Below are 57671 nucleotides of genomic sequence, written 5' to 3'. Positions count from 1 at the left end.
TCATGGTCGAGCGCGTGACGCATCTGGCCGACGGCCGCCCGGTCGACCTGGAGTGGGTGCGGTTCCGCGGCGACCGGCTCACGCTCCAGACCCAGCTGTCCCGCCGGGCGGCTCCGGTTCCGGTGCACCGCGCCGGCTGACGCACCACCGTCACCCACACCATCAGGATCAAGAGCTGCTTTCCGCCGTACGCCGGATAAATGCTGTTTTAAGGAGAAGAAATGGCGCTGGTGAATCAGCGGGTGGATGTCCCCGTCACCATCGACGAAAGCCTCTGCATCGACGAGTGCACCCTGTGCGTCGACATGTGCCCGCTGGACTCCCTGGCCATCGATCCGGAGTCCAGCAAGGCCTACATGCACGTGGACGAGTGCTGGTACTGCGGCCCGTGCGCGGCCCGCTGCCCCACCGGCGCCGTCACCGTGAACATGCCGGTGCTGATCAAATGAGGACCCGCGTCGCCGCGCTGCTGGCGCTGACCACCGCGCTGGCCGGGTGCACCGTCGCCGGGAACGCGGCTGAGGACGGCACCGAGAAGGTGGTCGTCGGCTACCAGTCCAAGACGATCAACACGGTCACCGCCGGGACGCTGCTGCGCGCCCAGGGCTTCCTGGAGAAACGGCTCGGCAAGAAGTACTCGGTGGTCTGGCAGGACTACGACACCGGCGCGCCGATCACCGCGCAGATGATGGCCGGCAAGATCGACATCGGCTCGATGGGCGACTACCCGCTGCTGATCAACGGCGCGCGCGGCCAGCAGTCCGAGCAGACCCGCACGAAGATGATCGCGGTCACCGGCTACAACCTGCGTGGCGCCCTGAACACCGTGGTCGTCGCCCCGGACTCGCCGATCCGGCAGCTCGCCGACCTGCGCGGCAAAGTGGTATCGACCAGTGTCGGCTCGGCCGCGCACGGGCTGCTGGTGCAGGCGCTGCGCAAGGCCGGCGTCGACCCGGAGAAGGACGTCAAGGTCGAGAACCAGCAGCCCCCGGTCGGTGCGTCGGCGCTGCAGTCCGGCAACGTCGCGGCGCTGTCCCAGTTCGTCGCCTGGCCCGGCCTGCTGGTCCAGCGCGGCGACGCGCGGGTGCTCTACGACGGCGGCGAGCTGAACGTCCCGACGCTGCACGGCACCGTGGTCCGCCAGCAGTACGCCACCGACCACCCCGACGTGGTGAAGGCGTTCCTGCAGGCCCAACTGGACGCGACCGGCTTCCTGTGGAAGCAGCCGCTGAAGGCCGCGGAGATCGTCGCCGAGCAGACCGGCCTGCCGGCCGAGGTGGTCTACCTCTACAACGGCGCGAACGGCATCGCCACGTTCGCGATGCCGCTGAAGGCCGAGCTGACCCAGGCGATGCGCAACGACGTGCCGTTCCTCAAATCGATCGGCGTGCTGCAGGGCATCGACCTGGACGCGTTCATCGACGACTCGTACCTGTCGGGCGTCCCGGGCAGCGACGCCGCGAACGGCGCGGTCCTGACCGGGACCGATCCGGTCTGCAACAAGCCCGTGGGCAAGGACGCGGGCGAGTTGTGGTTCACCGGCGAGGAGACGACCCAGCCCACAGCCGACGCGACGTGCCTGCTCAAAGCGGTGAAGGCGACGGGTAGGAAGGTCCGCGCGGCGTACGTCCCGGACACGGGCACCGGCACCCGCTGGTTCGCCGACAAGAGCTTCTGGGTCCACGACGGTGACCGTTTCCTGCCGTTCATCACGCGGGCCGCCGCTGAGCAGCACGGCCCGGTCCTCACGTACCAGCAGGCGGTGGCGGCCGCATGACGACGCTCATCGCCGTCCGGGCCGGCGACGTCACGACGGCCTCCCGCGCGCGGCGAAGGCCCCGCTGGCTGCTCCGCGCCGGCTCGCTGATCGCGGCGCTGCTGCTCTGGCAGTGGCTCACCGCCGCCGACGTCACGCTCTGGCTGCGCTTCGACCGGCTGCCGACGCCGATCGAGGTGGCCGACCAGTTCGGGCGCCTGCTGCGCGACCCCGTCTACTACCTCGACATCGCTCAGAGCCTGGTCCGGATCCTGACCGGTTTCGCCCTGGCCGCGGTGCTGGGCATCGCGGCCGGGATCGCGGTCGCCCGGTCCTGGCTGCTCGCCGACCTCCTGCAGCCGCTGTTCGAGGTGGTCCGCCCGATCCCGGCGATCGCCCTGGTCCCGGTCGCGATCCTGGTCTTCCCGCAGAACGAGCAGGGCATCGTCTTCATCACCTGCACCGCCGCGTTCTTCCCGATCCTGGTCAGCACCCGGCACGCGGTCCGCGCGCTGCCGACCGTCTGGGAGGACGCGGTCCGGACGATGGGCGGCAGCCGATGGCGGATCCTGTTCAGCGTCGTGCTGCCCGGCGCGCTGCCCGGCATCTCCGGTGGACTGTCGGTCGGCATGGGCGTCTCGTGGATCTGCGTGATCTCGGCCGAGATGATCTCCGGCGACTTCGGCGTCGGGTACCGCACCTGGCACGCGTACACGATCGTCGACTATCCCGCGGTCATCGTCGGCATGATCACGATCGGTCTCCTCGGCTGGGCGACGGCCGGCGCGGTGGAGCTGGCCGGTCGCCGGGTCACCCGCTGGCTGCCCTCCCGTATCTCTCGTCCGGGGGTGGCGACATGAGCGGTCTGGCGCTGCGCGCCGACCGGGTGAGCCTCGGCCACGGCGCCGGGCCCGTCGTCCGAGAACTCGATTTCGACATACGCCCGGGTGAGGTCCTCGCCGTGCTCGGCGCCTCCGGATGCGGCAAGTCCACCCTGCTCCGCAGCCTGGCCGGCCTGCTGCCGGTGGTCGACGGCCGGCTGCTCGCCGACGGGGAGCCGGTCACCGGCCCGTCCCCCGACCGCGCGCTGATGTTCCAGGACGACGCACTGCTCCCGTGGCGCACGGTGCGCCGCAACGTCGAACTGCCACTCGCCATCCGCGACCTGAGTCGCGCCGACCGCCGGGAGCGCGCCGAGCACTGGCTCGACCGGGTCGGCCTCACCCACCACGCCGACCGGCTGCCGGCGCAGCTCTCCGGTGGCATGCGCCAGCGCGTCCAACTGGCCCGCACCCTGGTCGGCGAGCCACGCGCGGTGCTGATGGACGAACCGTTCGGTGCGCTCGACGCGCAGACCCGGGGCGCGATGCAACGACTGCTGGCCGACGTGCTGAGCAGCACCGCGGCCACCGTCGTGTTCGTGACCCACGACGTGGACGAGGCGCTGTTCGTCGCCGACCGGGTCGCCGTGCTGGAACCGGACGGGATCCGCACGCTGGTCGGCGTGCCCGAGCCGCGGGACCCGGCGACGCGTGGGACGCCGCTGGTCCGCGCCGCTCGCACAGAACTTCTCGGGGCGCTGGGCGCTTCCGACACGTACGCCAGGAGTGTGTCTTGATGAATCCCTCGCCGACCTCCTTCCCCGGCCGCAACGTGGAGTGCGATGTCCTCGTGATCGGGGGCGGCACCGCCGGGACGATGGCCGCGCTCTCCGCCGCCGAGCACGGCGCGCGGGTCCTGCTGCTGGAGAAAGCGCACGTGCGGCACTCGGGTGCGCTCGCGATGGGCATGGACGGCGTGAACAACGCGGTCATCCCGGGCAAGGCGACGCCCGAGGATTACGTCCGGGAGATCACCCGGGCCAACGACGGCATCGTCAACCAGCGCACGGTCCACCAGACCGCGACGCGCGGGCACGCCATGGTGCAACGGCTCGAACGCTACGGCGTCAAGTTCGAGAAGGACGAATACGGCGAGTACGCGGTCCGTCAGGTGCACCGCTCCGGGCGCTACGTGCTGCCGATGCCCGAGGGCCGCGACGTGAAGAAGGTGCTCTACCGGCAGCTACGGCGCCGCGAGATGCGGGAGAAGATCCAGATCGAGAACCGGATCATGCCCGTACGCGTTCTCACCCGCGACGGCCGGGCAGTCGGCGCGGCCGGTTTCGACACCCGCGGCGGCGACTTCGTGACCGTCGCCGCCGGCGCGGTGATCCTGGCGACCGGCGCGTGTGGACGGCTCGGGTTGCCGACGAGCGGCTACCTCTACGGCACCTACGAGAACCCGACGAACGCCGGGGACGGGTATGCGATGGCGTACCACGCGGGCGCGGAACTCTCCGGCATCGAGTGCTTCCAGATCAACCCTCTGATCAAGGACTACAACGGGCCGGCCTGTGCGTACGTCGCCAATCCGTTCGGCGGTTATCAGGTCAACAACCGGGGCGAACGGTTCGTGGACTGCGATTACTGGTCCGGGCAGATGATGGCCGAGGTCGCGCGGGAACTGGACTCCGACCGCGGGCCGATCTACCTCAAACTCAGCCACCTGCCGGACGAGACGATCAGCGCCGTCGAAGGGATTCTGCACACGACCGAGCGGCCGTCGCGGGGGACGTTCCACGCCGGGCGCGGGCATGACTACCGGACCCACGACGTCGAGATGCACATCTCCGAGATCGGGTTGTGCGGCGGGCACTCGGCGTCCGGGGTGTGGGTGGACGACAACGGCCGGACGACGGTGCCGGGGTTGTATGCGGCCGGGGATCTGGCGTGCGTGCCGCACAACTACATGATCGGCGCGTTCGTCTTCGGCGACCTGGCCGGGACGCACGCCGCCGGGCTGGCCTCCGGGTCCGCCGGCGAGCCCGGCCGCTCTCTCGCCGCACTGCCGCAGGACCAGATCGAGGCGGCGCGGGAGCTCATCTACCGGCCGCTGAGCACGCCCGACGGGCCACCGCAACAGCAGGTCGAGTACAAGCTGCGGCGCTTCGTCAACGACTACGTCGCCCCACCGAAATCCGCGGCCAAGCTGGAGATCGCGGTGGAAACCTTCCAACGGATGAGCAAGGAGATCAGCGGCATGGGCGCGCGGACCCCGCACGAGCTGATGCGCTGCGTCGAGGTCAGCTTCATCCGGGACTGCGCGGAGATGGCCGCCCGCGCCTCACTCGTGCGCACCGAGAGCCGCTGGGGGCTGTACCACCAGCGGGCCGACCACCCGGAACGCAACGACGAGGAGTGGCTCTACCACCTCAACCTGCGGCGCGGCCCGGACGGCGAGATGCAGTTCCTCAAGCGGCCGGTCGACGAGTACCTGTTCCCGGTCGACGGTTTCCGGCCGGCGGGCGGGCGCGAGGCGGTCCCGGCGCCGGAGGTCCGGCGGTTCGGCGTCACTGCGAGAACCCCGGATTCCGTACGTACGAAGGAAAGCTCCACCGCCCCGGCTGCGAACCGTATCGTCGCCGTGCTCGCGCTCGCCGAAGCCCCGTCACCACTCACCGCGTTCGCCCCGTTCCTCGACGACCCCGACCCGGGTGTCCGCCGCACCGCCGTGACCACCCTGACCGAAGCGGCGCCCGTGGGCGCGGCCGACGCGCTGGTGACTGCCCTGGCTGATCCGGATCGGTCAGTACGCTCGGCGGCCGGGGCCGGGCTGCGGGAGTTGGCCGACGTGCTGCCCGGCTCCGAGGAACTGGCGCAGCGGCTGCGCACGGCCTACGGCAGCAGCGATCCGGGCGTCCGCGACGTCGTGGTCGAGTTGCTCCGGGTGATCGACCGGGGCACCGCCGCCGACTTCCGCGCCGCCGCCGAGGACGTCGACGTGACGGTCCGCCTGCAGGCCGTCCGCGGCCTGATCCGCCGCGACGACGTGCCCGGCCTGGCCGCCGCCGCCCTCGACCCGGCCCGCGAGGTCCGCGTAGCCGCAGCCCACGGCCTCGGCACCCGCCCGTCCCCCCACGAGTCCACTCCCGCGTTTCATGCCCTCGCCGCGAAGCGGGAGCAACGAGCCGCGGCGCTGGAAAGGCTGGCCGGTGACGAGGACGTTCTCGTGCGAGCGGCGGCCCTGACCGCCGCCGCCTCGATCGGGTCCCCGGGCTCACTGCCGTCGCTGGCGATCGCCCAACTCCACGACCCCGCCTGGCAGGTCCGCGAGGGAGCGGCGAAGGCCTTGGGAGCCGCCCGGCCGGAACTCGCCGTGCCGCTTCTGCTGACCTCGGCCAAGGACACCAACCTGGACGTCCGCCGAGCCGCGGTCCGTTCCCTGTCCACCTGGCCGGGCCGCGACGACGTCCGATCCGCCCTGCTCGAAGCGGAAACCGACGTCGACGCCGACGTCCGCGCCTGGGCCCGCCGCGCACTCACGTAGCCACCCCGCGGCACGTCCGCCCGGGGTCACTCTCCACCGCGCGACCCACGCTTACCGGCCGGCGCCCACCGTGGTCATTCATGCCCGATTACCACGGTGCGAGCCGGCCGGGAGAGCGCGCGACTAGGTCAGCAGGGTGACGCTGTAGTTCAGGGTGGTGCCGCTCGCCGTGTACGTCGCGGTCTGCCCGTTGTTGCAGAACGACACGAACACGTTGCCGGCGACGGTGTTGCCGGCCTGGGCGTGCACCAGCGGCCGCACGTCGGAACCCTCGGCGATCGGCGTCGAGTTCAGGTCGACCACCCGGTACTGGTTGATCGGGTAGTCGTCGGTGGGCGCGGACAGCTCACCCGTGCGCGTGGTGACCTGGTAGTTGATCACGAACCCGCCGTTGTTCACGACCGAGATCTTCTGGACGCAGGGCGTCGCGGCCTCGGCGGGCGAGGTGGCGAACAGGGTCAGCCCGGCGGCTCCGGCCAGTGCGACAGCGGCGTGCAGGGTTCGGGATGCCATGAAAAATCCTCCTTTGTGGTGGGTGACGACCATCGCGGACTCATTGACCGCATAGGCCCGCAATAAACAGACGATCATAAATTTTCCCGTACGAGTTCCGCCCGCCTACGCGGAGGCGCTGGTCAGCGCGTCGCCCAGTGCCGTCCGGGAATACAGCACGGAACGGCCGGACCGGGCGCGGGCCACCAGCCCCGCCCGATGCAGCACCGCGAGGTGATCGCCGACCGCCCCGGTCGCCAGCCCGAACACCGCCGCCAGCTGCGTCGTGCTGGCCGGTTCGGCGAGCGCGGTCAGCAGCTGGGCCCGGCTGCGACCGAGCAGCGCCGCCAGTGCGGACGGGACCGCCTGCGGAGCCGGCTCGAACAGCGCGCCCACCCCGCGCGCCGGGTAGATGACCGCTTTCGGCCACGGGTCGTCGCCGAAGACCGCCGTGCCGGGCCAGATCGTCACCGACGGGACGAGCAGCAGCCCCGCACCGCCGAGCGCCCCGGCCGGACCGCCGTGCCGGGCGATCTCGATCCCGCCGTCGCGCCAGCGCACCTTCGGGCCGAGGCCGGCCAGCGCCGCGGCCCACCCGGCCCGGCCGAGTTCGGCGGCACGGTGCACGACGTCGCGCTCGCACACCGCCCGCATCGGCGGCCACTCCCCCGCCAGCAGCTCCGACCAGGCCGACTCCATGAAGTCGGCGAGCTGGTCGAGCGCGCTGTCGGCGTACAGAATCGCCGTGACCGGTGTCGGGACGCGCTGCCGGGCCAGGTAGAAGTCGATCTCCTCGCGGGCCGCGGCCAACGGCCAGGAACGCACCGCGGCGAGGTCCTGCTCGATCGTCTGGGCCATGCCGCGCGGCGGGGGCGCGTAGAAGTTCGCACCCTGCTGCGCGGTCTTGAGCGCCCGCAGCGCGTGCAGGCAGGGGTCGTCGCGCAGCCGATCGAACCCGGACCGGAACCGTGCCAGCCACGACGACGGCAGGCTCGGCGCGGGTGCGTCCAGCGCGCGCAGCAGGTTGTGCAGCTCGAAGATCGGCGACACCGCGAACCGCGTCCGGAGCAGGTCTTCCGCCCCTACCTCGAACCGCATCACGCCCTGACGTTACGCCCCCTGGCGAATCAATCGCGCCGGCACGGGCCGCCCCGACATGGTGAGGGGGTGACTGTTGCCGACCGGGGCGCGACCTACCGCGAGGTCTTCGCCGAGCCCCGATTCCGCGTCCTGTTCTTCGCCCGCACCGCCGCCATCGCCGCCGAGTCGCTGCGGATCTTCGCGCTCTCCGTGCTGGTCTTCGAGCGCACCGGCTCCGCGCTGCTCAGTGCCCTCGCGTTCGCGGCCGGCTTCCTCCCACAGCTCGTCGGCGGGGTGCTGCTGGGCGCGCTGACCGACCGGATCCGGCCCCGGCCGCTGATCGTCACCGGCTACCTCGCCGGTGGGGCCGCGGCGCTGCTCATCGCCACCGTGGACCTGCCCGTCACGGCCCAGCTGACGATCATCGCGCTGGTCGCCTGCGGGACACCGATCTTCATGGGCGCGGCCGGACGGCTCGTGTCCGAGGTGCTCACCGGCGACGCGTACGTCCTCGGCCGCTCCGTCCTCAACATCGCCTCCTCCGGCGCGCAACTGATCGGCCTGGCCGTCGGTGGGGTCGCGGTCGCCGCGCTCGGGCCCGGACAGGCGCTGCTCATCGCGGCGGGAGGTCACGTGCTGGCGGCGGTGATCGTACGGCTGGGGCTGCCTGATCTCGATGGTGTTGCCGGGGAGAAGGGATCGGCGGTGCGCGCCAGCGTGACCGGCGCGGGTGAGCTGCTCGGCGATCCGGTGATCCGCCGGCTGCTGCTCCTCCACTGGTTGCCGGCGGCGTGCGTGGCCGGCGCCGAGGCGCTGCTCGTCGCGTACGCCACCGCGCGCGGCTTCCCGGCCGGGTCGGCGGGCGCGCTGATGGCCGCACTCCCGGTCGGCATGCTGCTCGGCGACCTGATCGTCGGCCGCTGGGTCCGCCCCGCGACCCGCGAACGCCTGACCCGCCCGCTCGTCCTGCTCGCCGGCGGCCCGCTGATCCTGCTCGTCACCGGTATCCCGCTCGCCGTGACCCTCACCGTGCTGGTCGCGTCCGGGGCGGGCGCCGCCTACCAGCTGGGCCTGCAACGCCCCTTGCTGCAGGCCACGCCGGAACTCCGCCGCGGCCAGATGTTCGCCCTGCTCTCCACCGGCCTGATGACCTTGCAGGGGCTCTCTCCGGTCGGCCTGGGCGCGATCGCGCAGCTCAGCACTCCGGGCACCGCCGTCGCCCTGGCCGGCGCCACCACCCTGCTCTGCGTCCTGCTCGTCCCACGCCTCGAGCTGTCCCCCGACCGCCGAGCCCGGTCGGCGAGATGAATCCGCAGATCCGGGCGCACCGGCGGCTCACCCCGGAGCCGCTGCCGGCCGAGCGGCCCACCACCACCTGGGCGGCGTCGCGGCACGGCCGGGAGTACATCGTCCAGCGCGCCGACCCGGCCGGCAGCCCGGACCGGCGACACCCGCTGCCGGCCCGGCCGAGCAGCGTGAACGCGGGCGGTTGCTCGCCCGGTTGCACGGCGCGCCGGCCGCGACGGGGATCACCGGGCAGCGTGCGGGATCAGGCGCCGGAGCGCACTCTCACGGCGTGCGCGCGAATGCATTGGGCGACGGTGCGCAACTGCTCGCGCGGCGGGCGATGGCCGAAAAATAGGAATGACACGATCCGATAGCGATCCACGATGTTGATCACTGTGAATGTATAGGGTCGCCCCAGCGGTGACCAGCCGTCATCGCGTTTCTCCGTACTCATAGGACGGTGAGAAGACGATGCGTGCCCCAGAACGGCAGGCGTTCCGGCTCCGGGCGGTCATCGCCGCCGGTGTCACCTTGGCGATGGCGATCGGCGCGGCCGGCTGCGCGAAGAGCGACCGGGACAGCGGCGGTGACAAGGCAGCCGGCGGCGGGACCTTCGTCTTCGCGGGCGCCGGCGACCCGAAGAACTTCGACCCGATCTTCAACGACGACGGTGAGTCGTTCCGGCCGATCCGGCAGATGTACGACACGCTGATCACCCACAAGCCGGGCACCGCCGACCTGACCGGCGGCCTGGCCGAGAGCTGGTCGAACGACCCGACCGGCCGGATCTGGACGTTCAAGCTGCGCCAGGGGGTCAAGTTCCACGACGGCACCGCGCTGGACGCCACCGCGGTCTGTGCGAACTTCGACCGCTGGTACAACATGAAGGGCGACGCCGCCCAGTCCCAGATGATCTACTACGCGGACGTGTTCGGCGGGTTCGCCGGCAGCCCGGACGCCGTCTACGACAACTGCACGGCGCAGGACGCCGGCACCGCGGTCGTGACGATGAAGAAGTACAAGGGCGCGTTCCCGGGCGCGTTCGCGCTGACCGCGTTCTCGATCGCCAGCCCGGCCGCGATGAAGCAGTACGGTGCCGACACGGTCACGCAGAACGGCGACTCGTTCGCCTACAGCGCGTTCGCCAACGAGCACCCGACCGGTACCGGCGCGTTCACGTTCGGCGGCTGGAACAAGGCGACCAGCGAGATCACCCTGAACCGCAACCCCGACTACTGGGGTGAGAAGGCCAAGGTCGACAAGGTCATCATCAAGGTCATCAAGGACGAGAACACCCGCAAGCAGGAGCTGCGCGCCGGCACCGTGCAGGCGATCGACTTCCCGGCCCCGGCCGACCGCAAGGCGCTCGCCGACGAGGGTTACAGCGTGCTCCCCCGGCCCGCCTTCAACATCCTCTACCTGGGCATCAACCAGAAGAACAACCCCAAACTCAAAGACTTGCGCGTACGGCAGGCAATCGCCTACGCCTTGAACCGCGCTCAACTGGTGCAGACCAAGGGTCCGGGCGGCACCGCGGTCGCCGACCAGTTCCTGCCGGACACCGTGCTGGGGTACGCGCCGGACGTCCAGAAGTACGAGTACAGCGTCGACAAGGCCAAGCAGTTGCTGGCCGACGCCGGCGCGACCGGGCTGACGTTGAACTTCTACTACCCGACCGAGGTGACCCGGCCGTACATGCCGAACCCGCAGGAGATCTTCACCGTGCTGGCCAACGATCTGCAGGCCGCCGGGATCAAGGTCAACGGCGTGCCCCGGCCGTGGAACGGTGGCTTCAAGGACGACGTGCAGCAGTTCGGGAAGCAGGACCTGCACATTCTCGGCTGGACCGGTGACTACAACGACCCGGGCAACTTCGTCGGCACGTTCTTCGGCCGGCCCAAGGTCGAGTTCGGCGACCAGGCGATGACCGACATGTTCACCGCCATCGACAAGGCCGACGCGACCGTCGACCAGAACGCCAAGAAGGCCGCGTTCGAGCAGGTCAACCGGGACATCGCCAGCAAGTGGCTGCCGGCCGTGCCGATCTGGCACGCCCCGCCGGCCCTGGTCACCACGAAGAGTGTCCAGGGTCTGGTGCCGAGCCCGCTGACCGCCGAGACGTTCAACACCGTCGCCATCACCAAGTAGGCGCCGGGCGTCCGCCGCGGCTGGGAGTCCCGGCCGCGGCGGACGCGTACCTGCTGACAGGAGTCCCATGCTCACAGTCGTCCTGCGCCGGCTTTCCCAGTTGAGCGTCACCATGATCGCTCTGATGACGCTCATCTTCTTCTGGCTGCGCAGTCTTCCCGGCGGGCCCGTCGACGCGCTGCTGGGTGAGCGCGCGACCCCGCAGACCCGCGAGACGCTGACCCGGGCACTCGGCTACGACCAGCCGATCTGGGTGCAGTACGGCCGGTTCCTGCGGCACGTGGTGACCGGTGACTTCGGCAATTCGATCCGGACCGGCGAGCCGGTGACCGCCGTGATCAGCCGGGCCTTCCCGGCGACGATCGAGCTGGCCTTCGCCGCGATCGTCATCGCGGTCGGGCTCGGCATCCCGCTGGGCTACCTCGCGGCCCGGTACCGCGGCCGGCTGCTCGACAACGCGACCATCGTCGTCACGCTGATCGGCATCTCGGTCCCGATCTTCTTCCTCGGTTACCTGCTCAAGGACTGGCTGACCCAGGGCGTGCACCTGTTCCCGCCGTCCGGCCGGATCAGCACCGGAACCGACAACACCGACGTGACCGGCCTGTTCGTCCTGGACGGGCTGCTGACCCGCGAGTTCGACGCCTCCGCCGACGCACTCTGGCACCTGATCCTGCCGGCCGTCACGCTGGCGACGATCCCGCTGGCGATCATCGTGCGGATCACCCGGGCCGGCGTTCTGGACGTGCTCGACGAGGACTACATCCGTACGGCGGATGCCAAGGGTTTGCGAAATGCCACCATCCGCAAGCGGCATGTGCTGCGCAACGCGCTGCTGCCGGTCGTCACCACGATCGGCCTGCAGACCGGCGCGCTGCTGGCCGGGGCGGTGCTGACCGAGAAGGTCTACAACTGGGGTGGCCTGGGCACGCTGATCACCGACTCGATCAGCGGCAGCCGGGACTATCCGGTGCTGCAGGCGCTGATCCTGCTGGCCGCTCTCGTCTTCATCGTGGTGAACCTGCTGGTCGACCTCTCCTACGCGGTGATCGACCCGAGGGTGCGTGTCCGGTGAGCGGCGCGGGCGGTATGGCGACGCTGGCCGACCACAAGCGCCGCCGCATCGACGAGCTGACCGCGCGCACGTCCGAGGGCGGCGGGGTCAGCCTGCTGCGCGACGCCGGCCGGCGACTGCTGCGCAATCCCGCCGCGATCGTGGGCGCGGCCCTCATCCTGCTGTTCCTGATCATCGCGATCTTCGCGCCGCTGGTCGCCCCGCACGATCCGGTGCAGCGGTTCCCGGAGCTGACCAGCAAGCTGACCGTCGACTCGATCCCGGGCGCGAGCGCCGGGCATCCGCTCGGCAGCGACCCGCTGGGCCGCGACTTCGCGTCCCGGATGATCTACGGCGCCCGGCAGACCCTGTTCGTCGGGGTCCTGGCCACACTCATCGGCCTGCTGTGCGGGGTGCTGCTCGGCGCGATCGCCGGTGCCGCCGGCGGCTGGGTCGACGTGCTGATCATGCGGGTCACCGACGTGATGCTGGCGCTGCCCAGCCTGCTGCTGGCGATCACCCTGGTCGCGCTGGCCCGCCAGTCGTCGCAGTGGACGGTGATCGTCGCGGTCGCGGTGGTCAACGTGCCGATCTTCGCCCGGCTGCTGCGCGGGTCGATGCTGGCCCAGCGGGAGAGCGATCACGTGCTCGCGGCCCGCGCGCTCGGCGTGCGGCGGCGGCACATCGTGACCCGGCACATGCTGCCGAACTCGCTGACCGCGGTGATCGTGCAGGCCACCCTGACGTTCGCGGTGGCGATCCTGGACGCGGCCGCGCTGTCGTTCCTCGGCCTCGGCGACCCGGACATCAACCGGGCCGAGTGGGGCCTGATGCTCGGCGTCGACGGTGTGCACTACCTCGAGGTCCGGCCGGAACTGGCGTACTACCCGGCCCTCGCGATCATCCTCGTGGCCCTCGGCTTCACGCTGCTCGGCGAGAGCATGCGCGAGGCGCTCGACCCGAAGAACCGGCGGTGAGCTGACATGCCCCTGCTCGACGTACGCGACCTGTCGGTCGTCTTCCAGCGCAAGGGCGCCGAGCCGTTCACCGCGGTGGACGGCGTCGGCTTCACCGTCGAACCCGGCCAGACGGTCGGGCTGGTCGGCGAGTCCGGCTGCGGCAAGTCGGTGACCAGCCTGGCGATCATGGGCCTGCTCCCGTCCCGCGGCAACCGGGTCACCGGCGAGGTGCTCTTCGAGGAGACCGACCTGCTCCGGTTGCGCCCGCAGGACCTGCGGGACCGGCGCGGCCGGGACATCGGCATGATCTTCCAGGACCCGTTGTCCTCGCTCAACCCGGTGATCCCTCTCGGACTGCAGGTGGCCGAGGTCCTCGAACGTCACCAGGGCAAGACCCGGCAGGCCGCGCTGCGCCAGGCCCGGGAACTGCTCGACGCGGTCGGCATCCCCGACCCGAACCGGCGGCTCAAGGAATTCCCGCACCAGCTCTCCGGCGGCATGCGGCAGCGGGCGCTGATCGCCATCGCGCTGGCCTGCAGACCCCGGCTGCTGATCGCCGACGAGCCGACCACAGCGCTGGACGTGACCATCCAGGCGCAGATCCTGGCCCTGCTCAAGGACCTGGTCGACCGGTCCGGCACAGCGCTCGTGATGATCACTCACGATCTGGGGGTGGTGGCCGGGCTCTGCGACACGGTCAACGTCCTCTACGCCGGCAAGGTGGTCGAACGGGCCGTGCGTCACGACCTGTTCGCCGACCCGCGGCACCCGTACACGCACGGGCTGCTGAGTTCCGTGCCTCGCCTCGACGTCGACCGCGGCGGGCGCCTGCACCAGATCCGCGGCTCGGTCAGCGACAACATTCCCTGGTCAGAGGGGTGCGCGTTCGCCCCGCGCTGCGACCGGGTGATCGACGACTGCGTCGGCGCGACGATCCCGCTCACCCCCACGCGGCGGCGCGACGGGGCGCTGCGGTGCACGAATCCCGTACCGCTGGAGGTGCCCGCGTGACCGAGCAACCGAGCAACCGTCCATCCGGCGCCGGCACGGCCGGCCCGGGGCACCCGGTGGGCAGTGCCCTGGTCGAGATCGACGACCTCAAGGTCCATTTTCCGATCAAGAGCGGACTTCTCTTCGACCGTACGATCGGGTACGTCTACGCCGTCGACGGCGTCTCGCTGAGCATCCGGCGCGGCGAGACCTACGGCCTGGTCGGTGAGTCCGGCTGCGGCAAGTCGACGCTCGGCCGCGGCCTGCTGCGCCTCGTCGAGCCGACCAACGGAAAGATCATCTTCGACGGTACGGACGTCCGGGCGCTCAAGGGCGAACAGATGCGCCTTTTCCGCCGCCGCATCCAGATGGTCTTCCAGGACCCGATGTCGAGCCTCGACCCCCGCCAAACCGTGGAGTCCCTGCTCGTCGAAGGACTCAAGGCGCACGACATGCACAAGAACAGGACTGACGTACGGACTCGGCTGCGCACCACGCTCGACTCCGTCGGCCTGCCGTCGTCGACGCTCGGCAAGTACCCGCACGAATTCTCGGGCGGCCAGCGCCAGCGCATCGGCATCGCCCGCGCCCTGATCCTCGGCCCGGAACTGATCGTGGCCGACGAGCCGGTGTCGGCCCTCGACGTGTCGATCCAGGCGCAGGTCGTGAACCTGCTCGGCGACCTGCAGGACTCGCTCGGCCTGACCTACCTGGTCATCGCGCACGACCTGGCCGTCGTCCGGCACATCTCCGACACGATCGGCGTGATGTACCTGGGCGCGCTGGTCGAGGAGGCCGACGGCGACCGGCTGTACGAGCGGCCGCTGCACCCGTACACCCGGGCACTGCTGTCGGCAGTGCCGATCCCCGACCCGTACACCGAGGACCGCCGCGAACGGATCCTGCTCACCGGTGACCTGCCGTCGCCGGCGAACCCGCCGAGCGGCTGCCGGTTCCGTACCCGATGCCCCTGGTCCCAGGATCGCTGCGCGTCGGAACGCCCGGAGTTGCGCGTCTTCGACGACTCGGGGCAGCGGGTGGCGTGCCACTTCGCCGCCGAGATCCTCAGCGGCGAACTGAAGATGCACGAAGTCCGCACCGAACTGGTCCGGCCGGGCGGGGACACCCCGCCCGACATCGGCGCCGGCCTGATCCAGAGCGCCACCGACCTGCCCTGACCCGCCCACCGCATCCGACCGAAGTCCGCTCCGGACCGTTCCGGTCAACCACATCTCACCTCCCCTCGCGCTCCACCGCCCCGCAGCTCGGCCGGCACCTCGCACACCACCGGCGCGACCGCCACGGCCCGCCCTGGGCGCGGATCGCGCCTCACCAACGACACCCAGCCCGGCCCACCGCCCCCGCCGGGTCCGGCCGCGGTGCCCTGCGGAGCGCGGTGGTCGCGGCCTGTGCGGCCGGCCCGCAACAGTCGCGGCTCGCGCGGCACTCGCGGGCGAGGCACAGCGGCCCCGGGCGGCGCCGGGCCGCGGGCGACGCACAGCGGTCAGGGCGCAGAACCACGCGCGACGCCGGGCGGTGACGGGCGGCACAGAGCGGTCAGGGCGCAGAACCACGCGCGACGCCGGGCGGTGACGGGCGGCACAGAGCGGTCAGGGCGCAGGGCCGCGCGCGACGGCGGGCGGTGACGGGCGGCCCGGCGCGGCCCGGCGGGCGCGGGCGCTCGGTGAACGGTGAACGGTGAACGGTGAACGGTGAACGGTGTGAATCGGGCCGGTCTCGGCGAGGCGCCGGTGTGGTGACATCGGGAAGATCGTCGGGCCGCCTAGGGTGGGCGATGCTATGACGATGCCGGATCAGAGCGCCGCCGAGGCGACCGAAACCCGACCCTGCGCCCACTGCGGGCGTCCCGTGCCGCAGCGCAACTCCGCGGGCCGGCCGTTCCGGTACTGCCGGGACAACGACGGCGAGTGCCAGCGCGCCTCCCGCAACGTGCGGATGCGGCACCGTTCGTCGCCCGGCCTGGCCGGTTCGGTCGCCCGCACCTGGGAGGTCGTCGACCGCCTGGACCAGATGGTCGGCACGCTGACCGAGGCCCTGCATTCGGAGATGTCCCCGGCCGGCGTCGAGCGGCAGGTCGCCGAGGTCCGCGCCGAGACGTCGTCGGCGGTTGCCGCCGCGCACGCCGAGCGGGACGACGCGCGCCGCGACGCTGAGCAGGCCGCCACGGCGACCGCGGCGGCGCAGCAGGTCGCGGCGGCCGCGACCGCCGAACGTGACGAGTCCCGGCAGCGGGCGGCCGAGGCTACGCGGGCCGCCGAGGAGGCCGGCAAGCGCGAGCAGCAGGCGATCACGGCACGCGACGAGGCGGTGAAGGCCGCCACGGCCGCGGCCGCCCTGCGCGAACGCGCCGAGACCGAACGCGACGCCGCCGCCGAGGATCTGACTGCCGTGCGGCGTGAGCTGCAGGAGACCAAGGTCCAGCGGGACACGGCGGAACGCGATCTCGCGGCTGCCCTGAAGGACCACAACGATTTCCGGCGTACGGCGGAGCAGGCGGCCCTGCGAGCCGAGGAGTCGTTGACCGCCGCCCGCGCGGACACCGCCACCGCCCGGGAAGCCGCCGAGCAGTCCGACCGTCGCGCGAAGGCCGCCGAGCAGGCGACCGCCGAGTCCGCCGCGCGTGCCGAGCAGGCCGCCGCCGAGGTGACCGCGGTGCGGTGGGAACTGGCCACGGTGGTGTCGGAGCGGGACGAGTTGCGACGCACGGCCGGGGATCTCGACCGTACGCGCAAAGATCTCGAACGTGCCGCCGAGGACCGCGCCGACCTGGAGCGCCGTCTCGCCGCCGCCCGGGCCGATGCGGACGCCGCGCACCAGCGGGTGGCCCAGCTCACCGGCCAGGTCAGTGACCTGGCGTCGGCCCTGGCCACGCTCGGCGCCGGTCGCCCGCCCGCGGGACCGTCCTCGCCCGCTCCGGTGCAGGCCTCACCCACCGATCACTGATCACTGTTGCGCAACAAGTTGATCACCGTTGGGACGGGCCGGCGGGTGATGAACGCCCGAGTGACCGACATCGCACCACGCGTAGATGTGTTAAACAACCATAAACTGGACCAAGGTCCACTTCACGAGCGTTCAAATTGGGGTGTAGGTTGGCACGCCGGTTACGCTCGTAGCGTTACAACGCCTTTACCGGGCGGGTAAAAGACCGATAGAACACTCGGCGGCCGCAGGAATCCGGCGACCGTCCCTTTCGTTACACCAACGAGAGCAGCACCACGAGCGAGGGGAAGCCGATCATGGGCGAACGCATGCTGCGCGGCAGCCGTCTAGGCGCAGTCAGCTACGAGTCCGACCGTAACACCGAGCTGGCGCCCCGACAGACCCGTGAGTACCTGTGCGTCAAGGGTCACCAGTTCGAGGTTCCGTTCGCTGTCGACGCCGAGGTGCCGACCACCTGGGAGTGCAAGTTCGACGGCAGCGTGGCCCGGCTGGTCGACGGCAGCGAGCCGGAGCAGAAGAAGGCGAAGCCGCCACGCACCCACTGGGACATGCTCCTGGAGCGGCGTTCGATCGCTGAGCTGGAAGACATCCTCAACGAGCGTCTCCAGGAAGTTCGCACCCGCCGCGGCCGCTGACCCCGTCACCGCCGCAGGCCGACACCAAGGCACACGAAGGGCCGCCCCCGGGAGGGGCGGCCCTTCGTCGTCCCCGGCCCGCCCCGCCACCGCCGGCTGGTGTCCGGCTGGTTCTCGTGGGTGTCGTTCGGGTGCCGAACGACACCCACGAGAACCGGCCTGGAGGGCGGACCGCGCCGCTTCCGATCGTCCGCGATGTGGACGGACATCCCGCCAGATGAGCGGGTCCCGCCCGGTCGGCGATCAAAGCCGCATCGAGCACCGCATGACAGCGCTGGTATCCAGCCGAACCGGCCCGGCTGAGCGCCAGGGTCGGGACAACGCGCGGACAACAGCGCTGAGGTCCAGCCGAACCCACCCGGCTGGACCTCAGCGTCATGACAACGCCCGGACAACAGCGCTCAGGACCAGCCGAAGCCCCGCCGGCTGGCGGCGGCAGGAGCAACCGCGATGGCCGCGAGCGGCTCCGGAGGCGAGCGCCTGGCAGGCGAGCGCCGCCGGGTGCTGGACCTCACCCTCAAGGGCGGTCGCCAGGCCCGGTGGCGGCAATGAGCGGGTGGGGCTAGCGGACGATCTCGCCCTCGATGGCGGCGGCGGGCTCACGCCGGACCGGCGGCTCGTCGGCGACCGAGGAGTTGACCACCGTCGGGTCGTCGACGCGGACGCGGACCTTGCGCGGGCCGAACAGGTCGCCGGTGACGCCGCCGCCGAGGCGACGGGTCGCGAAGCGCTCGACACCACCCCGGGCCAGGCCGCGCCCCGGGGGCAGCAGCAGGAGCAGGCCGGCGACGCCGGTGACGAAGCCGGGCAGGGCCAGCAGCAGCGCCCCGCCGAGGCCGACGAGCGAGTTGGTCACCTCGGCACCGGGCGGGCGACCGGCCGCGGCAGCCTGCTGGAAGGCACGCCAGCCCCGGATGCCCTCGCGCCGCAGCAGCGAGAAGCCGGCCAGGGTGATCGCGGCGAGCAGGAGGAACGCCCAGCCTGCCCCGATCAGGTGCGCCACCGCGACGAACGCCGAGATCTCGGCGACCGCGAGCAGCGGGAAGACGAAGGGAAGGTATGCCATTCGGCTACGGCGCATGGAGAGCCTCCGATTTCTTGCGAACACCACCAGCATGACACTCGAACCTGCGTCCTACCTGTGCGCCTGCTGAGGCGGCTGTCACTCCGGGCGCGACCCGCAGAACGCCACGAACCTCGTGCGGTCACGCACCGGCGTGATCGGCGGGCGTGCAGCGAGGACGCGTGAGTCCCCGCTGCACGCCCGCTCGCCGATCAGCTGCGGCCGAGCATCTCTGCGGTCAGAACGGTGCCGCCCAGCCCCCAGCCGCCTTCAGCGACCTCGTCGACCAGGACGAGTGTGGTGGCGCGGGCGCGTTCGCCGTACACGTCGGCGTAGGCGTCGGTGACGGCGTCGATGAGCTTCTTCTTCGACTCCGGGGTCAGGGTGTCGGCGGGAACCTTCAGGTTGGCGAACGGCATGACAGGTGTTCCTTCCCAGTGGGATGACGCGACTCACGAATCGATAATGACGATATGCCTTCGACGTATCATCGATACGGCAAAGGTAGCAGACGCCCGCGATCACCGCTAGCGTTGTGACGTAGCATTGATTCATGAGCGATTCGTCCCGCCGTCAGCGCGGTCCCGCCGGCCCGGCCAATGACGCCCCCGTCCGGGCGGCGCTGCTCGCCGCCGCCGAACGGCAGCTCGCCGCGTCCGCGGACGGCGACATCGCCACCCGCGCGGTGGCCGACGAGGCGGGTGTCACCCAGCCCGTGCTCTACCGGATCTTCGGCGACAAACGGGGCCTGCTCGACGCCGTCGCCGACACCGGCCTGGAGCGCTACGCACAACGGAAGACCGAACTCGAGGTCACCGACGACCCGGTTGCCGACCTGTACGCCGGCTGGGACGACCACATGGCTTTCGCGGCCGGCAATCCGGCGCTCTACCGCCTGATGTTCGCGCCCCGCCCGCAGTCGGCCGCGACGACCTATCAACGCATCCTGCAGCTGCTGGAGGCCACCCTGTTGCGCTGTGCCGCTGCCGGCGCTCTGACGACGACTCCGCGGCTGGCCGCCCAGCTGATCCTGCCCGCGAACATCGGCGTCGCCCTCGGCCGTCTCGCCCAGCCCGAGCTGTTCGACGACCCCACGCTGTCGCACCGGGCCCGCGACGCGGTTTTCTCCGCCGTCCTCACCGACCCGGCCGAGCCGAGCGGGCCGGACCCGGTCCGCGCCGCCGCCCGCCAGCTGCGCTCCCAGCTGACCCTCACCGGCACCGACCGCCTGGAACCGGTCGAGACCGCCCTGCTGGACCGCTGGCTCAGCCGCCTCGACCCACCGGACCCGGCTCAGTGACCGGCCGCGGAGAACACGTAGGCCGGGCCCACCCGGACCCGGCCTACGCAACAAACGACTTATGCACCTGCCGGCCTCACGGCCAGGTCTGCTCCTGCTTCGGCTTGCGACCGACCGCCTTGAGCAGCGACTCCTTACGAGCCTGAGCACCCCACACGGTCACCCGCAGCAGCTGCTCCTTGAAGATGTTGCCGCTCATCTTGCTGACCCCGTGCTCACGCTCGGTGAACGTGATCGGCACCTCGACCAGCCGGAACCCGCCCCGGTAGGCCCGCCAGGCCAGCTCCACCTGGAACGAGTACCCCGTCGACGCGACGGACGCCACGTCGATCGAGTCGAGGACGGTCATCCGGTACGCCCGGTAGCCGCCGGTCGCGTCCCGGAACGGCATGCCCAGCGCCATCCGGATGTAGATGTTGCCGCCGCGCGAGAGCAGCAGCCGGCGCATCGGCCAGTTGTGCACGCTGCCGCCCGGGATGTACCGGGTGCCGAGCACCGCGTCGGCCGACCCGAGCGCGTCGAGCAGCTTCGGCAGCTCCTCGGGCGCGTGCGAGCCGTCGGCGTCCATTTCGACGACCGCGTCGTAGCCCTTGTCCTTGGCCCAGGCGAAACCGGCCTTGTACGCCGCGCCGAGCCCCTCCTTGCCCTGCCGGTGCAGGACGAAGATGTGGTCGTCAGCGAGCGCGAGCTCGTCCGCGATCGCGCCGGTGCCGTCTGGCGAGTTGTCGTCGGCGACCAGGATGTCGACATCCGGCACCGCCTGGCGCACTCGCCCGGTGATGAGACGGACGTTGTCCGCCTCGTTGTAGGTGGGGATGATCACGAGGACCCGACCCACTCCCGGGTAGCCTTCCGCCTCGCTCAACGTTCCTCCACGATCTCGTCGCCCCCGTTGCTGTCGATTACCCTCCGGCGACGCAGCGGAACGGCGCCGACCAGGGCGATCACGGCCAAGCCCACCGCGATCGCCTCGGGCCAGATGCCCGAACGAGTCGCTAGCGTACGCGTTGCCCCGGTAGCCATTTCATGCACCACCACCCCTGCGGTGTTGAACGCGGTCGCGCCGTGCACGCCGCCGCTGGTATCCACGAACGCCGACACCCCGACGGTCGACACCATCAGCGAGTCCAGCCCGTGCTCGACGGCCCGCAGACGCACCATGGCCAGCTGCTGGCGGGCCTCGCCCTCGTCGAACGTGGCGTTGTTCGTCTGGACGGTGAGGATCTGGGCGCCCTTCGCCACGGTGTCACGGACGATGCCGTCGTAGGCCACCTCGAAACAGATCACGTCGCCGAGGGTCAGCGGGCCGGTGTCGATCACGCCGGCGTGGTCCCCGGCGAGCATGTTGCGGACCAGGTCCACCTTGTCGGTGACGAGCCGGGCGATCGGGCGCAACGGCATGTACTCGGCGAACGGGACCGGGTGCTGCTTGATGTAGGTCTGGGTCAGGTCAGGCCCGGTGACCGGCATCCAGAGCAGGCCGGCGTTCTTGATGTCGCCGGGGTTGTCGGTGCGCAGCACGGCCCCGACCAGGATCGGGACGCCGATCTCCCGGGCGGCCGTGGAGATCTCGTCGGCGGCGTCCTGGTTGCGCAGCGGGTCGATGTCGCTGGAGTTCTCCGGCCAGATCACCAGGTCCGGCCGGGGCTGTTCACCGGCGGTCACGGCGGCGGCGAGCCGCCGGGTGGCGGTGACGTGGTTGTCCAGCACGGCGCGCCGCTGGGCGTTGAAGTCCAGGCCGAGCCGCGGCACGTTGCCCTGCACGATCGCGACCGTGTAGCTCGGGCCGCCCGGGGCGGTCAGCGGCACGGCGGCCGGGGCGCCGATCAGCACCGCGGTGGTCGCGGCGAACCCGGCGACCGGCAGCAGCGCCGGGCGTCTCCAGGTGCGCCAGGCCAGGGCGACCAGGGCGCCTCCGGTGGCGGCGACCGCGAACGTGACCAGGGGTGCGCCGCCCCAGGCGGCCAGGCGCAGCGCGGGGGCGTCGCCCTGGCTGAATGCGAGCCGGCCCCACGGGAAGCCACCGAACGGCGCCCGGTCGCGCAGCGCCTCGTCGGCGACCCAGAGCACCCCGGTCAGCAGGGGCCACAGCGCCCGGCGCCGGTCGGCCAGCGGGGACAGCCACGCGCCGGCCAGCCCGGCCAGGCCGATCACGGCCGCCTCGGCGGTCGACAGCAGCGCCCAGGGCAGCCAGCCGGCGGCGATCCGGGTCCACTCCAGCAGCGGGTAGAACAGGACGACACCGGCGAGGAAGCCGAGCCCGAGGCCGGCCCGCGGGCGCCGCCGGTGGGTGGCCGCCGTGAGCAGCGCGACGCCGACCGGGGCGAGCCACCACACGTCATACGGCGGGAGGGCCAGCAGCAGTGCCACGCCCGCGGCGACGGCGAGGGCCGCGGCCACCGGCAGCCGCAGCGGGGCGGGCCCGGGCGGTGGCGGGGTGGCGGGACCCGGCTCGGCCAGCTCCGGGGGCGGCATCGTCATTTCCACGCCAGGCAGGCTACCTGCCTGGCGTGGGCGTTCCGGTGGAACTGTCGGCCGCAATCTCGTACCGGCCGGGTGAGAGGCGGCTGAGAACTGGCAGAGGGGCGCGGCGTCCAGCGGCCGCGCCCCTCGGGGTGCTTCTCGTCCCTCACGCCCTTCACGGCCGGTTGCCGGACGGCGTCGCGCTGACCTTCGGACCGACGCGTCACGGGCTGGCTGCCCGCGCCGTGCCGTTGTCTACTGGCCAGGCTCGGCTCGTCCCGGCTTCCGGTGGTGCGACCCGGTCCGCGCCGCCCGCGCACCCTGACCCCCTGGACCTGGCTGAACGCGCGACCCCTGCGGGAACGGCACTGCGGCCAGTGGGTTAGGGAACGAAGCGGATCACAGTCGCTTGCCGTGAAACAGGACCTGAAGACGGTACGTCCGGACGGGGGCGGTCTGTCAACACCGGGGTTGCCGCTCCCGGCGTGTCGCCTCCTCCGGCGTGTCCGAAAATGTACTCTATCGATCCCGTCCGGCGGTGAGCAGGGTGCCGGTCAGCGCCGCCGCCACGGCAGGGTGATCGACGGCCAGCAATCCCGCCGCGGCCAGCACATACGCACTGTCGACGACGGTCCGCGCGCGGTCCGGCAGCGCCCAGCCACCGGCCGTGTCGCCCAGCACCGCGCGCAGCACGTGCTCGCCACCGCCGTGCCGCAGCACCCCCCCGGATCCGATGACCAGGCGCACGTCGCGCAGGTCACGACCACCCGTGCGGGGTAGTCCGGGTCCGGCCGAGTGACCCCGCGCGTGCCGGCGCAGCGCGATCTGCGCGGCGGTCGCGGCCAGTTCCCGCTCCGATACCGGGTCTGCCAACTTCTCCACGATCGCGGCGTCCCGGGTCGACGGCGCGCCGACGGCCACCCCCAGGTCACCCTCGACGGTCCGGGAGCGCCACAGTGTGCCGGCCACGTCGCGGCGCGGGCCGGTGGACAGTTCCGCGTCCGGGACCAGCGCCGAGTAGACGTCGGTGGTCGCCCCGCCCACGTCGACGACCAGGACCCCGAACCCGGCCCGGTCGGCGAGCAGCTCCACCCCGGCCAGCACGGCGTCCGGGGTGGCGGAGCGCACCAGCGCGGCGAATCGGGGGCCCTTCGACAGGCGCTTGCCGCCGATCACGTGCCGCAGGAACACCTCGCGGATCGCCGCGCGCGCCGGCCGCGGGTCCAGCACGCCGATCCGGGGCAGCACGTTGCCGGTCACCGTCACCGGCACCCCGCGCGAGGTCAGAAGATCACGAGCTTCCTCCCGTACGTCGTGATTGCCGGCCAGTACCACCGGAATGCGCAACCGGGCGGCGGCCAGGCGCCGCGCGTTGTGCAGCAGCACCTCCGCGTCACCGCCGTCGGTGCCGCCGACCAGCAGCACCACGTCGGGGCGGGCGGCCCGCAGCGCGGTGACGGCCGCACCGGTCAGCGGCCCGGACGCGACGTGCACGACCTGCGCGCCCGCGGAGAGCCCGACGCGGTGGCCGGCCTCGGCCGTCACCAGGCTCTCGTAGCCGACGACGGCCAGCCGCAGCCCGCCGCCGGCCGACGAGCAGACGTAGAGCGGCGCGCCGGCGCCGTCCACCGCGGCGACGGCGGCGTTCAGCCCGTCCAGGACGTCCGTTCCGGAGGTGGTCGGCACCTCGGCCCGGCTGACCAGTTCCGCGCCGCTCAGATCGATCTTGGCGGCTTTCGTGTACGTCGACCCGACGTCGACGCAGACCACTTCCGGCACCCCACTCATGGTCGTTCCGCCGCTGGACTGGTGCGGCTCGCGTTCACGCCTTGGCCGGCACGACGACCGTGCCCACCGCGGTCACCGCCACGATCGGCTCGTCGAGCACCGCCGCCGCGGACCCGCCCGTGCCCCGGCAGACGACCGTGGAGGTGAACTCGATCCGCCGGCTGCGCGTGCCCATGTGCACCACCGTGGCGGTGATCTCCAGGACGTCGCCGGCCTGCACGGGCGCCTTGAACTGCACGTCGTCGTAGGAGGCGAACAACCCCTCGTCGCCGTCCAGCTGGATGCAGACCTCGGTGGCGACGTCGCCGAACAGCCCGAGCGAGTACGCCCCGTCGACCAGGTTGCCCGCGTAGTGCGCGTGCGAGTAGGGGACGTAGCGCCGATGCCGGACAGTGATCATGATGTGCTCCCCGTCAACGCGTGGACCAGGTAGGAGGCGACCTCACGGGGCGTGGTGCCGCGGCTGAAGATCCGGTCGACGCCGAGCTCACCGGTCATCAACTCGTCGAAGCGCGGCCCGCCGACGATCAGCAGCGGACGTTTACCGGCCGGCAGCGCCTCCCGGAACGCCGCCGACATCGCCTTGGTGTTGTGCAGGTGCGCGTCACGCTGGGTGACCACCTGGGAGACCAGGACCGCGTCGGCCTTCTTCTCCCGGGCCGTCTCGACCAGGTCGGGCACGGACACCTGCGCGCCCATGTTCGTCACCGACAGCTCGGAGTAGTACTCCAGGCCCTTCTCGCCGGCGATGCCCTTGAGGTTGAGGATCGCGTCGATGCCGACCGTGTGCGCGTCGGTGCCGATGCACGCCCCGACCACGTTGAGCCGCCGCCGCAGCCGCCGCTTGATCGCGGCGTTGACCTCCTTGGCGCTGAGCAGCGGGTAGTCGCGCTCGACGACCTGCACCTGCTCGGTGTCGACGAGGTGGCCGACCTTGCCGTAGACGACGAAGAACGTGAACCCGTCGCCCATCTGCTTGGCGTGCACGAGCATCGCCGGGTCCATGCCCATCTTGGCGGCCAGTTGCAGCGCGGCACCCTCGGCCCGTTTGTCGTGCGGGATCGGCAGGGTGAAGGAGAGCTGCACCATGCCGTCGCCGGTGGTGTCCCCGTAGGGCCGGATGATGCTCACTCCAGGGCCTCCGTGACCGGGTTGTAGTAGTCGGCCTCCTGCTCGGCCACACCGTCGAGGCCCTTGCCGCGGTCGGCGGGACGCTTCATCAGGCCGAACGTGCCGTCGGCGATGGCGTCCATCAGCGTGTCGTCGACGATGCGTTCCAGCAGGTCGATGGCCTCGCCGAGCACCTGGTTCGCGCGGCCGCGGATGAACGGGCCGGGCACGAAGTCCTCGTGCAGGTTGCCGGCGCCGTTGAGCACGTACTTCACGTTCTGCAGGGCGATGTCGCGGTCGGAGAGCCACGGCGTCACCACGGCCTCGGTCATCATGCCGACCAGCAGGATGCCCTGGCCGGTCAGCGCGCCGGCGAGGTTGAAGAAGCCGTCGAGCAGGTTGCCCCGGAAGACGTCACCGGTCATGTGCTTGGTGGGCGGCATCCACTTCAGCGGCGCATCGGGGAACAGCTCGCGGGCGAGCAGCGCATGCGCCAGTTCGAGGCGGAACGAGTCGGGCAGATCCGGATTTATCTCGAACGCGTGTCCCAGCCCGAGCTGCCAGTCCTCCAGCCCGGCCTCGTGCGCGAAGAACTCGTTGAGCAGCTGAGAGACGGTCACCGTATGAGCGGCTTCGACCGCGTCCGCCGTGGTCAGGTAGTTGTCCTCGCCGGTGTTGATGATGATCCCGGCGCGGGCGTGGACCTGACGCGAGAACCTCTGGTCGACAAATGTCCGGATAGGGTTGATATCTCGGAACAAAATGCCGTACATCGAGTCGTTCAGCATCATGTCCAGGCGTTCCATACCCGCCAGCGCGGCGATCTCCGGCATGCACAGACCGGACGCATAGTTGGTCAGACGGATGTATCGACCGAGTTCGCGGGAAGTCACGTCCAACGCCGCCCGCATCAATCGGAAGTTCTCCTGCGTGGCGTAGGTGCCCGCGAACCCCTCCCGGGTCGCGCCCTCGGGCACGTAGTCCAGCAGCGACTGCCCCGTCGACCGGATCACCGCGATGACGTCCGCGCCCGCCCGCGCCGCCGCCTGCGCCTGCGGGATGTCCTCGTAGATGTCCCCCGTGGCGACGATCAAGTAGATCCACGGACGTTGCGCCGGGTCGCCGTACCGCCGAATCAGTTTTTGTCTTTCGGCTCTTCGCCGATCGACGATCCTGAGCCCTCCGGCGGCGGCCTTCTTCGCCTGCCGCCGGGCCGCGGCGACATCCGCTTTCTTGTCCGGTACGTCGAATCGCACCGACCCGGCCGCGGCTTTCTGCGCGAGCACGGTGAGGTCCTCGACCCCCGTCGCCAGGGCGGCGTGGAACACCGGCACCGCCACCCCGTGACCGAGGCCGACGTCCGCACGCACGGCGTCGACCAGGCGGTTCACCCAGGGGATGCCGTCGGAGTCGGCGCCGTGCACCCCGGCCAGGCGCAGCACCGCCCGCTCCACCGACACGGTGGTGTGCGACCGCGCGAGGTCGACGACGGGCTGCCCGGCCTTCGCCGCGAGCGCCCGCGCCCGCGCGACGATGCGCGGGTCAAGATCCAGCTTCCCGGCCAACGTCAGTTGTCTCCTAGTTCTCGTAGATGGTGTCGCCGTGCAGCACCGTGCGCCGGCAGACCGGCCGCTCGGGCACCACGCCGTCGATGTCGGGCAGCAGCGCGGGCAGGCCCTCGACCACGCCACCGGGGGTGTCCCAGGCCGCGAACGTCGCCGACGCGCCGGGCGCGAGCACCCCGACGCGGCTGACGCCGGCCGCCCGCCAGCCACCGCGGCTGCCGGCCGCGAACGCCGCGCGCACCTTCATCCGGTAGACCGGGTTACGCGGCGCGGCGGCGGCCACGACCATCGCCCACGGGTCGAGCGCGGTCACCGGCGAGTCCGAACCGAAGGCCAAGGCCACCCCGGTCGCGTGCATCGCCCCGATCGGGTTGCTGGCCAGGGCCCGGTCGACGCCGAGGCGCTGGGCGTACATCCGGTCGTTGCCGCCCCACAGCGCGTCGAAGACCGGCTGCACCGAAGCGATCACGCCGAACTCGACCATCCGGGCGATCATCGCCTTGTCGATCAGCTCGACGTGCTCGATCCGGTGGTTGCCCTCGCGCAGCTGGTCGACACCGACCTGCTTGGCCGCGATCGCGAACCCGTCCAGGACGGTGTCGATCGCGGCGTCACCGATCGCGTGGAAGCCGCCCTGGAAACCGACCCGGATGCAGTCGAGCAGGTGCGCGCCGACCTGCTCGGCGGTCAGGAACGCCTCGCCGCAGCCGTGCTCACCGTCGTGGTACGCCGAGCGCAGCGACGCCGTCCGCGGCCCGAGCGCACCGTCGGCGTAGAGGTCGCCGGCCGCACCGGTCGCGCCCAGCTCCCGCGCCTTCTCGGCGCCGCCCAGCTCACCCCAGTAGCCGAAGACCTGCGGAAACCCCTGCGCCGACAAGGCCAGCACCGACTGGAAGTCGGCCTCGCTCGACGTGCCGGGACCGCCGCACTCGTGGACCGCGGCGATCCCCATCGACGCGGCGCGCGACAGTGCGGTCCGCTGCGCCGCGGTGCGCTGCGCGGGGGTCAGGGCGCCGAGCGCGACCGCCCGTACCGCGTGATGGGCCTGCTGCCGGACCCAGCCGGACGGGTGATAGCCCTCCACCCCCTCGGCCTCCGGCAGCAGCGACGAGCTGACCAGCGCGGAATGCACCGAGGCCTGCGAGAGATACACCTTGCGGCCCTCGGCGGCCCGGTCCAGCTCGGCCGCGGTCGGCGGGGTCTGCTCGGTCCAGGCCGACTCGTCCCAGCCGTGCCCGTGCACCACCCCGTCGGCCGGGCGGGTCCGCGCGAACGCGGCCACCGCGTCCAGCACCTCGCCGGCCGACGCGGCACCGGACAGATCCAGGCCGTCGAAGGCCAGACCGGTGTCGGTGGCGTGCAGGTGCGCGTCGACGAACGCCGGGGTGACCAGCGCGCCCTGCAGGTCGACGGTGCGGTCGGCGGCCGGGACGTCAGCGATGTCACCCAGCCACTCGATGGTGCCGCCCCGCACCACCATCGCGGTGGCGCGCGGCTCGGCAGCGGAGTAGAAGCGACCGTTGGTGTAACGGACCACGGGAATCGTCATGCGGATCAGTCTCCCGCGATCCGCTTCTCGAACAAGGCTCGCACCGCGGGCGTGGTCCGCAGCAGGTCGACCGCGAAATCCGCGTGCCCCGGCACGTAACCGTTGCCGACCAGCATGGTCACGTCGGCGGCCAGGCCCTCGGCGCCGAGCGCGGCCGCGGAGAAACTGGTCGCCATCGAGAAGAAGATCACGGTGCCCTTCTCCGCGGTCGCCAGGATCGCGCCGTGCTCGCAGCCGGGCACGTCGACGCAGACGACCGTGATGTCCGCTCCCCCGGCCTTCTGTGCGACTTCGACCGGATTGCGGGCGTCGGCAATCGCGATCTCGTCGGCGACCCCGGCCTGCGCCAGCGCGTCGCGCTCCGCTTCGGAGACGACGATCGCTGTGGTACGGGCACCCGCGCGCTTCGCCGCCGCCAGGCTCAGTGATCCGCTCTTGCCGGCGCCGCCCAGCACGAGCACGGCCGGTTCCCGATAGTTGCGGACGACCCGGTCGACCAGCGCGGGCGCCCCGCACACGTCGTAGACGGCCAGCGCCAGCTCAGCGGGCAGATCGTCCGGCAGCACCCCGACGATCGAGCGGCCGAACAGAATCGCCGTCCCGTCCGCCGGCACCTGCTCGGACCGCCCGTCCCAGTTCGCCAGCCCGTCGGTGATCCTCAGGGGCGTCAGGGTCAGTGACACCAGGGTCGCGACCCGATCGCCCTGCTTCACCGGCAGCGGCGACTCCGGCCCGACCTCCTCGACCACGCCGATCAGCATCCCGCCGGAGCCGGTCACCGGGTTGTGCATCTTGCCGCGCGTCCCGACGATCTCCAGCACCTCGGCGCGGATCTTCGCACCGTCTCCGCCATGTTTCTGCGCGAGCTGACGAAAGCTGGCAGCGTCGAGGTTGAGCCGCTGCACGCGGATGCGCACCTCGTCCGGGCCGATCTCCGGGCTCGCGTCCAGGCGCCACGCGGCCTGGGGCAGCACCCCCGCCGGTTCGATCACCCGGTGCAGACCCACTGATCCCGCCATCAACAGCTCCCTCACGTTAAACCCTTGCCCACAGGTGCCGCTACACCGTAAATCTTCCGTAGCCCGGGTTTCTAGACCGAAGATTCTCCAGTACGTTAGTGCACCTACTGAGCTAGCTTCAAAATCTTGAACTTCAGTTTTGGGAGGGCACGGTGTCGTCCGAACAGCCTTACGAGTACCAGCGGCGCGAGCTGGTCGAGCCCGATTGGACCCGGTTCCCCGGCTGGCGTGACGTCACCGCTGCTCAGTGGCAGTCCGCCCAGTGGCAGCGCGTCAACTGCGTGAAGAACGTGAAGCAGCTGCGGGCCGTGCTCGGCGACCTCGTCGACGAGTCGTTCTACACCGACCTGGAAGCCGACCAGGAGCGCCTGGCCACCATGTCGATGCTGCTCCCGCCGCAGATGGTCAACACGATGGTGCCGCACGAGGTGCCCGACACGGCGTCGTTCTACGCGGATCCGGTGCGCCGCTACATGCTGCCGGTCGCCACCGACCGTCACCTCGACTGGCCCTCGCACCCGAACGCGAGCCGCGACTCCCTGCACGAACACGACATGTGGGTCGCCGAAGGCCTCACCCACCGTTACCCGACGAAGGTGCTGGCCGAGCTGCTGTCGACCTGCCCGCAGTACTGCGGGCACTGCACCCGGATGGACCTGGTCGGCAACAGCACGCCCACGGTCCCCAAGCTGAAGCTGATCCAGAAGCCCGTCGATCGGTACGCCGCCCACCTCGACTACCTGAAAGCCCATCCCGGCGTACGGGACGTGGTCGTCTCCGGCGGCGACGTCGCCAACGTGCCGTGGAAGCAGCTCGAGGCGTACCTGATGGGTCTGCTCTCCGTCCCCACCGTCCGCGACGTGCGCCTGGCCACGAAAGCACTCATGGGCCTGCCCCAGCACTGGCTGCAGGACGACGTGGTCGAAGGCATGCACCGGGTCGCCGTCACCGCGCAGCGCCGCGGCGTCAACCTGGCCGTGCACACCCACGTCAACCACGTGAACTCGCTGACCCCGACAGTCGCCAAGGCGGCACAGGCCCTGCTCGAGATCGGCGTGCGCGACGTGCGCAACCAGGGCGTCCTCATGCGCGGCGTCAACGCCACCCCGGAAGACCTGCTCGACCTGTGCTTCGGGCTGCAGGGCGAGGCGGGCATCCTGCCGTACTACTTCTACATGTGCGACATGATCCCCAACGCCGAGCACTGGCGGGTGCCGGTCTGGCACGCCCAGCAGCTGCAACACGACCTGATGGGATACCTGCCGGGCTACGCGACGCCGCGGATCGTCTGCGACGTGCCGTTCGTCGGCAAACGCTGGGTGCACATGGTCGCCGAATACGACCGGGAACACGGCATCTCGTACTGGACGAAGAACTACCGCACGTCGATCGAGAAGGACGACAGCGAGGCGTTGTCGAAGCTCTACGCCTACTACGACCCGATCGACACGCTGCCGGCCGCCGGTCAGGAATGGTGGCGCAAACAGCAGGAACTGGTTGTCGCTTGATTTTTTCCACGAAAAAGGGGCCCCATCGTGCGGGGCCCCTTTTCTCGTCGATCAGCTGAGGGCGTCACGAACGTCGCGGCCCGCGTCCTTCACGTGCTCACCGGCCTGCTTGGCGTGCGCGGAGGCCTCCTGGGCCTCACCCTCGGCGTAAAGGCGCGGGTTGTCGGTCGCCTCGCCGACGCCCTGCTTCGCCTTGCCGGTCAGCTCCTCGGCCTTGTTCTTGACCTTGTCGGTGAAGCTCATAAGTCAACCCTCCGTAGTGTCGTATCAGCGGGTGCCTGTGATCTTTTGAATTCCCGACCGGCCTGATTCCGAAACAGCGACGCGACCCGCGACAGCATATGATCACGGTCGTGGATGCTTTCGCCGACCGGGCCTCGTCCTTCGGGACGGCCGCTGATGCCTATGAGCGCGGGCGTCCGCCGTACCCGGAGAGCGCCCTTGATTTTCTCCTTCCCCCGGGCTCACCGAAGGTCCTCGACCTCGGCGCCGGCACCGGAAAACTGACGCGGCAGATCCGGGCCCGCGGGCTCGACGTCGTCGCCGTCGACCCCTCCGACGGCATGCTCGGCGAGCTGCGGCGCGCCGTCCCCGAGGTCGGCACGCACGTCGGCACCGCCGAGAACATCCCGCTGCCGGACGCCAGCGTCGACGTGGTGCTGGTCGCGCAGGCCTGGCACTGGGTCGACCCGGCCCTCGCCGTGCCCGAGATCGCACGCGTGCTGACCCCCGGCGGGCGGCTCGGCCTGATCTGGAACCTGCGCGACGAACGCACCGACTGGGTCAAGCGCCTCGGCACGATCATCGGGCGGGAGGAGCGGCGCGAGACGACGGTGGGGCCGCCGTTCGGGCCGATCCGGGCCGACACGTTCGGATGGACCCACACGGTGCAGCCGGACGAACTGCTCGACCTGGTCGCGTCGCGCAGCCGCGTCATCCTGCTGCCCAAGGACGAACGGGCGGCCCTGCTCGCCCAGGTCCGGCAGCTCACGTCCACCCATCCGGCGCTGCTCGGGCGCGACACCTACGCGCTGCCGTACCTGACCCAGTGCGCCTACGCCGACCTGGCCGATCGATAAGGTTCACGGTATGAACGTCGACGGGTACCTGCGCAGGCTCGGGCTCACCGCACTCGCCGGTCAGGAACCCAGCGTCGACGGACTGCACGCGCTGCACACCGCCCACGCCGAACGGGTGCCCTACGAGTGCCTGGAAATCTGGCTCGGACGGCCGACAACCATCGAAACCGGCGATTCGGTACGGCGGATCGTCGCCGGCCGGGGTGGCTACTGCTACCACCTGAACGGGGCGTTCTCCGCACTCCTGGCCGCCCTCGGCTACCGCGTCACCCGGCACGTCGGCGGCGTCCAGGGCAACGACTCCCAGCCGGCCGAGATCAACGCGAACCATCTCGTGCTGACCGTCTCCGGGCTGCCCTCGGCGGACGCGCCCGACGGGTCGTGGCTGGTCGACCTCGGCATGGGCGACGGGCTGCACGCGCCGTTGCCGCTGGTCACCGGGGACTACCAGCAGGGGCCGTTCCGGTACACACTGCGGCCGTCCGTGGTGGAGCCCGGCGCTTGGCGCTTCGATCACGACCCGGCCGGATCGTTCCTGGGGATGGACTTCCGCTCCACGGCAGCGGACATGGCGGCGTTCGAAGCCCAGCACCGGCATCTGTCGACATCACCGGAGTCCGGCTTCGTCCGCGTCGCCACAGCCGCCCGGCGCGACCCCACCGGCGTGGACATCGTCCGCACCCTGATCCTGACCCGGGTCGGCAGCGAACCCCGGCGGGTCGAACTGACCAGCCGAGGCGACTACTTCACGGCGATGGCCGACGTGTTCGGCCTGACGTTCACCGACGTCAGCGCGGCCGAACGGGACGCGCTGTGGTCCCGCCTGGCCGGCGCGCACGAGGAGTGGCTCGCCCGCCAGCCCGCCTGACACTGCTCACCCCACCCGGCCCAGTTGACCAGCCGGTCCGCCCGACCGCCGGCCGATTCGACCGCCCGGTCCGCCCGACCGCCGGCCGCCCGACCGCCTGGCCCGCCCGACCGCCTGGCCCGCCCGACCGCCGGCCGACCCGACCGCCGGCCATTCGACTGCCGGGCCGGGTGACCGCTTCCGGTTTGCGGCCCGGTGTCCCTTCCGCCGCTTGCCGGGGCGCGCCGGGATCTGATCGGATGGGCGAAGCATCGCGTGTCGGCGGCGGGCTGCGCCGGGCATGGAGGTGTGGAACCGAAGGGACCGCCCACGTGGCCTCCCCCGCCGGCGATCGTGTCGCCGCTCTCCGCAAGCAACTCACGGCCTGATCACCGGAATCCTCGACCGCATCGCCGAACTCGGCAAGGCTGACCCCGCCGAGGTCGGCCCGGAACTGGACGGCCTGGCCGCCGTCATGGAGTCGCACTTCCGCTTCGAGGAGCGCGCTCTGCCGGAAGCCCTCGACGCAGGCGTACCCGTCGACGGCTGGTCCGATCCCGTCCTCCGCCTGAAACCCCCGCAGCCCACCCCGTAGCCGGAGCCCCCGCCTGCGGCGGCCCGCCCAGTCGCGGGCCTGACGATCCTCCTCACCCGAACGCTGCCGCCGAACCCGGCCTGCACCGTGATCCCGGCCCTACGAGAACGGTCAGCCGCCCACCCACGCTGCATCATCCGGCCAGCGCGACGAGGACTCGCTCGCAGCGGGCCGGGTCGATGGTCAGGCCCCGCTCGTGACCCCACAGCCAGTAGTCGACACAGCGGGTCACGACCCAGCCCAGTGCCCGCTCCGGGTCCAGGCCGGCAACGTCGATCAACAGCGCGAACAAACGGCGGATGTCGGCGAGGGAATGCAGGTCGTCCGCGCGATTCCACATCAGCTCGGGAATCGAATACTCCGGAGCGCCGTGCAACGGACGGGGATCGACCGCAAGCCACGGTTGACGTGAGCCGGCGAGCACATTTCCGTAGTGAAGATCGGCGTGGATCAGAACATTCTCACCGGCGTAGAGCAGCCCCGGACCGTACCCCAAAGCCTGGGAGAGAAAGCGGCCGGGAACAGGCCGGCCTTGCCGGCGCTGACGCTCGGGCAGGGTTTCCGCGATCGCCGGCAAGCCGGGCAGGCCCGGAGGAGGCGGAATCGCCAGTGTGCGGATCAGCCGGGCGGCCAGCCGGGCGGCCTGCTCGACCGGCAACGTGTGCAGCGACCGGGTGGGATCCAGACGCTCCAGCAGCAGCGCGCCCGGCTCGGACTCCAGCAGCTCGACCGTCCCGCGACCAGCCCAGGCACGCAGGCCGATCGCCTCGTCGGCGGTCGTCGCGTCCTGCGGGGCGCTCAGCTTCAGGACCAGTGGACGACCTTCCCGGGTCACCATCAGGACCAGGACTTGAGCGCCGTGCAGGGGCTCGGCATCATCCAGGGTCAGGCCCCACTCGGCGAGGAGACGGGCAGCCCGGGAAGGTAAGGAGGCGACCCACTCGCGGCCGGAATCACCGTCGACATGAGCCCGCCATTGTGCGAATCTCGCCGGCACCACGATCCGGCTCACCTCGGCTGACATGCCCGGAACGCTATCCGAATGGAAAGATCACCCGCACCGGCCGAAAAGCCCGGGCCGAAAGTATGGGGCGCCGATCGGACACGATCACGCCGGGCTCGGCAACGGACTGCTCAACTGGGCGGCGACAAAAGCGAAAGCCGCAGGGACGACCGTGCTCCAGTACGCAAAATTGTGCTCGCCCGGCCCGAAAGTGCCCGCCACCGGCTCGGACGGCAATTCGCGGCGCAGCGCCCGGATGTTCGCGAACAGCGGGTCACTTCGACCGCACCACAAGCCGATCGGTGTGCCCGTCAGCCGCTGCACGTCGCGGAACACCACGTCCCCGGGCACGACCGCCGGGGAGAACGCCGCGACCGCCCGGACGAACCGCGGGAACGTCTCGGCCAGCAGAAACGCCCCGTACCCGCCCATCGACCAGCCCCATGCCGCGAGCCGCCCGGTGTCGTAACCGCGCGCGGCGCACCAGGCCGGCACCTCCTCGTGCAGCATGCGCTGGGGGTCGTCGCGCTCCCCCGGCTGCCAGGCCAGCCGGTCCCCGGTCGCGCCGGCCAGCACGAACGGCGGCGCACCGCGATTGACCGCATCGGTGAGGAACCGGCCGAGCCCCAACGCCTCGAAGTCCGCCGGACGTTTCGAACCACCGTGCAGGATCAGGCAGACCGGCAGGCCCGAACCGTCGCCGTGACCGGCCGGCACCGCCGTGTAGAAGTCGACGGTCGTCCCCCGGGCCTTTGAATACCGCAGCTCACAGCGTTCCGGGCCGGGCGGCACCGACGGCACGGCCAGCGGGGCGACGGCGGGGCGGCCGGATCCGTACGCCCACGCGCCGATCGCCGTCGAGGCCGCCACCAGGGACGCGGCCAGCAATGTGCGTCGTCGCAAGATCGTCCGCCCTTCGCTCGTGTCGTGAGGACAACGCGCGCCCGGCGGGGCCCGACACGGGTCCGGGATCAGTCCACGGTGCGCCCGGCGGGATCCGGGCAGGTCAGTTCGAGATCTTCAGCGGGTGGCGCGCAGCCCTCGATCGGATGCGGGCTCGGCGTGCGGGGCGTGGCTTCGGTCGCGTCCATGTCTCGCAGCGTGCCACTCCGAGGCGGGCTGCGGCACAGTCTGTCCGCGCATCCTAGGAGGCTAGGTCATAGCAACCGCTACGGCCGCGGCTCGGGCGATCAGATCAAGACGAGACGCGACCGAGGACGGACCACACGACGCTCGGCACCACACTGCGCGCCAGGGCAGCCCGAGTTTCCACGGCCGGCTCCACGGGACTCACTCCACGGCCGGATTCGCGTGCACCGGCCGTACCAGCAAAGGCTCTTATTCTTCGCCGGCGGGCGGCGCGATCCGCGGCGGGCGATTCTCGTACGGCGTGGACAGCACCACCGTCGTCCGCGTCGTGACGTTCGCCGCCGTGCGGATGTCCTGCAGCAGTCGTTCCAGATCAGCAGGGCTTTTCACCCGCACGAGGAGCATGTAGAAGTCCTCCCCCGCCACCGAGTAACAGGAATCGATCTCGGTGAGGTGCGCCAGCCGCTCGGGCGCGTCGTCCGGCTGCGACGGATCGAACGGACGGATCGCCACGAACGCGGTCAGCGGCAGATTCAACGCCTCGTAGGAGACCTTCGCCGTGTACCCCGAGATCACGCCGCGCTGCTCGAGCCGGCGGACACGCTGATGCACGGCGGAGACGCTGAGGCCCACCCGTTCGGCCAGGTCGGTGTAGGACAGCCGCCCGTCCGCGGTCAGGGCCGACACGATCGCCCGGTCGATCTCTTCCACGCCGGTAAGAGTAACGACCGGGCGAACCGGACGCGTCAGCCGGTCAGCGAGCGGGCGATCACCATGCGTTGGATCTGGTTGGTGCCCTCGACGATCTGCAGCACCTTGGCCTCGCGGAACCAGCGCTCGACCGGGTGATCGGCGACGTAACCGTAGCCACCGAGCACCTGCACGGCGTCGGTCGTCACGCGCATCGCGACGTCGGTGGCGAAAAGTTTCGCCTTCGCCGCCTCGATCGAGAACGGACGCCCGGCATCCTTCCGGCGGGCGGCCGAGATCAGCAGCGCACGGGCGGCGGACACCTGGGTGGCCATGTCGGCGAGCATGAACCCGACGCCCTGGAAACGGCCGATCGGCTGGCCGAACTGCTCACGCTCCCGCGCGTAGCCGACCGCGTAACTCAACGCGGCCTGGGCCAGGCCGACCGCACACGCGGCAATGCCCAGACGGCCCGCGTCCAGGGCTTTCATCGCGATGGCGAAACCCTGGCCCTCCTCGCCGACGACCCGGTCGTGCGGGATCCGGGCGTTGTCGAGGACGATCTGCGCCGGCGCCGACGACCGCAGGCCCATCAGCCGCTCACGTGCCTGCGGGAGCAGACCGGGGGTGTTCGCGTCCGCCAGAAGGCAGGAGATTCCCTTCGCGCCCGGACCGCCCGTACGGCAGAAAATGTTGTAGAAATCGGCGGAGCCGCCGTGCGTGATCCACGCTTTCGTCCCGTTGACCAGCCAATCCTCGCCGTCGGGCACGGCTCGGGTGGTCAGGCCGGCCGCGTCGGAACCGCCCTGCGGCTCGGAGAGGCAGTAGGCGCCGAGCAGTTCGCCGCCGAGCATCTCCGGCAGCGCCTTGCGCTGGCGCTCACTGCCGAACTCGGCCACCGGGAAACACGACAGCGTGTGGACGCTGACGGATTCGGCGATGCCCAGCCAGGTTCCGGCAAGAATCTCCAAGACCTGAAGATAAATTTCGTACGGCTGACCGGCGCCGCCGTCACTTTCGTCATACGGCAGGCCGAGCAGGCCGGAGCGGCCTATCGTTCGCAGGACCTCCCGCGGGAACTCGCCGCGCGCCTCGAAGTCGTCGACCTTACCGGCCAGCTCACGGGTGGCGAGCTCATGGGTGAGGTCGAGCAGGTCGTATGCCTCAGGGGTGGGAAGCAGTCGATCCACGGTCACCCCGTCAGCTTAACGCTCGTTCAACTCCGGGAACAGCGAGCCCGCCGTGATGGCACGTGAAACCCCATGACAGGCCCGGCCATCAGCTCGGCGCCGGCTCGGCGGGGCTCGCGATCGGCGCCGCGGGCCCGCTCGTCCAGCGGGCCCGGTCCGGCTTCCCCAGGGCCGGAGAAGCCGGCGGAAGGCCCCGACATCTTTCAGGCGCCCGGTGTGACCAGGCCCGTCTCGTACGCGAGGACGACCGCCTGCGCCCGGTCACGCAGGTCGAGTTTGGCGAAGATGCGGGCGACGTGGGTCTTGACCGTCGCCTCGCTGAGGGTGAGCGCCGACGCGAGTTCGGCGTTGGACAGGCCACGGCCGAGGAGCGTGAGCACCTCCATCTCGCGCGGGGTGAGCGGGGACAGGTCGCGGTGCACGGCCGGCTGGGCGTTGGCGAAACGCTGCACCAGGCGGCGGGTGATGGTCGGGGAGAGCAGCGCGTCGCCGGTGCCGACCAGGCGGACCGCCGCCGCGAGGTGGTCGGCGGTGACGTCCTTGAGGAGGAAGCCGCTGGCGCCCAGGGCGAGCGCCGAGTAGACGTACCGGTCGAGGTCGAAGGTCGTGAGCATCAGCACCCTGCACCCGGGGCTGCGCGCGAGGATCCGCCGGGTGGCCTCGAGACCGTCCATGACCGGCATGCGGATGTCCATCAGGACGACGTCGGGGCGCAGACGGCGCGCGGCGTCGACAGCCTCGGCGCCGTCACCGGCCTCACCGGCCACGTCGATGCCGCGGGCGGTCAGGATCAGCCGGAAACCGGCTCGGATCAGCTCCTGGTCGTCGGCGATCAGGACCCGCGGTGACGTCATGACCCCTCCACCGGGATGCGCGCCCGGACGCGGAACCCCCCGCCGAGCCGGCGACGGGCGTCGAGGTCACCGCCGTACACGGAAACTCTTTGCCGCAGGCCGAGCAGACCGCGACCGGTGCCGGGACCGCTCGCATCAGCCGCCGGGGGTTGATCGGCGCCGGTCAGGACGCTGGGACCGCTGGTCAGGACCTCGACGCGCAGGGCGCGCCCGGTGTAGCGGACGGTGACCTCGGCCTTGCCGCCGGCGCCGTGCTTCAGCGCGTTGGTCAGCGCCTCCTGGACGATGCGGTAGGCGGTGACGTCGATGCCCGACGGCAGTGGACGCGGCTCCCCGGAGATCCGCACCTCGACCGGCAGGCCGGCGAACGCGATCCGGTCGACGAGCGCGCCGAGGGCCCGCAGCGTCGGCTGCGGAGCGAGATCAGAATCGGACTCGACACCGTCGGCCCGGGGCGCGAGCAGGCCCAGCAGATGCCGCAGCTCGGTCATCGTGGTGCGGCCCGCTTTCTCCACCTCGGCCAGCGCCGCGTCCGCCGCCCCGGGCAGCGTGGTCAGCACCTCACGGGCCGCGGCGGTCTGCACGACCATCACGCTCACGTTGTGGCTGACGATGTCGTGCAGCTCACGGGCGATGCGCGCGCGTTCCTCACCGACGGCGGCCCGCGCGGCGCTCTCCCGCTCCCGCTCCAGCAGCCAGCCGCGCTCGCCCAGGTCGCGGGCGTGCCGGTGCCGGGTGCGAACCAGCGCAACCCACAGAACAGCAGCGATCGCACCCGCCACCGCCGGCGCACCGGCGAGCCACACTGTCCCCACCTGACACACCTTTGCAGACGGTCGCCGGGGGCACATCATCCTGTGCTCCTACCCGGCATACATCCCCAGGACCAGGACCACGGGATGTCAGACCAGGGCCCGATGCCATCGACGTACGGCGTTTGTAGCGTTCCGGCCATGACGACGAGTGAGACGGTGGTGCGCCTCGACGGCGTGCGCAAGGAGTACGGGGAGACCGTCGCGCTGGACGGGGTGTCCCTGGAGATCCGCCCGGGTGAGGCGGTGGCGGTGATGGGCCCGTCCGGCTGCGGGAAGTCCACGCTGCTCAACATGATCGCCGGGCTGGACCGGCCGACCGCCGGCACCATCGAGGTGCACGGCGAGCGCGTCGACGCGATGAACGAGACCGGGCTGGCCCTGTTCCGCCGCCACCACCTCGGGATGATCTTCCAGTTCTTCAACCTGCTGGACGATCTGCCCGCGCTGGACAACGTGGCCCTGGCCGCCCAGCTGACCGGCAGCAAGACCGGGCCGGCCCGCAAACGCGCGCTGGAGTTGCTCGACGAGCTGGGCATCGCCGACCGGCGCAACGTCTACCCGGCCGCGCTCAGCGGCGGCGAGCGGCAGCGGGTCGCGGTGGCCCGCGCACTGATGAACCGGCCGGCGCTGCTGCTGGCCGACGAGCCGACCGGGGCGCTCGACTCGAAGGCCGGCGAGCAGGTGATGGACCTGCTGCTGGATCTGAACCAGATCGGTCAGACGCTGCTGATGGTCACACATGACGAGCGCCTGGCGCACCGCTGCGCCAGCCGGTTGATCGAGATGAGCGACGGGCAGATCGCCCGCGAGTCCGTGCTGGAGAAGGCATGAACGACCGGAGGGAGTTCGTCATCGAGCTCAGCCGTTCACCTCATGATGACGCGGAGCGAAGCGGAGCGGCAGCATGACGGCGGTCTGGCGGGCGGCGCGGGCGGCGGTACGCCGCCGGAAGCTGCAGACGTTCCTCATCGGCCTGGTCGTGCTGCTCTGCAGCGGCACCACCGTGGTCTCGCTGGCTCTGGTGGACGCGTCGTCCGCGCCGTTCGACCGGGCGTTCGCGGCCCGGCACGGCGCGCACGCGATCGCGGCGTTCGATGCGGGCGTGGTCGGCGAGCCGGCGCTGACGTCCGCGCTGACCGGGGTCACTGCGACGGCCGGCCCGTTCGGTCAGACGGTCGTCGTCCCGGAGAACGATTCCGGTCTCGTCCGGGGCAGGAGTCCGCTGACGGTGGTCGGCCGGGCCGATCCGGGCGGGGCCGTCGACCAGCTCGACCTGTGGGAGGGTCGCTGGCCGGCCGCGCCCGGCGAGATCGTGATGGCGGCGACCCGGGATCCGGACTTCGCGTTCGGCCCGCTGGCCAAGACCACGGAGATCGTCTCGAACGGGGTCACGCTGAAGGTGGTCGGGTTCGCCGAGTCGATCAGCTCCTCGGCGGACGCCTGGGTGACCCCCGCGCAGATGACGGCGCTGCACCCGACCGGGCTGCAGATGCTGTACCGGTTCTCCGGGGACGTGTCGACGCGGGACGCGGTGAACGCCCGCCTGGCCGGGGTGACCACGGGGCTCCCCGCCGGCGCGCTGATCGCCGCCGAGCCGTACCTGACCGTCAAGGAGAAGTCGGCCGAGGACCTCGGCGTCTACCTGCCGCTGCTCGGCACGTTCGGCGTGCTCGGCCTGCTGGTCGCGGTGCTGATCGTCGGCAACGTGGTCAGTGGCGCGGTGGTCTCCGGATTCCGGCACATCGGCGTGCTCAAGGCGATCGGCTTCACGCCACGCCAGGTCGTCGCGGTGTACCTGCTGATGGTCTCGGTGCCGGCGGTGGCCGGGGCGGTCCCGGGCGCGGTGCTCGGCGCGCTCGGCGGCCAGGCCCTGATCGGCGAGGCGTTCCGCGGGTTCGGCTTCGGTGACACCCAGGTCCGCTGGTGGGTGTGGCTGACGGCGCTGGTCGGCATCCCGGCGATCGTCCTGGTCGCGGCGCTGCTGCCGGCTCGGCGGGCGCACCGGCTCTCGGCGGCCGAGGCGATCAGCGCGGGCAGCGCCCAGCGGCGTGGGCGGGCACTACGTGTCCAGCGGGCGCTGAGCCGGTCACGCCTGCCACGGTCGATCAGTCTCGGGCTGGGGCTGCCCTTCGCCCGCCCCGGCCGGACCGCGCTGACCATGGCGGCGCTGCTGCTCGGCGTCACGACGGTGACGTTCTCGGCCGGGCTGGGCGTCACGCTCAACCGGGTCGGGACGATCGACAACCGGGTCGGCGGGGACATCGGGGTGCGCGGGCTCAGCAAGCAGTTCGGGACGCCGACGACCCGCACCGACACGCAGGTCGAGGAGATGCTGCGCGGGCTGCCCGGAACGGCCCGGGTGGGCGTCTTCGCGAACACCGAGCTGACGGTCGTCGGGAGCAGCGGCACATTGCCGGTCAACTTCGCCCGCGGGGACGTGGCCGACCTCGGTTACCGGGAGCAGTTGCTCGCCGGTCGCTGGACGGCCGCGGCGGACGAGATCGTCATGCCGTCGAAGGCGCTGGTGGAGCGCGGTCTGAAGGTGGGCGACCCGATCACCGTCGACTCCGGCGGGCGGCGCACCACGTTCCGGATCGTCGGCGAGACCGTGCGCGGGCCGTCCGGTGCTCCGGGACCGATCGTGCAGTGGCAGGCGCTGGCCACCACGGTCCCCGGCCTCACGCTGGAGGCGAGCGACTACTTCTACCAGGTGCAGCTCGAGCCGGGGAACGACCTGGACCGGTATGTCGGGGAGGTCAGAGCGGCGGACCCCGGCCTGGTGGCCTGGAACAACACCGGCACCGACAGTTTCGAGATCATCGTGGCCGGTTTCTCCACCACGCTCGGTGTGCTGCTCGCCCTCGTCGCCGCGCTCGGTGTGCTCAACACGGTCGCGCTCAACGTCCTGGAACGCCGCCGTGACCTGGGCATGCTGAAGTCGATCGGCATGACGCCACGGCAGGTGGTGGCCATGACGGTCACGTCGATGGCCGCGCTCGGCCTGGTCGGCGGGCTGCTGGGTGTGCCCCTCGGGATCCTCACGCACCGGTTCGTGATCCCGATGGTCTCGTCGGCCGCGCACGTCCGGCTCCCGTCGTCGGTGCTGGCGGTCTGGTCGCCGGCCGTGGCGGCCCTGCTCGTCCTGGCCGGCGTGGTGATCGCGGTGCTCGGGGCGCTGCTACCGGCCCGGTCGGCGGCCCGGCTGCCGATCGCCCGGGTGCTGCACAACGAGTGAAGGGACGTACCCCGTGATCAGCGCGGCCGCCCTAAGATCGTCAACCATGAATCATCGACGCCTGGGACGCAGCGGCCTGCACATCAGCGAGATCACCTTCGGCAACTGGCTGACGCACGGCGAACTGGTCGGCCGCGAGACCGCGCTCGCCTGCATCCGAGCCGCGCTGGACGCGGGGATCACCACGTTCGACACCGCCGACGTCTACGCCCTGGGTGCGGCCGAGGAGGTGCTCGGCGAGGCGCTGCGCCCGGTGCGCCGGTCATCCGTGGAGATCGCGACGAAGGTGTGCCTGCCGACCGGGGACGGCCCGAACGACCGCGGGCTGTCCCGCAAGCACATCATGGAGTCCTGTCACGCCTCGCTGCGCCGGCTCGGCACCGACTACGTCGACCTCTACCAGGCGCACCGCTTCGACGAGAACACCCCGCTGGACGAGACCCTGATCGCGTTCGACGACCTGGTCCGTCAGGGCAAAGTGCTCTACCTCGGCGTCTCGGAGTGGACCGCGAAGCAGATCCGGGCCGCGCTCGACCTCACCGCCGGGCTGGGGCTGCGCAGCCGGATCGTCGCCAACCAGCCGCAGTACAACATGCTGTGGCGGGTCATCGAACCCGAGGTGCTCCCGCTCTGCCGGGACGAGGGCATCGGCCAGGTGGTGTTCCAGCCGCTCGCCCAGGGAGTGCTGACCGGGAAGTACCGGCCCGGTCAGCCGCCGCCGGAGGGTTCCCGCGCCGTCGGCGGCGGGCGCGCGCCGCAGTTCATCCAGCGGGTGCTCGGCGAGGAGCTGCTCGGCCGCGTCCAGCGGCTGCGGCCGCTCGCCGACGCGGCCGGGGTGTCGATGGCCCAGCTCGCGGTGGCGTGGACGCTGCAGCAGGAGGGCGTCAGCTCGGCGATCATCGGGGCGACCCGGCCGGAGCAGGTCACCGAGAACGCCGGCGCGGCCGGGGTGCACCTGCCGGCCGACGTGCTGGCGCAGATCGACGAGGTGCTCGGGGAGCTGGTCGACCGGGATGCGTCGAAGACCGCCCAGATGATGGCGGTCAAGGACGCCTGGAGCCGGGGCCGGTGACGTTGTCGTACTGGTGTGGCAGGGTTTATCCGTGACTCGACCACTGCTGGCTGTTGACGCCCCCAGCCTGTACTTCCGGGCGTTCCACGGCATCCCGGAGAAGGCGGCGCAGACCGAGGCCGGCGAGCCGGTGAACGCGATCCGGGGGTTCCTCGACATGATCGCGCAGTTGGTGCGCACCCGGCGGCCCGATCGGCTGGTCTGCGCGCTGGATGCGGATTGGCGGCCGGCCTGGCGGGTCGAGCTCGTCCCGTCGTACAAGGCGCACCGGGTCGCGCACGACGCGGTGGAGGAGGTGCCGGCCTCGCTGGAGCGGCAGGTCCCGATCCTGCTGGAGGTGCTCGCCGCGGTCGGCATCCCGGCGTTCGGCGTCCCGGGTTACGAGGCGGACGACGTGCTCGGCACGCTCGCGGCGACGCAGCCCGCGCCGGTCGAGGTGGTCTCCGGCGACCGTGACCTGTTCCAGTTGGTCGACGACGCCCGCGGGACGCGACTGCTCTACTGCGGCCGCGGCGTCGCCAAGCTCGAGGATGCCGACGAGGCCCTGGTCCAGGCGAAATACGGGGTGCCCGCGCGCTTCTACGCGGATTTCGCGGCGATGCGCGGCGACGCGAGCGACGGCCTGCCCGGCGTCGCCGGGGTCGGGGAGAAGACCGCCGCGCGGCTGATCGAGCGGTATGGCGGGATTGCCGAGATCCTGGCCGCGCTCGACGACCCGGCGTCCGGGTTCGCGCCGGGCGTGCGCACCAAGCTCGACGCCGGCCGGGATTACCTGGCGAAGGCGCTGCCGGTGTGCCTGGTCGCGAAGGACATGAAGCTTCCCGACTTCGACCCGGCCCTGCCGCGGGAGCCGCGCGATCCGGAGGCGTTGCTGACGCTGGCCGAGCGGTGGAACCTGGCCGGCTCGGCCCGGCGGCTGGTGGACGCGCTGGCCGGCTGAGGTGTCCTCGAAAGTGGCTGCAGCGTGAATGAGTGGTGGTGACCTGTTAGAACCGGTCACCGGTGGGCATCACACAGAGCGGGTACTCAAAACCCCACGCATCACCGCAAATGATGCGAAAGACGTAGAGAACCCCGAAATGATGGGAGACCCCCCGTGATCACACAGGAGCACATTCACACGCTGCAGGGCCGCGACGTCTACGACAACGACGGTGACAAGATCGGCACGGCGGGCCAGGTGTGGACCGACGCTGCCGGGATGCCCACCTGGGTCAGCGTGCGCACCGGCCTGTTCGGGCTGAACGAGTCGCTGGTCCCGCTGCAGGACGCGGATCTGGCCGGCGATCGGCTGGTGGTGCCGTTCACCAAGTCGACCGTCAAGGACGCGCCGAACGTGGACGCCGACCACGACGAGCCGCTGTCGCAGGACGAGGTGGACCGCCTCTACTCCTACTACGGCGTGGACCCGCACGCCAGCTACCAGTCGTACCAGGCCGGCGCGGCGGCGAGCAACGAGTACTACGCCGGCGGCGACTCCGGCTTCGGGGGCGACGCCGACCAGAGCCGCAGCGCCGACTTCGCCCGCGAGACCGATTACCACCAGGGCGCCGGCCAGGGCACCGGCCACTACGACGACGACGCGATGACCCGCTCCGAGGAACGGCTGAACGTCGGCACCGAGCGTGAGCAGACCGGCCGCGCCCGCCTCCGCAAGTACGTGACGACCGAGCAGCAGCAGGTCAGCGTGCCGGTCACCCGCGAGGAGGTCCGGCTGGAGCGTGAGCCGATCACCGGCGCGAACCGTGACGACGCGTTCCGCGGCCCGGACCTCACCGAGTCCGAGCACGAGGTGACGCTGCACGAGGAGCGCCCGGTCGTGCAGACCGAGACGGTGCCGGTCGAGCGTGTGCGACTCGGCAAGGAGTCCGTGACCGAGGAGCGCACGGTCGGCGGCGAGGTCCGCAAGGAGCAGATCGAGGCGGAACTGCCCGGCGACGACCGCCGCCGCCGGCTGGGCTGATCCCGGTCACGTGAAAGCCCTGGCCGTCACCGCCGGCCAGGGCTTCTCACCATCAGGATCCGATTCATCCCGTACGTCGTGAGCACGCCCCTAAGCGGCAGAACGCGCGAGCATGCACACGGCGAGCAGGTGCACCGAAACCCACGACGCGTCGCGCCAGTCCCCGGCCACGGAGGGCGACCAGCCCCGGACGGCGGCGGCGTCGGCGACCCCGTCCGCATATGCCGCGAGGTTCACCGTGGTCACCGCGGCGACCGCCGCCACGATCCGGGCCATGTGCTGATCAAGAACGGCCAGCAGGCCGGGCTCCGGGTCGGCCGGGACCCCGAGTCGCGCCGCCCACTGGTCGAGAGCCAGCTGCGCGCTCGCCGTGACGGTCTCGTGGTCGCGTTGATCCAACTCCATGGCGCCCAACCGTACAAAGCGCCGGAACCCCCGACAACGGTGACGAACCGTCGATGACCGTTCGTCCCCCCGTTTCCAGGCATCCGGCCGACCCCACAAGCCGAAGGCCGTCGCCACGAGCTGAAGCAGGCCGCGGCCGCGCACCGCGGAGCGTGACGCAGGGTCCCGGTGGGCCCGGGCCGCAGCCGCGGGGTGTGGTGGGCCGCAGCCGCGCGACGGGTCAGTTCCAGAGGGCCGCGGGGGACTCGGCGTCGGGGATCAGGAGGTGGGGGGTGCCGGAGCCGGAGGTGGGGACGGACCAGATGTCGGAGTCGCGGGGGCCCCGGCGGACGGCGTACATGACGGTGTTGTCGTCGTACCAGGCGGCCTGGTCGTCGATGCTGCGCGTCTCGGCCAGGTGGGTCCGGCGCATCGAGGCGAGGTCGAGAACGGTGAGGCGCCAGCCCTCGGCCGGGTCGCCGCCGATGGCTTCCTTGAACACGATCCGGTCACCCGACGGGGACAGGGAGGGGCATTCCACGTTCTCGGCGAGCGTGCGGACGGTTTGCGCCGCGATGTCCCCGATCACCAGGTGGCGCTTCCCGTCGGTGGACATCGTGGCGTAGAAGTGCTGGTCGTCGACGAAGGTGACGCCCCAGAAGTTGATGTCGACAGTTTTGCGGGCGCCGGCGACGGAGAACAGTTCGAGCGAATCGACCGTCTCCCCCGTGGCGAAATTGATCATGCCGGCGCGGGTGGAGAACGTGCCACCGTTGTACGAGTCGCCGGTCACGAAGATCGTCCAGGCCAGGACGTTGCCGCTGGGTGACACGCGCGCCCGGTTGGGGACGCCGACCACCGGATACGTCTCCTCGACGGCCAGCGACGAGTCGAGAACGGCCAGTTGGTAGGTGGCGAGCGGCCCGTCCGGACGCAGGCAGATTCCTCGCCCGGCGGCCGCGTAGACCCGTACGCAGTCGAGACCGGACAGCTTGCGCGCGCCGTTCTCCGCACCGCGGGCGACGGTCGCGACCCGCCCGTACCCGGAGGCGGCCGTGTTGCGGAACAGCACCCGCTCCCCCGGCCCGGCGTCGACCGCGGCGGCGGCCGCGGCGGGGACGTCCCCGCGATGTCCGGCGATGATCACGTACGCCACGGCGCCGCCCAGCAGCACCACGGACGCCAGCGCGGCCAGGAGACCACGACGGCGAAGGGACAGGTCAGTGGACACGGGCAGCCCTCAGCAGAACGGCGGAGACCGGCAGCGTCACGAACGCGAGCAGGGCGAACGCGTGGATCGCCCCGTTCGCGCCCGACCACTGCCAGGCGAGACCGAAGAGAACGGACGAGATCAGGTACGCCAGCGCCTGACCGGTCTGCACCAGCGCGAGCCCGGTCGTTCTCAGCTCGGCGGGCAGCAACGGACCGGCGAGCGCCATCAGGACGCCGTCGGTGGAGGCGTAGTACACGCCGTACAGGACAAGAATGGCGACGACCGCGAGCGGGCCGCCGAAGCCGGACCCGAGCAGGAGATAGACCGCGAGGAGGGCGGCATAGCCGCCGAGGACCACGGGTGCGCGCCCGACGCGGTCGGCGAGGTTCCCGAGGGGCATGGCGAGGAGGAGGTACGCGAGGCTGGTGCCGACCGCGAGCAGCGGGAACCATCCCGTGGCGATCGCCGTACGCTTCTGGATGATCAGGTAGACGAAGCCGTCGCCGATCGTGCTCAGACCGAGCAGCACCGCCCCGATCAGCAGCATCCGGATCGGCCGTTGTTTGAGCAGCGCGAACGCGGCGCCGGAGCTGACCGTGTTCGTCGCCGGCCATGGCGCCCGATGATCGCGGACGAAGAGCACGAGGACGAGTACGCCGATCATGGCGACGCAGCCGCTGACCACGAAGACCGAGTCGTAGGCCTGGCCGGACGCGGCGAGGACGGCGAGCGCGACGAGCGGCCCGGCGAACGCGCCCGCGGTGTCCATCGCCCGGTGCACGCCGAACGCCCGCCCGAGCTGGGAGTCGGGGGTGGCGAGGGTGATCAGGGCGTCGCGGGGCGCGGTGCGCAACCCCTTGCCGGCCCGGTCGGCGATGATCGCGGCGCTGATCCACGGTACCGAGGTGCCGGCCGCGAGCAGTCCGAACTTCATCAGCGCGGAGAGGCCGTAGCCGATCCCGGCGACGGTCTTGCGGCGCCGCGCCCGGTCGGCGACGTACCCGCCGACCAGGCGCAGCAGTGCGGTCGCCCCGGTGTAGAGGCCGTCGACCAGCCCGTAGACGGCGGGGCTGAGCCCCAGCCCGGCGATCAGGTACAGCGGCAGGATCGCCGAGACCATCTCGCTGGACACGTCGGTGATCAGGCTGACGGCGCCGAGGGCGAGGACCGTGCCGGCGAGACGCTTGGTGCGGTCGGCCCGCCCGACGGCCGGCCGTTCCACCGAGGCCAGATACATGTGGTTACTGCCAGACGTCCGTGATCGGGGAGACGCTCGCCGCGCCGCCGAGGGCGGACAGGCCGTACGCGGATTCGATCGTCCGCAGCACGGTGTAGTGCGTGATCTTCTCGGTGTAGGTGCCGACCTTGACGTTCGCGCCCACGAACGCGGTGTAGATGTGGTTGAGCGAGAGCGAGTTGTCCTCGTCGAACGTCACGATCAGCAGGCTGTTGTGGGTCTTGGCCCATTGGGCGTACGCGTCGAGGTTGTTCTTGAGCCAGGTGTTGCCCGTGCTGATCGAGCAGTCGTGCATGTCGTTGCACATGTCCGGCGTCACGAACGCGACGGTCGGGAGCTTGGTGTAGTCCGCCGGGAAGGTCGAGTACCGGACGTTGCTCGCGGCCGGCACCGTGCTGAAGTCGACCCAGCTGTTGTGCTTGCGCCGGTACGTGCCGCTGGAGCAGCCGGTGTACCCGTCCGACGGCATCGCCTCGGAGTAGCCCTTGAACGTCTTGCCGGCCGCGATCAGCTGGGCGCCGAGGTTGCCGGTGGTGAACGTCTTGGGGCAGTCGTCGTTGGTCACGCCCTGGGTCGCGCCGGAGAACAGGGCGATGTAGTTGGGCTGGCTGGGGTGGGTGATCGCGTAGGACTGCGTGAACTTCGCGCCCTGGCCCGCCAGGGTGGTGAAGTACGACGCCGAGGACGCGGTGATCTGCGAGGACGCCTTGTTCTCGAACATCACCAGGACGATGTGATCGAAGGCCGGGACGCCGGTCGCGGCCTGGGCCTGCGGGGATGCGGCGGTGACGCCGGCACCGAGGAGAGCGAGGGACGCGAGTGCGATCCCGATACGCCGTAGGGACATGCGAAGTATCCTCAGCAAGATCATGGACGCATTTGGACACGGCACGTGGCGCAAAGGTTAAGAAATGACGTCTGTCTATTGATTGCCAACCGGGTGCGACTCCGGCACCCGGTCTCAGTTCGAGCCGGAAACCCCCGATAACGCGGTAGTCAGCACCACCATCGGGAACGGAGTATGCATGGCGACGCGGACCGCTCGCGGGGTGTTCAGCGCCTGGTGGCTGGTGTTGATCGCGCTGTACTACGCGTTCCCCGGCGCGCATCTCTACACGTGGGCGCTGCTCGGCTACTCCTCGGCGGCCGCGGTCCTGGTCGGCGTGCGGCTCTACCGCCCCGCCCAGCGGCTGCCCTGGTATCTCACCAGCGCCGCGCTGGCGTTCTTCACCACCGGGGACAGCTGGTACAACCTGATGCTCGCGGTCGGCCGCCAGCCCGGTTACCCCGGCCTGGCGGACCTGTTCTACCTGCTCTTCTACCCCCTGCTGACCGCGGCGTTCCTGCTGTTCATCCGGGCCCGGTCGGGCGGCGGGGACAACCGCGCGGCGCTGCTCGACGCGATGGTCCCGACCGTCGGCGTCGGGCTGCTCGCCTGGGTCTACTGGATCGCCCCGTTCACCCGCGCACAGGACCTCTCCGTCCTGCAGAAGATCGTCTCGATCGGCTACCCACTCGGCGACGTGCTGGTCCTGGCCATGATCCTGCGGATGCTGGCCGCCACCGGCAAACGCCCGAAGGCGCTCTCCACCCTCGGCGTGGCCATGATCGGCCTGCTGCTGTCGGACATCTTCTACGGCCAGTCCCAGCTGCGCGACGAGTGGGCGCTGGGCGGCCCGGTCGACCTCGGCTGGATCTTGTTCTACAGCATGATGGGCTACACGGCGCTGCGGCCGGCGATGAGCGAACTGACCGAGCCGGCCGAGCGGTCCCGCACGGTCATCGGCCGGCACCGGCTGATCTGGCTGACCGCGGCCGCGCTGATCGCGCCGCTCGTCCTGCTGCTGGAGGACTTCCAGGGCCACCCGGTCGAGGTAGCGCGCGGCGGCATCGTCGACGCGCCGGTGATAGCGGCCGCCGCGGCGATCATGTTCGTGCTGGTCCTGGCCCGGGTCTCGGACCTGGCCATGGCCCAACGGCAGGCCGGGGCCCGGGAACGGGCACTGCGCGAGGCCGGGACTCTGCTCTTCTCCGCCACCGACGAGCGGGACGTCAAGGAGGCGGTCGAGCAGGCGATCGTGCGTCTGTTGCCGCCCGGAACCCCGTACTTCCTGGAGCTGAGCTCGGCCGTTCCGGGTGCCGCCGAGGTCGACGTGCACTGGCGCGCCGCCGCCGACCTGCCCGCGGGTCACCACGCCGGCGGGTTCGCCGACACGCTGTTCGCCACCCAGCCGCTGCCCGGCGGGACGCGGCACGGCCAGATCACCCTGGGCGCCGCCGGTGACGTGCTGCACGCCGTCCGGCCGTCCCTGCAGACGCTGTGCGCGCAGGTCGCGGTCGTGCTGGAGCGGATCGCGCTGACCGCGCAGATCAACCAGCGGGACAGCGAGGCGTACTTCCGCACCCTGATCCAGAGCACCGCCGACGTCATCCTGATCGTGGGCGGCGACGACACCATCCGGTACGCCAGCCCGTCCGCGACCAAGCTGTTCGGCGCCCCGATCGCCGTGGACACCCCGATGTCCGCTCTGATCGCCGCCGCGGGCCAGGACGCGCTGCGCGACACCCTCGCCCGGGTCCGGCACACGCACGGCGAGCTGGACGGGGTCGAGCTGACCGCGCAGGGCGCCGGCCGCCGCACCATGCTGGTCGAGTGCGACCTGCGCGACCTGCGCCACGAGCCCTCGGTCGCCGGGCTGGTCGTCACCATGCGTGACGTCACCGAGCAGCGGCGCCTCGAGGACGACCTCACCCACCAGGCGTTCCACGACTCGCTGACCGGGCTGGCCAACCGCGTACTGTTCCGCAACCGCCTGGAGCAGGCGTTCATGGTGGCCGAGCGGGACGCTGCGACGCTGGGCGTGCTCTTCGTCGACCTGGACGACTTCAAGGAGGTCAACGACACGCTCGGGCACGCCGTCGGCGACCAGCTGCTGGTCGCGGTCGCCCACCGGATCTCCACGATCATCGGGGCCGGCAGCACCGCGGCCCGGATGGGCGGCGACGAGTTCGCCATCCTGATCGAGCAGAGCAACAGCGCGGCAGCCACCGAGGAGGTCGCCGCCCGGATCGTCGCCGACCTTGCGGCGCCCCTGGAGGTGCCGGACGGCGAGGGTGGCCTGCACCAGGTCAGCGGCAAGGTCAGCGTAGGCGTCGCCCTGAACCGGGACGCGGCCAACGCCACCGAGCTGCTGCGCCACGCCGACCTGGCCCTCTACCTGGCCAAGGGCATGGGCAAGGGCGGCTGGCAGCGCTACCAGAGCGACCTGGCGCACTCCATGGTGCAGCGGCTGGAGCTGCGCGCCCAGTTGCACGAGGCGATCGAGGACGAGCAGTTCATGCTGCAGTTCCAGCCGATCGTCGAGCTCGCCGACCAGCGGGTCACCGGGGTCGAGGCGCTCGTGCGCTGGCAGCACCCGACCCGGGGGCTGCTCGGGCCGTTCCACTTCGTGGAGGCGGCCGAGGAGAACGGCGCGATCGTCGGCATCGGCAGCTGGGTGCTGCGCGAGGCGCTGCGGCAGATCACCGCGTGGAAGGCCGCGGACCCGGAGACCACGCTGCGCTACGTCAGCGTGAACGTGTCCCCGCTGCAGTTCCACGCCGCCGACTTCGCCGAGCAGGTCCGCGAGGCGCTCGCCGAGGCCGGGGCCCGCCCCGAGTGGCTGCTCCTGGAGATCACCGAGAGCCTGGTGCTGAAGGACGCCGACAGGGTGATCCGGGACCTGCAGGCCCTGCGCGCGATGGGGGTCCGGGTCGCGATCGACGATTTCGGTACGGGATACAGCTCCCTCAGCTACTTGCGGCAGATGCCCGTCGACGTACTCAAGCTCGACAAATCGTTCATCGACGACATTCTGACGAGCCGGCAGCAGCACGCGCTCGTCGACGCGATCGTCACGCTCGCCGGGAACCTGGATCTCGCCGTGGTGGCGGAAGGCATCGAGGAGGCGGGACAGCTGATCGCCCTGGACACCATGGGTTGCCACTACGGCCAGGGGTACCTCTTCGCCAAGCCGCTGTGGCCGACGGAGATCCCGGCGCTCACCACGGCGGCCGCACCGGCGGCGTTGAGCGCGTGAGCCACGAGTGGCGACCACGCAACGATCCAACTTACGTACGGGAAATCCGTTTTATTCTCGACTGTCGGTAACCGAACACTCACTGACAGGGTGAGGCTGACGGTTATCGACTGGCGCGACCGGCCGGTAGGGGGCAGGGTCACAGGGGTGCTGAACAATCCCGTGTGGGCCGCCCTCTCCGGGCCGCAGGCCGGCTATGCCGAGGCCGCCGGAGACGCCGCCCGATACCTGCCCGAGATCGCCCCGTTCTGCGCCGTCAGCGACCCGTCCGACCCGGCCGCCTGGCGCGACCTCGCCACGCTCACCGACCACGCCCTGCTCACCGGGCCCGCGCTCAGCCCCGGGCCCGGCTGGGTCGAGGAGTCCCGGATGAAAGGCGTGCAGATGGTCGGCACCGCGATGTCCGCGGTCGACGACCCGGAAGCGGTCCCGCTCACCGAGCACGACGTCCCCGAGATGCTGGAACTGGTCGCCCGCGCGCAACCCGGGCCGTTCCGCAAACGTACCCTCGACCTCGGGCGCTACCTGGGCATCCGCGCCAAGGACGGCCGGTTGATCTCGATGGCCGGCGAGCGCTTCCGGATGCCGGGGTGGACCGAGGTGTCCGCGGTCTGCACCGACCCCGAGTTCCGGGGCAAGGGACTCGGGGCGCGGCTGACGCTCGCCGTGGCGGCCGGGATTCTCACCCGGGGAGAGCTGCCGTTCCTGCACGCGGTGCACGACAACGAGGACGCGATCCGGCTCTACGGCCGGCTCGGGTTCTCGCACAATGCGGACGTGGTCTTCGCGTCCTTCCGCCACGTGGGCTGACGCATTTTCGCGGCCGCGCGCGCTGGTCAGAGCTGGCCGTGGTTCGGCGGGAGCACGTCGGCCAGTTCATAAGCGGCGATGTGGTGGTATTTCCAGTCGAGTGGATCGTGGACGCTGTGGGTGCGTGCGTTGCGCCAGTGGCGGTCCAGGTCGTATTTCGCGGCGGCCGAACTCGTGCCGCACAGCTGGAACACCTCGGAGCCGGCTTCGACGGCCACCTCGCTGCCGAAGGCTTTCGCGGCGGCGACCGCCAGCGAGCCCCGCGCCGCGGCGTCGGCGTCCGCCGGGGTCAGGGTGATTGCTTCGAGGGTACGGGCGGCGGAGTCGAGCAACGCCTCGGCCGCCCGCACCCGCGTGACGAGCCGGCCGTAGCGGTGCCGCACGTGCGGGTCGTCCGCGGCGATCGACGCGCCGGCGCGGACCGCTTCGGTGGACGGGCGGGCCTTCGTACGCAAATAGGATCTTGATTCTTCCAGTGCGGCGCCGGCGATGCCCACCTCGATCGCGGCGTGGTAGAGCTGCGCGCGGGCGCCGAGCTGCTGCGGCTGCTCGTAGGCGTGCGCGTAATCGATGCGCAGCCCGGGCTCGACCGGCACGCCGGTGAACGTGGCCGTCCCGCTGATCGTGGCGCGCTGGCCGACCATGTCCCAGTCGCTGTCGACCGCCACGCCCTCGGCGTCCCGGGCGACGAAGGCGAGCACCAGCCGGCCCTGCTCGTCGAGGGCGCTGACCGCGATCCAAGCGCTGGTCAGGGCCCCGGTCGTGTAGTACTTCACGCCGTCGAGGCGGCCGGCCGAGATCTTCGTACGCAAATCCTGGGCGTGTTTTCCGCCGCGTTCGGCGAGCGCGTTGCCGAACCGGCGGCCGGCCAGCACCTCCCCGAAGAGGCGCTTGCGCGTCTCCGCGCTCCCGTGCAGGACCAGCACGTCGACCAGCAGGAAGTGCGCCTGCGGAACCTGGGCGATGGACGGGTCGGCGGCGGCGATGATCCGGGCGACCTCGGCGAGCGTGCGCGGGCCGAGCCCGGGGCCGCCGCCGGCGACCGGGATCGTGATCGCGAGCAGGCCGGAAGCGTCGAGAGCGGCCAGGGCATCGGACGGGATCACCGTCGCGCCGTCACGGTCGCGCTGGATCGCGCCGGGGGCCAGCTCCGCGGCGAGCCGATGGGCGGCCGCGACGGCCTCGTCGTGCGTCTGTGGGACAGGCATCCACCGATCGTAGGGTTTCGCGGTTCCTCAAGTGGACCCCGGGCCGACCGATCAAACGCAGGTCAGCGCGGCGGAGGAGGGATCTTGCACACCTGGAACAGACGTGTGCCACCGGTGCATCTCGCACTCGGTGTCCTCTACGTCGCGGTGCTGATGCTCTCCACCGCGGCGCTGCGCGCCGATGTCGCGCCGTACGAAGCAGTCGCCGAAGGCGCCCGCGTGCTCTTCGGCGTGATCGGCATGGTCGCCGCGATCCGCGCGTCCCGCGCCCCGGCCCTGCTCCCCCGGCTGCGCCAGGCGTGGCGCGCCGTCACCGTCAGCCTCGCCGTGCTGATCGCCTCCCCGCTGCTGGTCGCCGGCCTGAAAGCGGCCGGGATCACCGCCGCCGCCGACGACGTCACGCACGTCGCGTTCGTCATCGCGCTGCTGGTGGCGTTGCAGCGGTTCCCGCTCGCGCCGATGAACCGCCGCGACCGGCTGAAAGCCGCGCTCGACGCCGGAACGGTCCTCACCGGCGGCATGGTCCTGCTCTGGTACGTGTCGTTCGGCCCCTACGTCGACGCGCACGGCCTGTCCCTCGCCGTCGTGGTCGCCGCCGGCGTCTACCCGCTCGTCGACCTCGCACTGCTGTTCATCGTGGCCCGCGCCCTGCTGCGCGGCTCCGACCCGTCCGCGACCCGGCCGCTGCGGCTCCTCGCGGCCGGCACGCTCGTCCTGTTCGCCGGCGACGGCGTCCACGGATATCTGCACGGGCACGGCCAGGTCGAGATGCACTCGCCGTGGCAGTTCGTCTGCTGGATCACCACCGACGCGCTGCTCGCGGCGGCCGCCGCCGAGCAGTGCCGGGCCATCAGCGCCGGCCGCCGGGAAGCACGGACCGACCGGGGCAGCAGCCGGCACATGCCGTTCGCGGCGGTCACCATGGCGCACGTGCTCATGCTCACCGCCGCGCTGCAGGAGGACGAACTCTATCCCTGGGGCGGCCTGGCGATCGGCGGCGCCGTGCTCAGCGCGTTCGTCCTCTGCCGCCAGACACTCGTCCAGCGGGAGAGCGACGAACGGGCCAGCACCGACAGCCTGACCGGTCTGGCCAACCGGGCGCGGTTCCGGGCCACGTCCTACCGGAACCTCGCCCGCAGCGCCCGGGCCGGCCGCCACTCGGCCGTCCTGGTGATCGACATGAACGGCTTCAAAGAGGTCAACGACACCCTCGGCCACAAATCGGGCGACCTCGTGCTGGTCGAGTTCGCCGAGATCCTCAAGCGGTGCGTCCCCGCGCCGGGCCTGCCGTGCCGCATGGGCGGCGACGAATTCTCCGTCGTACTGACCGATCTTGATTACCCGGAGCAGGCCTACGAAGTGGCCGGCCGAATCGCCGCCGCGATGGGCCCGGTCGCCATCGACAACAGGCTCATCCCGCTCGCCGCGAGCATCGGCGTGGCCGTCTCCGCCCCCGGCGAACTCACCCACGACGAGATCGTGCACCGCGCTGACCTGGCGATGTACCGCGCCAAGGCGCTCGGCCCGGAAACCAGGTGGGCGGTGTGGCAGGCATCCTTGGAACCTCAGGCCGCTGCCGCCTGAAAAACCGATCCACCGGTACGGGCGGTCCGGCGCGAACCGAGCGGCGGACCAGCACCCGTACGTGACGGCCCCCCGCGGTCCGAGTCGGCCGGTCCGCCGTCAGCGAAACGGTGGCGGCCTGCTCGGTCAGGGGCGGGCACCGACGGTCCGCAGCGCGGCGAGCATACGTTCGACCTCGCACTCGTCCGTGGTCTCGCGGCCGGCGTGGCTCGGCGCGGCAGTCCCCAGGGACAGGGTCGCGGCGTCCGGCACGGTGTGTTTCGCCGACGCGTGCACGGCGGTGATCCCGAGCCGGACCAGCGGCTCGATCAGCGACACCCGGACACCACCACCGGCCATGATCTCCAGGCGCCCGGCGGCGGCGGTGACCAGCCGGGCCAGTGCCGGCAGCGAGTCCACCACCGTGGTGGTGCCGCCGGAGGTGAGAATCCGCCGGACCCCGAGCTCGTGCAGCGCCTCGATCGCCTTCTCCGGCTCCGGCAGCAGGTCGAACGCCCGGTGGAAGGTCACCTCGGCGTCCCCCGCGGCCTCCACGACGCTCGTCACCAGCCCGGTGTCGATCCGCCCGTCGCGGACCCCGCCGATCACCACCCCGGCCGCGCCGGACGCGACGGCATGGCGCACGTCGCGGACGATCACGGTGATCTCGTCCGGCTCGTAGGCGAAGTCGCCGGTGCGGGGCCGGACCAGCACGTGAACCGGCGGCACATCCGGCGCCGAGGTGGCCGCCTCGATCAGTCCGGTGGACGGGGTGACGCCGCCGAGCGCCAGCGCCGAGCACAGCTCTATCCGGTCCACCCCGTAGCGGGTGGCGACGTCGATACCGTGCACGTCCTGGACGGCGAGCTCGAAGGCGATCATTAAACAATCATTGCAGTAACGCCCGGCCCCGCGGCAGCCACATCCGCCGCAACAAAAGTCACAGCCCACTCCCCCGCGGCCCAGCCGCCGGCAGACTGCAGCCGGCGCCCAGAGGTGCATCGCCCCATCAGAAGGACACCTCCAGAGACGGCGGTGGGCCAACTGACAGGCGGTGGCTGGGCCATGGGGGCACCGCCACGGCCGCCGCCACCGGGCCCCGGGCACCGGGCACCGGGCACCGGGCACCGGGCGACCCTGGGCGGGGGCGGTACGAACGCACGACCCGGGCCCGGGGTGCTCCGACCGCACCGGCGCTGTCTACGCGGACGTCTCCCGCCCTCCGCTTGCGCCCGGAGTGGTCAAGCCGGCCGGATGACGAATGCCAGCGCAAGCCGGGACCGACAGACGGCACGGGGTCGGCGGCTCAGCTGTTGTCGATGACTGCCTGCAGGCGGGCTTCGAGATCTGGGCGTATCGGGGTGACTCGCCGCATCAGGGACGCCCGGCCCTCCGGGTTGTGCAGGGCCGCGGGCAGTTCTGCAGGCAGATCCTGTTCGCGCAGGCGAACCAGCGCGTCGACGACCAGGACAGGATCGGCGGCCTCGAAAGCGGTGTCGATCACCACGGTGACCGCCCGCGTCAGCTGGCGGTCTGAACCGGGTTGCCGGCCGAGGAAGGTCAACACACAGCGCAGGATGCTGTCGGCGACACCAGCGGGCATTTCGGAGCGGCCCGGCCCGTCGAGATATGCGTCGAGGATGTCGG

General features: G+C 71.2%; 54 protein-coding genes (2 of these 54 running past the window's edge). 27 read left to right on the top strand and 27 right to left on the bottom strand.

The annotated features are described in order from the left end of the window. From ACH442_RS14085 to ACH442_RS14060, 6 genes are all read left to right on the top strand, one after another. On the top strand, positions 1–140 hold the 3' portion of the coding sequence (locus tag ACH442_RS14085; RefSeq protein WP_396338369.1) for a GntR family transcriptional regulator. It extends 772 nt beyond the left edge of the window; 140 of the gene's 912 nt are visible here — the last part of the coding sequence; the start codon falls outside the window, past its left edge; the stop codon is at positions 138–140. An 81-nt stretch (positions 141–221) separates the two neighbouring features. Further along, complete coding sequence (locus tag ACH442_RS14080) at positions 222–449, top strand: ferredoxin family protein (protein WP_396338368.1); 228 nt, start codon at positions 222–224, stop codon at positions 447–449. Then, a complete protein-coding gene (locus ACH442_RS14075) occupies positions 446–1777 on the top strand; it encodes an ABC transporter substrate-binding protein (protein ID WP_396338367.1) in 1332 nt (443 codons plus the stop codon). The genes ACH442_RS14080 and ACH442_RS14075 overlap by 4 nt, the downstream gene beginning before the upstream one ends. After that, positions 1774–2616, top strand: coding sequence for an ABC transporter permease (locus ACH442_RS14070; protein WP_396338366.1), 843 nt, complete (start codon positions 1774–1776; stop codon positions 2614–2616). The genes ACH442_RS14075 and ACH442_RS14070 overlap by 4 nt, the downstream gene beginning before the upstream one ends. Next, positions 2613–3374, top strand: coding sequence for an ABC transporter ATP-binding protein (locus ACH442_RS14065; protein WP_396338365.1), 762 nt, complete (start codon positions 2613–2615; stop codon positions 3372–3374). The genes ACH442_RS14070 and ACH442_RS14065 overlap by 4 nt, the downstream gene beginning before the upstream one ends. Beyond that, positions 3374–6124, top strand: coding sequence for a fumarate reductase/succinate dehydrogenase flavoprotein subunit (locus ACH442_RS14060; RefSeq protein ID WP_396338364.1), 2751 nt, complete (start codon positions 3374–3376; stop codon positions 6122–6124). The genes ACH442_RS14065 and ACH442_RS14060 overlap by 1 nt, the downstream gene beginning before the upstream one ends. Before the next feature lie 123 nt (positions 6125–6247). On the opposite strand, the gene ACH442_RS14055 is transcribed toward ACH442_RS14060, so the two are convergent. Together ACH442_RS14055 and ACH442_RS14050 are read right to left on the bottom strand one after the other, a co-directional pair. Further along, the gene (locus ACH442_RS14055) at positions 6248–6637 is read right to left on the bottom strand and encodes a hypothetical protein (RefSeq protein ID WP_396338363.1); all 390 of its coding nucleotides are present in this window, start codon (positions 6635–6637) and stop codon (positions 6248–6250) included. A gap of 105 nt (positions 6638–6742) precedes the next feature. Further along, complete coding sequence (locus ACH442_RS14050) at positions 6743–7714, bottom strand: ArsR/SmtB family transcription factor (RefSeq protein ID WP_396338604.1); 972 nt, start codon at positions 7712–7714, stop codon at positions 6743–6745. Positions 7715–7783: 69 nt separating this feature from the next. Between ACH442_RS14050 and ACH442_RS14045 the strand changes: the two genes are divergently transcribed. Then, positions 7784–9004 carry an MFS transporter gene (locus tag ACH442_RS14045; protein ID WP_396338362.1) on the top strand — a complete coding sequence of 407 codons (1221 nt, stop codon included), beginning with the start codon at positions 7784–7786 and terminating at the stop codon, positions 9002–9004. A 241-nt stretch (positions 9005–9245) separates the two neighbouring features. Here ACH442_RS14045 and ACH442_RS14040 read toward each other — a convergent pair whose 3' ends face one another. Beyond that, positions 9246–9377, bottom strand: coding sequence for a hypothetical protein (locus ACH442_RS14040; RefSeq protein ID WP_396338361.1), 132 nt, complete (start codon positions 9375–9377; stop codon positions 9246–9248). A 77-nt stretch (positions 9378–9454) separates the two neighbouring features. Here ACH442_RS14040 and ACH442_RS14035 point away from each other — a divergent pair, with 77 nt between their 5' ends. The 7 genes from ACH442_RS14035 (at position 9455) to ACH442_RS14005 (ending at position 17733) form a co-directional block, all read left to right on the top strand. Continuing rightward, positions 9455–11131 (top strand): ABC transporter substrate-binding protein, encoded by a 1677-nt coding sequence (locus ACH442_RS14035; RefSeq protein ID WP_396338360.1) that lies wholly within the window; start codon positions 9455–9457, stop codon positions 11129–11131. A 67-nt stretch (positions 11132–11198) separates the two neighbouring features. Further along, a complete protein-coding gene (locus ACH442_RS14030) occupies positions 11199–12206 on the top strand; it encodes an ABC transporter permease (RefSeq protein WP_396338359.1) in 1008 nt (335 codons plus the stop codon). A gap of 14 nt (positions 12207–12220) precedes the next feature. Further along, complete coding sequence (locus tag ACH442_RS14025; RefSeq protein ID WP_396338603.1) at positions 12221–13162, top strand: ABC transporter permease; 942 nt, start codon at positions 12221–12223, stop codon at positions 13160–13162. 6 nt (positions 13163–13168) lie between these two features. Then, positions 13169–14155 carry an ABC transporter ATP-binding protein gene (locus ACH442_RS14020; RefSeq protein ID WP_396338358.1) on the top strand — a complete coding sequence of 329 codons (987 nt, stop codon included), beginning with the start codon at positions 13169–13171 and terminating at the stop codon, positions 14153–14155. Between the two features lie 56 nt (positions 14156–14211). Continuing rightward, positions 14212–15312, top strand: a complete 1101-nt coding sequence (locus ACH442_RS14015) for an ABC transporter ATP-binding protein (protein WP_396338602.1) — start codon at positions 14212–14214, stop codon at positions 15310–15312. Positions 15313–15934: 622 nt separating this feature from the next. Next, positions 15935–17098 carry a serine/threonine protein kinase gene (locus tag ACH442_RS14010; protein WP_396338357.1) on the top strand — a complete coding sequence of 388 codons (1164 nt, stop codon included), beginning with the start codon at positions 15935–15937 and terminating at the stop codon, positions 17096–17098. A gap of 296 nt (positions 17099–17394) precedes the next feature. After that, positions 17395–17733, top strand: coding sequence for an RNA polymerase-binding protein RbpA (locus ACH442_RS14005; RefSeq protein ID WP_014689763.1), 339 nt, complete (start codon positions 17395–17397; stop codon positions 17731–17733). 562 nt (positions 17734–18295) lie between these two features. Here the strand turns inward: ACH442_RS14005 and ACH442_RS14000 are convergent. Then, positions 18296–18799, bottom strand: coding sequence for an FxsA family protein (locus ACH442_RS14000; RefSeq protein ID WP_396338356.1), 504 nt, complete (start codon positions 18797–18799; stop codon positions 18296–18298). Positions 18800–19008: 209 nt separating this feature from the next. Then, positions 19009–19215: a 4-oxalocrotonate tautomerase family protein gene (locus tag ACH442_RS13995; protein ID WP_203818944.1), complete on the bottom strand. Its 207-nt coding sequence runs from the start codon at positions 19213–19215 to the stop codon at positions 19009–19011. A gap of 134 nt (positions 19216–19349) precedes the next feature. Here ACH442_RS13995 and ACH442_RS13990 point away from each other — a divergent pair, with 134 nt between their 5' ends. Beyond that, a complete protein-coding gene (locus ACH442_RS13990) occupies positions 19350–20096 on the top strand; it encodes a TetR/AcrR family transcriptional regulator (RefSeq protein ID WP_396338355.1) in 747 nt (248 codons plus the stop codon). A 76-nt stretch (positions 20097–20172) separates the two neighbouring features. On the opposite strand, the gene ACH442_RS13985 is transcribed toward ACH442_RS13990, so the two are convergent. The 8 genes from ACH442_RS13985 to ACH442_RS13950 all read right to left on the bottom strand — a co-directional run bounded on the left by ACH442_RS13985 (position 20173) and on the right by ACH442_RS13950 (position 29590). Beyond that, positions 20173–20961: a polyprenol monophosphomannose synthase gene (locus tag ACH442_RS13985; protein WP_396338354.1), complete on the bottom strand. Its 789-nt coding sequence runs from the start codon at positions 20959–20961 to the stop codon at positions 20173–20175. After that, entirely contained in the window at positions 20958–22577 is a 1620-nt protein-coding gene (lnt, locus tag ACH442_RS13980) for an apolipoprotein N-acyltransferase (RefSeq protein ID WP_396338601.1), read from the bottom strand. Before lnt ends, ACH442_RS13985 begins: the two co-directional genes overlap by 4 nt. A gap of 501 nt (positions 22578–23078) precedes the next feature. Then, on the bottom strand, positions 23079–24338 hold the full coding sequence (locus tag ACH442_RS13975) for a glutamate mutase L (RefSeq protein WP_396338600.1): 1260 nt from the start codon (positions 24336–24338) through the stop codon (positions 23079–23081). Positions 24339–24381: 43 nt separating this feature from the next. Further along, positions 24382–24747, bottom strand: a complete 366-nt coding sequence (locus ACH442_RS13970; RefSeq protein ID WP_396338353.1) for a hotdog domain-containing protein — start codon at positions 24745–24747, stop codon at positions 24382–24384. Then, positions 24744–25478: an OAM dimerization domain-containing protein gene (locus ACH442_RS13965; protein ID WP_396338352.1), complete on the bottom strand. Its 735-nt coding sequence runs from the start codon at positions 25476–25478 to the stop codon at positions 24744–24746. The genes ACH442_RS13970 and ACH442_RS13965 overlap by 4 nt, the downstream gene beginning before the upstream one ends. After that, positions 25475–27022, bottom strand: coding sequence for a lysine 5,6-aminomutase subunit alpha (locus ACH442_RS13960; protein WP_396338351.1), 1548 nt, complete (start codon positions 27020–27022; stop codon positions 25475–25477). The genes ACH442_RS13965 and ACH442_RS13960 overlap by 4 nt, the downstream gene beginning before the upstream one ends. 13 nt (positions 27023–27035) lie before the next feature. Continuing rightward, complete coding sequence (locus ACH442_RS13955; RefSeq protein WP_396338350.1) at positions 27036–28571, bottom strand: amidohydrolase; 1536 nt, start codon at positions 28569–28571, stop codon at positions 27036–27038. 5 nt (positions 28572–28576) lie between these two features. Next, the gene (locus ACH442_RS13950; protein ID WP_396338349.1) at positions 28577–29590 is read right to left on the bottom strand and encodes an L-erythro-3,5-diaminohexanoate dehydrogenase; all 1014 of its coding nucleotides are present in this window, start codon (positions 29588–29590) and stop codon (positions 28577–28579) included. A 152-nt stretch (positions 29591–29742) separates the two neighbouring features. Between ACH442_RS13950 and ACH442_RS13945 the strand changes: the two genes are divergently transcribed. Further along, entirely contained in the window at positions 29743–31098 is a 1356-nt protein-coding gene (locus ACH442_RS13945) for a KamA family radical SAM protein (RefSeq protein ID WP_396338348.1), read from the top strand. Positions 31099–31149: 51 nt separating this feature from the next. Here ACH442_RS13945 and ACH442_RS13940 read toward each other — a convergent pair whose 3' ends face one another. Then, on the bottom strand, positions 31150–31341 hold the full coding sequence (locus tag ACH442_RS13940) for a CsbD family protein (protein ID WP_396338347.1): 192 nt from the start codon (positions 31339–31341) through the stop codon (positions 31150–31152). Between the two features lie 110 nt (positions 31342–31451). Here ACH442_RS13940 and ACH442_RS13935 point away from each other — a divergent pair, with 110 nt between their 5' ends. The 3 genes from ACH442_RS13935 (at position 31452) to ACH442_RS13925 (ending at position 33619) form a co-directional block, all read left to right on the top strand. Then, positions 31452–32177: a class I SAM-dependent methyltransferase gene (locus ACH442_RS13935; RefSeq protein ID WP_396338346.1), complete on the top strand. Its 726-nt coding sequence runs from the start codon at positions 31452–31454 to the stop codon at positions 32175–32177. A gap of 10 nt (positions 32178–32187) precedes the next feature. Further along, complete coding sequence (locus tag ACH442_RS13930; RefSeq protein WP_396338345.1) at positions 32188–33045, top strand: arylamine N-acetyltransferase; 858 nt, start codon at positions 32188–32190, stop codon at positions 33043–33045. A 280-nt stretch (positions 33046–33325) separates the two neighbouring features. Beyond that, positions 33326–33619, top strand: coding sequence for a hypothetical protein (locus tag ACH442_RS13925; protein WP_396338343.1), 294 nt, complete (start codon positions 33326–33328; stop codon positions 33617–33619). A 133-nt stretch (positions 33620–33752) separates the two neighbouring features. On the opposite strand, the gene ACH442_RS13920 is transcribed toward ACH442_RS13925, so the two are convergent. From ACH442_RS13920 to ACH442_RS13895, 6 genes are all read right to left on the bottom strand, one after another. Next, a complete protein-coding gene (locus ACH442_RS13920) occupies positions 33753–34643 on the bottom strand; it encodes an aminoglycoside phosphotransferase family protein (protein WP_396338342.1) in 891 nt (296 codons plus the stop codon). 84 nt (positions 34644–34727) lie between these two features. Further along, positions 34728–35525, bottom strand: coding sequence for an alpha/beta hydrolase (locus ACH442_RS13915; RefSeq protein WP_396338341.1), 798 nt, complete (start codon positions 35523–35525; stop codon positions 34728–34730). A 435-nt stretch (positions 35526–35960) separates the two neighbouring features. Continuing rightward, complete coding sequence (locus tag ACH442_RS13910) at positions 35961–36422, bottom strand: Lrp/AsnC family transcriptional regulator (RefSeq protein ID WP_203740266.1); 462 nt, start codon at positions 36420–36422, stop codon at positions 35961–35963. A gap of 35 nt (positions 36423–36457) precedes the next feature. After that, positions 36458–37597 (bottom strand): acyl-CoA dehydrogenase family protein, encoded by a 1140-nt coding sequence (locus ACH442_RS13905; protein ID WP_396338340.1) that lies wholly within the window; start codon positions 37595–37597, stop codon positions 36458–36460. Between the two features lie 197 nt (positions 37598–37794). Then, positions 37795–38445 carry a response regulator gene (locus ACH442_RS13900; RefSeq protein WP_396338338.1) on the bottom strand — a complete coding sequence of 217 codons (651 nt, stop codon included), beginning with the start codon at positions 38443–38445 and terminating at the stop codon, positions 37795–37797. After that, the gene (locus ACH442_RS13895) at positions 38442–39251 is read right to left on the bottom strand and encodes a sensor histidine kinase (RefSeq protein WP_396338599.1); all 810 of its coding nucleotides are present in this window, start codon (positions 39249–39251) and stop codon (positions 38442–38444) included. Before ACH442_RS13895 ends, ACH442_RS13900 begins: the two co-directional genes overlap by 4 nt. A gap of 147 nt (positions 39252–39398) precedes the next feature. Here ACH442_RS13895 and ACH442_RS13890 point away from each other — a divergent pair, with 147 nt between their 5' ends. The 5 genes from ACH442_RS13890 to ACH442_RS13870 all read left to right on the top strand — a co-directional run bounded on the left by ACH442_RS13890 (position 39399) and on the right by ACH442_RS13870 (position 45530). Continuing rightward, positions 39399–40091: an ABC transporter ATP-binding protein gene (locus tag ACH442_RS13890; RefSeq protein ID WP_396338337.1), complete on the top strand. Its 693-nt coding sequence runs from the start codon at positions 39399–39401 to the stop codon at positions 40089–40091. A gap of 73 nt (positions 40092–40164) precedes the next feature. Continuing rightward, a complete protein-coding gene (locus ACH442_RS13885) occupies positions 40165–42495 on the top strand; it encodes an FtsX-like permease family protein (RefSeq protein WP_396338336.1) in 2331 nt (776 codons plus the stop codon). 46 nt (positions 42496–42541) lie between these two features. Beyond that, positions 42542–43567 carry an aldo/keto reductase family protein gene (locus ACH442_RS13880; protein WP_396338335.1) on the top strand — a complete coding sequence of 342 codons (1026 nt, stop codon included), beginning with the start codon at positions 42542–42544 and terminating at the stop codon, positions 43565–43567. Between the two features lie 31 nt (positions 43568–43598). Further along, positions 43599–44507, top strand: coding sequence for a 5'-3' exonuclease H3TH domain-containing protein (locus ACH442_RS13875; RefSeq protein ID WP_396338334.1), 909 nt, complete (start codon positions 43599–43601; stop codon positions 44505–44507). A 156-nt stretch (positions 44508–44663) separates the two neighbouring features. Continuing rightward, complete coding sequence (locus ACH442_RS13870) at positions 44664–45530, top strand: DUF2382 domain-containing protein (protein WP_396338333.1); 867 nt, start codon at positions 44664–44666, stop codon at positions 45528–45530. Between the two features lie 90 nt (positions 45531–45620). Here ACH442_RS13870 and ACH442_RS13865 read toward each other — a convergent pair whose 3' ends face one another. The 4 genes from ACH442_RS13865 to ACH442_RS13850 form a co-directional block, all read right to left on the bottom strand. Further along, on the bottom strand, positions 45621–45935 hold the full coding sequence (locus ACH442_RS13865) for a DUF6401 family natural product biosynthesis protein (protein ID WP_396338332.1): 315 nt from the start codon (positions 45933–45935) through the stop codon (positions 45621–45623). A 220-nt stretch (positions 45936–46155) separates the two neighbouring features. After that, positions 46156–47145 (bottom strand): hypothetical protein, encoded by a 990-nt coding sequence (locus ACH442_RS13860; RefSeq protein ID WP_396338331.1) that lies wholly within the window; start codon positions 47143–47145, stop codon positions 46156–46158. Then, positions 47135–48364 carry an MFS transporter gene (locus tag ACH442_RS13855; RefSeq protein WP_396338330.1) on the bottom strand — a complete coding sequence of 410 codons (1230 nt, stop codon included), beginning with the start codon at positions 48362–48364 and terminating at the stop codon, positions 47135–47137. Before ACH442_RS13855 ends, ACH442_RS13860 begins: the two co-directional genes overlap by 11 nt. A gap of 4 nt (positions 48365–48368) precedes the next feature. Then, positions 48369–49211: an alkaline phosphatase family protein gene (locus ACH442_RS13850; RefSeq protein WP_396338329.1), complete on the bottom strand. Its 843-nt coding sequence runs from the start codon at positions 49209–49211 to the stop codon at positions 48369–48371. Positions 49212–49389: 178 nt separating this feature from the next. On the opposite strand from ACH442_RS13850, the gene ACH442_RS13845 reads away from it, so the two are divergent. Then, a complete protein-coding gene (locus ACH442_RS13845; protein WP_396338327.1) occupies positions 49390–52443 on the top strand; it encodes a putative bifunctional diguanylate cyclase/phosphodiesterase in 3054 nt (1017 codons plus the stop codon). Between the two features lie 147 nt (positions 52444–52590). Beyond that, positions 52591–53253 (top strand): GNAT family N-acetyltransferase, encoded by a 663-nt coding sequence (locus ACH442_RS13840; RefSeq protein ID WP_396338326.1) that lies wholly within the window; start codon positions 52591–52593, stop codon positions 53251–53253. 26 nt (positions 53254–53279) lie between these two features. Here ACH442_RS13840 and ACH442_RS13835 read toward each other — a convergent pair whose 3' ends face one another. Beyond that, positions 53280–54461 (bottom strand): acyl-CoA dehydrogenase family protein, encoded by a 1182-nt coding sequence (locus ACH442_RS13835; protein ID WP_396338325.1) that lies wholly within the window; start codon positions 54459–54461, stop codon positions 53280–53282. Between the two features lie 114 nt (positions 54462–54575). Here ACH442_RS13835 and ACH442_RS13830 point away from each other — a divergent pair, with 114 nt between their 5' ends. Continuing rightward, positions 54576–56045, top strand: a complete 1470-nt coding sequence (locus tag ACH442_RS13830) for a diguanylate cyclase domain-containing protein (RefSeq protein ID WP_396338324.1) — start codon at positions 54576–54578, stop codon at positions 56043–56045. Between the two features lie 126 nt (positions 56046–56171). On the opposite strand, the gene ACH442_RS13825 is transcribed toward ACH442_RS13830, so the two are convergent. Both ACH442_RS13825 and ACH442_RS13820 read right to left on the bottom strand, forming a co-directional pair. After that, positions 56172–56906, bottom strand: a complete 735-nt coding sequence (locus tag ACH442_RS13825; RefSeq protein ID WP_396338323.1) for a copper homeostasis protein CutC — start codon at positions 56904–56906, stop codon at positions 56172–56174. A 424-nt stretch (positions 56907–57330) separates the two neighbouring features. After that, positions 57331–57671, bottom strand: partial view of an NACHT domain-containing protein gene (locus ACH442_RS13820; protein WP_396338322.1) — the 3' portion only. Its footprint extends 2755 nt past the window's final position; 341 of the gene's 3096 nt are visible here — the last part of the coding sequence; its start codon lies off the right edge, out of view; its stop codon occupies positions 57331–57333.

The sequence above is a fragment of the Actinoplanes sp. NPDC020271 genome (assembly GCF_044388125.1).
GTDB lineage: Bacteria > Actinomycetota > Actinomycetes > Mycobacteriales > Micromonosporaceae > Actinoplanes.
This window is presented reverse-complemented; position numbering and strand designations above follow the sequence as displayed.

Bases quoted from the DNA above. Each gene is read 5' to 3' on its own strand.
- ACH442_RS13835 (WP_396338325.1), bottom strand. From the start codon at position 54,461: ATGCCTGTCCCACAGACGCACGACGAGGCCGTCGCGGCCGCCCATCGG.
- ACH442_RS13825 (WP_396338323.1), bottom strand. From the start codon at position 56,906: ATGATCGCCTTCGAGCTCGCCGTCCAGGACGTGCACGGTATCGACGTC.
- ACH442_RS14000 (WP_396338356.1), bottom strand. From the start codon at position 18,799: ATGGCATACCTTCCCTTCGTCTTCCCGCTGCTCGCGGTCGCCGAGATC.
- ACH442_RS13940 (WP_396338347.1), bottom strand. From the start codon at position 31,341: ATGAGCTTCACCGACAAGGTCAAGAACAAGGCCGAGGAGCTGACCGGC.
- ACH442_RS13950 (WP_396338349.1), bottom strand. From the start codon at position 29,590: ATGGCGGGATCAGTGGGTCTGCACCGGGTGATCGAACCGGCGGGGGTG.
- ACH442_RS13930 (WP_396338345.1), top strand. From the start codon at position 32,188: ATGAACGTCGACGGGTACCTGCGCAGGCTCGGGCTCACCGCACTCGCC.
- ACH442_RS13845 (WP_396338327.1), top strand. From the start codon at position 49,390: ATGGCGACGCGGACCGCTCGCGGGGTGTTCAGCGCCTGGTGGCTGGTG.
- ACH442_RS13990 (WP_396338355.1), top strand. From the start codon at position 19,350: ATGAGCGATTCGTCCCGCCGTCAGCGCGGTCCCGCCGGCCCGGCCAAT.
- ACH442_RS13920 (WP_396338342.1), bottom strand. From the start codon at position 34,643: ATGTCAGCCGAGGTGAGCCGGATCGTGGTGCCGGCGAGATTCGCACAA.
- ACH442_RS14075 (WP_396338367.1), top strand. From the start codon at position 446: ATGAGGACCCGCGTCGCCGCGCTGCTGGCGCTGACCACCGCGCTGGCC.
- ACH442_RS14070 (WP_396338366.1), top strand. From the start codon at position 1,774: ATGACGACGCTCATCGCCGTCCGGGCCGGCGACGTCACGACGGCCTCC.
- ACH442_RS13880 (WP_396338335.1), top strand. From the start codon at position 42,542: ATGAATCATCGACGCCTGGGACGCAGCGGCCTGCACATCAGCGAGATC.
- ACH442_RS14035 (WP_396338360.1), top strand. From the start codon at position 9,455: ATGCGTGCCCCAGAACGGCAGGCGTTCCGGCTCCGGGCGGTCATCGCC.
- ACH442_RS13865 (WP_396338332.1), bottom strand. From the start codon at position 45,935: ATGGAGTTGGATCAACGCGACCACGAGACCGTCACGGCGAGCGCGCAG.
- ACH442_RS14055 (WP_396338363.1), bottom strand. From the start codon at position 6,637: ATGGCATCCCGAACCCTGCACGCCGCTGTCGCACTGGCCGGAGCCGCC.
- ACH442_RS14025 (WP_396338603.1), top strand. From the start codon at position 12,221: ATGGCGACGCTGGCCGACCACAAGCGCCGCCGCATCGACGAGCTGACC.
- ACH442_RS13850 (WP_396338329.1), bottom strand. From the start codon at position 49,211: ATGTCCCTACGGCGTATCGGGATCGCACTCGCGTCCCTCGCTCTCCTC.
- ACH442_RS14020 (WP_396338358.1), top strand. From the start codon at position 13,169: ATGCCCCTGCTCGACGTACGCGACCTGTCGGTCGTCTTCCAGCGCAAG.
- ACH442_RS13855 (WP_396338330.1), bottom strand. From the start codon at position 48,364: ATGTATCTGGCCTCGGTGGAACGGCCGGCCGTCGGGCGGGCCGACCGC.
- ACH442_RS13955 (WP_396338350.1), bottom strand. From the start codon at position 28,571: ATGACGATTCCCGTGGTCCGTTACACCAACGGTCGCTTCTACTCCGCT.
- ACH442_RS14010 (WP_396338357.1), top strand. From the start codon at position 15,935: ATGACGATGCCGGATCAGAGCGCCGCCGAGGCGACCGAAACCCGACCC.
- ACH442_RS13890 (WP_396338337.1), top strand. From the start codon at position 39,399: ATGACGACGAGTGAGACGGTGGTGCGCCTCGACGGCGTGCGCAAGGAG.
- ACH442_RS13970 (WP_396338353.1), bottom strand. From the start codon at position 24,747: ATGATCACTGTCCGGCATCGGCGCTACGTCCCCTACTCGCACGCGCAC.
- lnt (WP_396338601.1), bottom strand. From the start codon at position 22,577: ATGACGATGCCGCCCCCGGAGCTGGCCGAGCCGGGTCCCGCCACCCCG.
- ACH442_RS14080 (WP_396338368.1), top strand. From the start codon at position 222: ATGGCGCTGGTGAATCAGCGGGTGGATGTCCCCGTCACCATCGACGAA.
- ACH442_RS13995 (WP_203818944.1), bottom strand. From the start codon at position 19,215: ATGCCGTTCGCCAACCTGAAGGTTCCCGCCGACACCCTGACCCCGGAG.
- ACH442_RS14065 (WP_396338365.1), top strand. From the start codon at position 2,613: ATGAGCGGTCTGGCGCTGCGCGCCGACCGGGTGAGCCTCGGCCACGGC.
- ACH442_RS13900 (WP_396338338.1), bottom strand. From the start codon at position 38,445: ATGACGTCACCGCGGGTCCTGATCGCCGACGACCAGGAGCTGATCCGA.
- ACH442_RS14005 (WP_014689763.1), top strand. From the start codon at position 17,395: ATGGGCGAACGCATGCTGCGCGGCAGCCGTCTAGGCGCAGTCAGCTAC.
- ACH442_RS13885 (WP_396338336.1), top strand. From the start codon at position 40,165: ATGACGGCGGTCTGGCGGGCGGCGCGGGCGGCGGTACGCCGCCGGAAG.
- ACH442_RS13925 (WP_396338343.1), top strand. From the start codon at position 33,326: ATGGAGGTGTGGAACCGAAGGGACCGCCCACGTGGCCTCCCCCGCCGG.
- ACH442_RS14030 (WP_396338359.1), top strand. From the start codon at position 11,199: ATGCTCACAGTCGTCCTGCGCCGGCTTTCCCAGTTGAGCGTCACCATG.
- ACH442_RS14060 (WP_396338364.1), top strand. From the start codon at position 3,374: ATGAATCCCTCGCCGACCTCCTTCCCCGGCCGCAACGTGGAGTGCGAT.
- ACH442_RS14050 (WP_396338604.1), bottom strand. From the start codon at position 7,714: ATGCGGTTCGAGGTAGGGGCGGAAGACCTGCTCCGGACGCGGTTCGCG.